69 protein-coding genes, 2 pseudogenes and 1 riboswitch (1 of these 72 only partly in view) are annotated in these 55,474 nt (G+C 40.8%); of the genes and pseudogenes, 60 read left to right on the top strand and 11 right to left on the bottom strand.

From position 1 onward, the window contains the following. Both HT691_RS01225 and HT691_RS01220 read left to right on the top strand, forming a co-directional pair. On the top strand, positions 1-105 hold the 3' end of the coding sequence (locus HT691_RS01225) for a hypothetical protein (protein ID WP_031243195.1). 1,140 nt of this gene lie to the left of the window's left edge; 105 of the gene's 1,245 nt are visible here — the last part of the coding sequence; its start codon lies beyond the left edge, outside the window; the stop codon is at positions 103-105. Between the two features lie 16 nt (positions 106-121). Then, positions 122-250 (top strand): annotated as a pseudogene (locus HT691_RS01220) (ABC transporter permease); the annotation flags it as partial. A 225-nt stretch (positions 251-475) separates the two neighbouring features. Here HT691_RS01220 and HT691_RS01215 read toward each other — a convergent pair. Continuing rightward, the gene (locus tag HT691_RS01215; RefSeq protein WP_023932467.1) at positions 476-1,045 is read right to left on the bottom strand and encodes an MptD family putative ECF transporter S component; all 570 of its coding nucleotides are present in this window, start codon (positions 1,043-1,045) and stop codon (positions 476-478) included. 134 nt (positions 1,046-1,179) lie between these two features. On the opposite strand from HT691_RS01215, the gene HT691_RS01210 reads away from it, so the two are divergent. From HT691_RS01210 to nrdI, 5 genes are all read left to right on the top strand, one after another. Next, positions 1,180-1,794, top strand: coding sequence for a YesL family protein (locus tag HT691_RS01210; protein WP_023932469.1), 615 nt, complete (start codon positions 1,180-1,182; stop codon positions 1,792-1,794). Beyond that, positions 1,772-3,442 carry a sensor histidine kinase gene (locus HT691_RS01205; protein WP_286672774.1) on the top strand — a complete coding sequence of 557 codons (1,671 nt, stop codon included), beginning with the start codon at positions 1,772-1,774 and terminating at the stop codon, positions 3,440-3,442. The genes HT691_RS01210 and HT691_RS01205 overlap by 23 nt, the downstream gene beginning before the upstream one ends. Positions 3,443-3,453: 11 nt before the next feature. Beyond that, a complete protein-coding gene (locus HT691_RS01200; RefSeq protein ID WP_172925228.1) occupies positions 3,454-4,740 on the top strand; it encodes a response regulator transcription factor in 1,287 nt (428 codons plus the stop codon). Between the two features lie 60 nt (positions 4,741-4,800). Then, entirely contained in the window at positions 4,801-5,334 is a 534-nt protein-coding gene (locus tag HT691_RS01195; protein ID WP_023932471.1) for a hypothetical protein, read from the top strand. Between the two features lie 77 nt (positions 5,335-5,411). Next, positions 5,412-5,882 (top strand): class Ib ribonucleoside-diphosphate reductase assembly flavoprotein NrdI, encoded by a 471-nt coding sequence (gene nrdI / locus HT691_RS01190; RefSeq protein ID WP_023932473.1) that lies wholly within the window; start codon positions 5,412-5,414, stop codon positions 5,880-5,882. Between the two features lie 284 nt (positions 5,883-6,166). Here nrdI and HT691_RS01185 read toward each other — a convergent pair whose 3' ends face one another. The 3 genes from HT691_RS01185 to HT691_RS01170 form a co-directional block, all read right to left on the bottom strand. Then, entirely contained in the window at positions 6,167-7,429 is a 1,263-nt protein-coding gene (locus tag HT691_RS01185) for an NRAMP family divalent metal transporter (RefSeq protein ID WP_172921601.1), read from the bottom strand. 367 nt (positions 7,430-7,796) lie between these two features. Beyond that, a complete protein-coding gene (locus HT691_RS01175) occupies positions 7,797-8,255 on the bottom strand; it encodes a DUF3021 domain-containing protein (RefSeq protein WP_023935566.1) in 459 nt (152 codons plus the stop codon). Then, positions 8,252-8,692 (bottom strand): LytTR family DNA-binding domain-containing protein, encoded by a 441-nt coding sequence (locus tag HT691_RS01170; protein WP_031233446.1) that lies wholly within the window; start codon positions 8,690-8,692, stop codon positions 8,252-8,254. The genes HT691_RS01175 and HT691_RS01170 overlap by 4 nt, the downstream gene beginning before the upstream one ends. Before the next feature lie 205 nt (positions 8,693-8,897). Here HT691_RS01170 and mutL point away from each other — a divergent pair, with 205 nt between their 5' ends. After that, on the top strand, positions 8,898-10,847 hold the full coding sequence (mutL, locus tag HT691_RS01165; RefSeq protein WP_023932480.1) for a DNA mismatch repair endonuclease MutL: 1,950 nt from the start codon (positions 8,898-8,900) through the stop codon (positions 10,845-10,847). 324 nt (positions 10,848-11,171) lie between these two features. Here mutL and ribE (HT691_RS01160) read toward each other — a convergent pair whose 3' ends face one another. From ribE (HT691_RS01160) to ribD, 4 genes are read right to left on the bottom strand one after another with little or no spacing between them, the layout of a single operon-like run. After that, positions 11,172-11,639, bottom strand: a complete 468-nt coding sequence (ribE, locus tag HT691_RS01160; RefSeq protein WP_001099497.1) for a 6,7-dimethyl-8-ribityllumazine synthase — start codon at positions 11,637-11,639, stop codon at positions 11,172-11,174. Next, entirely contained in the window at positions 11,640-12,845 is a 1,206-nt protein-coding gene (locus HT691_RS01155) for a bifunctional 3,4-dihydroxy-2-butanone-4-phosphate synthase/GTP cyclohydrolase II (protein ID WP_007284770.1), read from the bottom strand. Positions 12,846-12,864: 19 nt separating this feature from the next. Then, positions 12,865-13,500, bottom strand: coding sequence for a riboflavin synthase (gene ribE / locus HT691_RS01150; RefSeq protein ID WP_000493848.1), 636 nt, complete (start codon positions 13,498-13,500; stop codon positions 12,865-12,867). Further along, positions 13,485-14,585 (bottom strand): bifunctional diaminohydroxyphosphoribosylaminopyrimidine deaminase/5-amino-6-(5-phosphoribosylamino)uracil reductase RibD, encoded by a 1,101-nt coding sequence (gene ribD / locus HT691_RS01145; RefSeq protein WP_101514508.1) that lies wholly within the window; start codon positions 14,583-14,585, stop codon positions 13,485-13,487. The genes ribE (HT691_RS01150) and ribD overlap by 16 nt, the downstream gene beginning before the upstream one ends. A gap of 133 nt (positions 14,586-14,718) precedes the next feature. Then, a riboswitch (FMN riboswitch) is annotated at positions 14,719-14,833 on the bottom strand. A 156-nt stretch (positions 14,834-14,989) separates the two neighbouring features. Here ribD and ruvA point away from each other — a divergent pair. From ruvA to HT691_RS01130, 3 genes are read left to right on the top strand one after another with little or no spacing between them, the layout of a single operon-like run. Then, the gene (gene ruvA / locus HT691_RS01140) at positions 14,990-15,583 is read left to right on the top strand and encodes a Holliday junction branch migration protein RuvA (protein WP_000271487.1); all 594 of its coding nucleotides are present in this window, start codon (positions 14,990-14,992) and stop codon (positions 15,581-15,583) included. Between the two features lie 9 nt (positions 15,584-15,592). Further along, the gene (locus HT691_RS01135; protein WP_023932484.1) at positions 15,593-16,153 is read left to right on the top strand and encodes a DNA-3-methyladenine glycosylase I; all 561 of its coding nucleotides are present in this window, start codon (positions 15,593-15,595) and stop codon (positions 16,151-16,153) included. Next, on the top strand, positions 16,154-16,828 hold the full coding sequence (locus HT691_RS01130) for a type II CAAX endopeptidase family protein (RefSeq protein ID WP_054392560.1): 675 nt from the start codon (positions 16,154-16,156) through the stop codon (positions 16,826-16,828). A 51-nt stretch (positions 16,829-16,879) separates the two neighbouring features. Here the strand turns inward: HT691_RS01130 and HT691_RS01125 are convergent, their stop codons facing one another. The 3 genes from HT691_RS01125 to HT691_RS01115 form a co-directional block, all read right to left on the bottom strand. Continuing rightward, positions 16,880-17,911: a S66 peptidase family protein gene (locus HT691_RS01125; protein ID WP_054392561.1), complete on the bottom strand. Its 1,032-nt coding sequence runs from the start codon at positions 17,909-17,911 to the stop codon at positions 16,880-16,882. Positions 17,912-18,165: 254 nt separating this feature from the next. Further along, positions 18,166-18,849, bottom strand: a complete 684-nt coding sequence (locus tag HT691_RS01120; RefSeq protein ID WP_000078022.1) for a DUF1129 domain-containing protein — start codon at positions 18,847-18,849, stop codon at positions 18,166-18,168. Positions 18,850-18,860: 11 nt separating this feature from the next. Beyond that, the gene (locus tag HT691_RS01115) at positions 18,861-19,805 is read right to left on the bottom strand and encodes a magnesium transporter CorA family protein (RefSeq protein WP_000815623.1); all 945 of its coding nucleotides are present in this window, start codon (positions 19,803-19,805) and stop codon (positions 18,861-18,863) included. 131 nt (positions 19,806-19,936) lie between these two features. Between HT691_RS01115 and uvrA the strand changes: the two genes are divergently transcribed. The 49 genes and pseudogenes from uvrA (at position 19,937) to HT691_RS00870 (ending at position 55,409) form a co-directional block, all read left to right on the top strand. After that, positions 19,937-22,768, top strand: a complete 2,832-nt coding sequence (gene uvrA, locus HT691_RS01110) for an excinuclease ABC subunit UvrA (protein WP_054392562.1) — start codon at positions 19,937-19,939, stop codon at positions 22,766-22,768. Then, positions 22,761-23,822 carry a Xaa-Pro peptidase family protein gene (locus tag HT691_RS01105; RefSeq protein WP_023939696.1) on the top strand — a complete coding sequence of 354 codons (1,062 nt, stop codon included), beginning with the start codon at positions 22,761-22,763 and terminating at the stop codon, positions 23,820-23,822. The genes uvrA and HT691_RS01105 overlap by 8 nt, the downstream gene beginning before the upstream one ends. A 131-nt stretch (positions 23,823-23,953) precedes the next feature. Next, positions 23,954-24,352, top strand: coding sequence for a transcriptional regulator Spx (gene spx, locus HT691_RS01100; protein ID WP_000591165.1), 399 nt, complete (start codon positions 23,954-23,956; stop codon positions 24,350-24,352). Positions 24,353-24,417: 65 nt separating this feature from the next. Next, complete coding sequence (locus HT691_RS01095; protein ID WP_000725131.1) at positions 24,418-24,987, top strand: SP0191 family lipoprotein; 570 nt, start codon at positions 24,418-24,420, stop codon at positions 24,985-24,987. A gap of 86 nt (positions 24,988-25,073) precedes the next feature. Beyond that, on the top strand, positions 25,074-25,340 hold the full coding sequence (locus tag HT691_RS01090; protein ID WP_000507059.1) for an IreB family regulatory phosphoprotein: 267 nt from the start codon (positions 25,074-25,076) through the stop codon (positions 25,338-25,340). Positions 25,341-25,343: 3 nt separating this feature from the next. Then, positions 25,344-25,763, top strand: a complete 420-nt coding sequence (gene ruvX, locus HT691_RS01085; RefSeq protein ID WP_001808830.1) for a Holliday junction resolvase RuvX — start codon at positions 25,344-25,346, stop codon at positions 25,761-25,763. Positions 25,764-25,778: 15 nt separating this feature from the next. Next, positions 25,779-26,084 (top strand): DUF1292 domain-containing protein, encoded by a 306-nt coding sequence (locus HT691_RS01080; RefSeq protein ID WP_000017620.1) that lies wholly within the window; start codon positions 25,779-25,781, stop codon positions 26,082-26,084. 253 nt (positions 26,085-26,337) lie between these two features. Next, positions 26,338-27,588, top strand: a complete 1,251-nt coding sequence (locus tag HT691_RS01075) for a folylpolyglutamate synthase/dihydrofolate synthase family protein (protein ID WP_172921600.1) — start codon at positions 26,338-26,340, stop codon at positions 27,586-27,588. A gap of 83 nt (positions 27,589-27,671) precedes the next feature. Further along, positions 27,672-28,136 (top strand): annotated as a pseudogene (locus tag HT691_RS01070) (SP_0198 family lipoprotein). Positions 28,137-28,243: 107 nt separating this feature from the next. Further along, positions 28,244-29,776 (top strand): cardiolipin synthase, encoded by a 1,533-nt coding sequence (cls, locus tag HT691_RS01065; RefSeq protein ID WP_050261276.1) that lies wholly within the window; start codon positions 28,244-28,246, stop codon positions 29,774-29,776. Positions 29,777-30,031: 255 nt separating this feature from the next. After that, positions 30,032-31,570, top strand: a complete 1,539-nt coding sequence (locus HT691_RS01060; protein ID WP_023932492.1) for a hypothetical protein — start codon at positions 30,032-30,034, stop codon at positions 31,568-31,570. Positions 31,571-31,689: 119 nt separating this feature from the next. Further along, a complete protein-coding gene (nrdD, locus tag HT691_RS01055) occupies positions 31,690-33,897 on the top strand; it encodes an anaerobic ribonucleoside-triphosphate reductase (RefSeq protein WP_023932494.1) in 2,208 nt (735 codons plus the stop codon). An 11-nt stretch (positions 33,898-33,908) separates the two neighbouring features. After that, positions 33,909-34,049, top strand: a complete 141-nt coding sequence (locus HT691_RS01050; protein ID WP_000521621.1) for a hypothetical protein — start codon at positions 33,909-33,911, stop codon at positions 34,047-34,049. A gap of 149 nt (positions 34,050-34,198) precedes the next feature. Further along, a complete protein-coding gene (locus tag HT691_RS01045; protein WP_138705962.1) occupies positions 34,199-34,705 on the top strand; it encodes a GNAT family N-acetyltransferase in 507 nt (168 codons plus the stop codon). Then, a complete protein-coding gene (gene nrdG / locus HT691_RS01040; RefSeq protein WP_138705963.1) occupies positions 34,698-35,288 on the top strand; it encodes an anaerobic ribonucleoside-triphosphate reductase activating protein in 591 nt (196 codons plus the stop codon). Before HT691_RS01045 ends, nrdG begins: the two co-directional genes overlap by 8 nt. Beyond that, a complete protein-coding gene (locus tag HT691_RS01035) occupies positions 35,285-35,911 on the top strand; it encodes a phosphoribulokinase (RefSeq protein WP_138705964.1) in 627 nt (208 codons plus the stop codon). Before nrdG ends, HT691_RS01035 begins: the two co-directional genes overlap by 4 nt. Positions 35,912-36,154: 243 nt before the next feature. Further along, complete coding sequence (rpsJ, locus tag HT691_RS01030; RefSeq protein WP_001284513.1) at positions 36,155-36,463, top strand: 30S ribosomal protein S10; 309 nt, start codon at positions 36,155-36,157, stop codon at positions 36,461-36,463. A 216-nt stretch (positions 36,464-36,679) separates the two neighbouring features. After that, positions 36,680-37,306, top strand: coding sequence for a 50S ribosomal protein L3 (gene rplC / locus HT691_RS01025; protein ID WP_000160201.1), 627 nt, complete (start codon positions 36,680-36,682; stop codon positions 37,304-37,306). Between the two features lie 24 nt (positions 37,307-37,330). Beyond that, positions 37,331-37,954 (top strand): 50S ribosomal protein L4, encoded by a 624-nt coding sequence (rplD, locus tag HT691_RS01020; RefSeq protein WP_000024552.1) that lies wholly within the window; start codon positions 37,331-37,333, stop codon positions 37,952-37,954. Continuing rightward, positions 37,954-38,250 (top strand): 50S ribosomal protein L23, encoded by a 297-nt coding sequence (locus HT691_RS01015; RefSeq protein ID WP_001055347.1) that lies wholly within the window; start codon positions 37,954-37,956, stop codon positions 38,248-38,250. The genes rplD and HT691_RS01015 overlap by 1 nt, the downstream gene beginning before the upstream one ends. A 17-nt stretch (positions 38,251-38,267) precedes the next feature. Beyond that, on the top strand, positions 38,268-39,101 hold the full coding sequence (rplB, locus tag HT691_RS01010; protein ID WP_000512910.1) for a 50S ribosomal protein L2: 834 nt from the start codon (positions 38,268-38,270) through the stop codon (positions 39,099-39,101). A 103-nt stretch (positions 39,102-39,204) separates the two neighbouring features. After that, positions 39,205-39,486, top strand: coding sequence for a 30S ribosomal protein S19 (gene rpsS, locus HT691_RS01005; protein ID WP_000533766.1), 282 nt, complete (start codon positions 39,205-39,207; stop codon positions 39,484-39,486). An 11-nt stretch (positions 39,487-39,497) separates the two neighbouring features. Beyond that, positions 39,498-39,842, top strand: coding sequence for a 50S ribosomal protein L22 (gene rplV, locus HT691_RS01000; protein WP_000818137.1), 345 nt, complete (start codon positions 39,498-39,500; stop codon positions 39,840-39,842). Between the two features lie 12 nt (positions 39,843-39,854). Next, positions 39,855-40,508 (top strand): 30S ribosomal protein S3, encoded by a 654-nt coding sequence (rpsC, locus tag HT691_RS00995; protein ID WP_000529936.1) that lies wholly within the window; start codon positions 39,855-39,857, stop codon positions 40,506-40,508. Between the two features lie 3 nt (positions 40,509-40,511). Continuing rightward, complete coding sequence (gene rplP, locus HT691_RS00990) at positions 40,512-40,925, top strand: 50S ribosomal protein L16 (RefSeq protein ID WP_000960946.1); 414 nt, start codon at positions 40,512-40,514, stop codon at positions 40,923-40,925. A gap of 9 nt (positions 40,926-40,934) precedes the next feature. After that, positions 40,935-41,141 (top strand): 50S ribosomal protein L29, encoded by a 207-nt coding sequence (gene rpmC, locus HT691_RS00985; RefSeq protein WP_000772918.1) that lies wholly within the window; start codon positions 40,935-40,937, stop codon positions 41,139-41,141. Positions 41,142-41,165: 24 nt separating this feature from the next. Beyond that, positions 41,166-41,426 (top strand): 30S ribosomal protein S17, encoded by a 261-nt coding sequence (rpsQ, locus tag HT691_RS00980; protein WP_000440801.1) that lies wholly within the window; start codon positions 41,166-41,168, stop codon positions 41,424-41,426. 25 nt (positions 41,427-41,451) lie between these two features. Then, on the top strand, positions 41,452-41,820 hold the full coding sequence (gene rplN / locus HT691_RS00975) for a 50S ribosomal protein L14 (protein ID WP_000616545.1): 369 nt from the start codon (positions 41,452-41,454) through the stop codon (positions 41,818-41,820). A gap of 182 nt (positions 41,821-42,002) precedes the next feature. After that, entirely contained in the window at positions 42,003-42,308 is a 306-nt protein-coding gene (gene rplX, locus HT691_RS00970) for a 50S ribosomal protein L24 (RefSeq protein ID WP_000497691.1), read from the top strand. A 23-nt stretch (positions 42,309-42,331) separates the two neighbouring features. Continuing rightward, positions 42,332-42,874, top strand: coding sequence for a 50S ribosomal protein L5 (gene rplE, locus HT691_RS00965; RefSeq protein ID WP_000013542.1), 543 nt, complete (start codon positions 42,332-42,334; stop codon positions 42,872-42,874). Between the two features lie 17 nt (positions 42,875-42,891). Then, positions 42,892-43,161 (top strand): 30S ribosomal protein S14, encoded by a 270-nt coding sequence (rpsN, locus tag HT691_RS00960; protein WP_001085703.1) that lies wholly within the window; start codon positions 42,892-42,894, stop codon positions 43,159-43,161. 285 nt (positions 43,162-43,446) lie between these two features. Continuing rightward, complete coding sequence (rpsH, locus tag HT691_RS00955; RefSeq protein WP_000245503.1) at positions 43,447-43,845, top strand: 30S ribosomal protein S8; 399 nt, start codon at positions 43,447-43,449, stop codon at positions 43,843-43,845. A 187-nt stretch (positions 43,846-44,032) separates the two neighbouring features. After that, positions 44,033-44,569, top strand: coding sequence for a 50S ribosomal protein L6 (gene rplF, locus HT691_RS00950; RefSeq protein WP_000086622.1), 537 nt, complete (start codon positions 44,033-44,035; stop codon positions 44,567-44,569). Positions 44,570-44,652: 83 nt separating this feature from the next. After that, positions 44,653-45,009, top strand: a complete 357-nt coding sequence (gene rplR, locus HT691_RS00945; protein WP_138705965.1) for a 50S ribosomal protein L18 — start codon at positions 44,653-44,655, stop codon at positions 45,007-45,009. 17 nt (positions 45,010-45,026) lie between these two features. Next, complete coding sequence (gene rpsE / locus HT691_RS00940; RefSeq protein ID WP_000874202.1) at positions 45,027-45,521, top strand: 30S ribosomal protein S5; 495 nt, start codon at positions 45,027-45,029, stop codon at positions 45,519-45,521. Positions 45,522-45,534: 13 nt separating this feature from the next. Then, on the top strand, positions 45,535-45,717 hold the full coding sequence (gene rpmD, locus HT691_RS00935) for a 50S ribosomal protein L30 (protein ID WP_000057241.1): 183 nt from the start codon (positions 45,535-45,537) through the stop codon (positions 45,715-45,717). Between the two features lie 144 nt (positions 45,718-45,861). After that, positions 45,862-46,302 (top strand): 50S ribosomal protein L15, encoded by a 441-nt coding sequence (rplO, locus tag HT691_RS00930; protein ID WP_000766086.1) that lies wholly within the window; start codon positions 45,862-45,864, stop codon positions 46,300-46,302. A 12-nt stretch (positions 46,303-46,314) separates the two neighbouring features. Continuing rightward, entirely contained in the window at positions 46,315-47,625 is a 1,311-nt protein-coding gene (gene secY, locus HT691_RS00925; RefSeq protein WP_000465393.1) for a preprotein translocase subunit SecY, read from the top strand. A 222-nt stretch (positions 47,626-47,847) separates the two neighbouring features. After that, the gene (locus tag HT691_RS00920) at positions 47,848-48,486 is read left to right on the top strand and encodes an adenylate kinase (protein WP_001050436.1); all 639 of its coding nucleotides are present in this window, start codon (positions 47,848-47,850) and stop codon (positions 48,484-48,486) included. Positions 48,487-48,602: 116 nt separating this feature from the next. Next, positions 48,603-48,821: a translation initiation factor IF-1 gene (infA, locus tag HT691_RS11195; RefSeq protein WP_001029883.1), complete on the top strand. Its 219-nt coding sequence runs from the start codon at positions 48,603-48,605 to the stop codon at positions 48,819-48,821. Positions 48,822-48,845: 24 nt separating this feature from the next. Then, a complete protein-coding gene (rpmJ, locus tag HT691_RS00910) occupies positions 48,846-48,962 on the top strand; it encodes a 50S ribosomal protein L36 (protein WP_001808836.1) in 117 nt (38 codons plus the stop codon). A gap of 17 nt (positions 48,963-48,979) precedes the next feature. Next, entirely contained in the window at positions 48,980-49,345 is a 366-nt protein-coding gene (gene rpsM, locus HT691_RS00905) for a 30S ribosomal protein S13 (RefSeq protein ID WP_000090781.1), read from the top strand. Positions 49,346-49,362: 17 nt separating this feature from the next. Beyond that, positions 49,363-49,746, top strand: coding sequence for a 30S ribosomal protein S11 (rpsK, locus tag HT691_RS00900; RefSeq protein WP_001118385.1), 384 nt, complete (start codon positions 49,363-49,365; stop codon positions 49,744-49,746). A gap of 42 nt (positions 49,747-49,788) precedes the next feature. After that, the gene (locus tag HT691_RS00895) at positions 49,789-50,724 is read left to right on the top strand and encodes a DNA-directed RNA polymerase subunit alpha (RefSeq protein WP_000568988.1); all 936 of its coding nucleotides are present in this window, start codon (positions 49,789-49,791) and stop codon (positions 50,722-50,724) included. A gap of 11 nt (positions 50,725-50,735) precedes the next feature. Further along, positions 50,736-51,122 carry a 50S ribosomal protein L17 gene (gene rplQ / locus HT691_RS00890; RefSeq protein WP_000331493.1) on the top strand — a complete coding sequence of 129 codons (387 nt, stop codon included), beginning with the start codon at positions 50,736-50,738 and terminating at the stop codon, positions 51,120-51,122. Positions 51,123-51,386: 264 nt separating this feature from the next. After that, positions 51,387-51,653, top strand: coding sequence for an ACT domain-containing protein (locus tag HT691_RS00885; RefSeq protein ID WP_050207599.1), 267 nt, complete (start codon positions 51,387-51,389; stop codon positions 51,651-51,653). Positions 51,654-51,662: 9 nt separating this feature from the next. Further along, a complete protein-coding gene (locus HT691_RS00880; protein ID WP_054388099.1) occupies positions 51,663-53,000 on the top strand; it encodes a PFL family protein in 1,338 nt (445 codons plus the stop codon). A gap of 17 nt (positions 53,001-53,017) precedes the next feature. Further along, complete coding sequence (locus HT691_RS00875) at positions 53,018-54,484, top strand: N-acetylmuramoyl-L-alanine amidase family protein (protein ID WP_054388097.1); 1,467 nt, start codon at positions 53,018-53,020, stop codon at positions 54,482-54,484. A 232-nt stretch (positions 54,485-54,716) separates the two neighbouring features. Then, positions 54,717-55,409, top strand: a complete 693-nt coding sequence (locus HT691_RS00870; protein ID WP_054388095.1) for a histidine phosphatase family protein — start codon at positions 54,717-54,719, stop codon at positions 55,407-55,409. Positions 55,410-55,474: the final 65 nt, after the last annotated feature.

Below are 55,474 nucleotides of genomic sequence, written 5' to 3'. Positions count from 1 at the left end.
GCTTTGCAAGACATCAGGCTTTGTTGGTGGGTATTTTTGGTAGTGAGTGTGATAGGGTTGATTTTATCACTAGAAAAAAGAAGTTTTTCAGGTAAAAAAGTTTAGCCTAGAAAGCTCAGGATTACTAGAAGGCCTTCCAGATTTGATTCGTGTGACGACTGTGACCTTGATTTCCCTTGTTGGTGAAACAGCTATGGCTGGTGCGGTTGGAGCTGGTGGTATTGGTAACGTAGCCATCGCTTATGGATTTATACTCTTCGAAAATCTCTTCAAACTACGTCAACGTCGCCTTGTCGTAGGTATATGTAACTGACTTCGTCAGTCTTATCTACAACTTCAAAACAGTGTTTTGAGCAGCTTGCGACTAGCTTTCTAGTTTGCTCTTTGATTTTCGAAGAGTATCAATTCTTGGGAGACTTCTTGACCAAGTCTTGAGCCATAAATAAAAAAGAGCCGTGTGGCTCTTTTTTAGTAATCAGATTTTCTGCGCCAATTTTTTACTCAAGGCTTGTCCAATCAAGGCGCCGACTAGGGCTCCGATGACAATACTTGCGACAAATAGAAGGATGGTTCCAGGGTTTGGAGCAACCATGATACGGTCGATATATTCTTGTGATTTTCCTCTTGCTAGAAGGGTTGCCATATAGGTTTTGGGCGCAATCCACATAAGCAAGATTGGTCCTGTTGTACTAAAGGCAAAAATAAGGAAAGAAAGGAAGTTCTTTGTTTGGTCCTTGTATTTTCCGAGGTTAGCTACTCCATCTGCTAGCAGACCACAGATAATTCCAGGAAGGAAGGCACCAGCACCGTGTTTAGTTCCCAAGAAAAAGAGGGCGATGACAAGGCCAATAGTGGTAATGGCTCCAAAGCGCGGAACTTTTGCGACTAGGATCATATAGACGCTACCGCCGACAAGGGCAGTAAAAGCAGGCGCATAAAACATGTTTCCAGTTTGGTCAAAGAGATTGCCCAAAAGGACACCAATCCCCATGCAGAGGAAGTAAAGAACTGCAAAAAGAAGTGTAGTTAAGATAGATTTTTTCATGAATTGTCTCCTGATCATTTTTTCACAATTCTCATTTTACCATGGTTTGGTGGGATTGTAAATGGATACTAGAAGTTTTTGAAAACGCTTGAAATATGATATAATGGTTTCATAGTTATTTTTAGGGGGATATCATGGGGAGATTTTTAGACTTTGTCTTTAATCGTTTCTTTTTAGGGATGATTGCGACAGCCTTCTTTTGGCTATTAACTTTAGCAGGAGGGATTATCCTTGGTCTAGCGCCGGCTAGTGCCACCTTGATGAGCTTGTATGCAGAACATGGTTATAGCTTTCGGGAATACAGTTTGAAGGAGGCGTGGTCTCTTTATAAGCAAAATTTTGTCTCAAGCAACCTGATTTTCTATAGCTTTTTAGGGTTGGATTTAGTTTTGGTCTATGGTTTGTATCTCTTGATTCAATTGCCTCATCAGACCATCGTTCATTTGATTGCGACCTTTTTGAATGTCCTAGTAGTTGCCCTGCTCTTTTTAGCCTATACAGTATCTTTGAAATTACAAGTTTATTTTGACTTGTCTTATCGAAATAGTCTCAAACTATCCTTGATTGGCATCTTTATGAGTCTAGCAGCTGTGGCCAAGGTTCTCCTTGGGACAGTGTTACTTGTGGCAATTGGTTACTATATGCCTGCTCTTCTTTTCTTTGTAGGAATTGGGATGTGGCATTTCTTTATCAGTGATATGTTGGAACCGGTCTATGAAAGTATCCATGAAAAATTGGCGACAAAGTAGGATGAAGCAGTTTTGGCTACATACGCTTCTGCGAACATACAGTTCAGTTATGATCATTATTATTGCGAGTTTTGCAATCTTACTCTCTTACGCTGACTGGGATTCACGGGAAAAGGAAGCCCAGAGAGTAGCCCAGCGTGTAACTGCTAGAACAGTGAGTGAAATTGAATATTACCATAGAGAGTCAACCCAGATAGCTCAGGCTTTAGTTGAAAATCAAGCTCGTATTGAGGGAATCTATAAATACTTTAGCCTTAGCATGCCAGACTATTTTTACTGGCAATTAGAGCGGAAAGCTTCGCCTTATGTATCAGTCTCTCTGCATGAAAATGTTGATGATCTCTATGTTCGAAATGATTTTGTAACTGGAGTGGCCATTGCTTTTCAAGATTACAAGGAAGTCTATGTTTCTACTAAAGACAAACGTAGTGGAGAAAAAATCAGGGCTGAGGATTTCAAACCAGCAGGAAATAGTTTTGCCATTCCGGTGTCAGATCCAGTGTCAGATCAAGACTTAGGAGTGATTTACATCTCCTTGGATCCTGCTGTTTTATACCATGCCATTGATAATACTAGAGGTCATACTCCGATGGCAGTAACAGTGACCTCACCTTTTGATACGGAGATTTTTCATATTGGTGAAACAGTTGATAAGGAGAGTGAAAATTGGCTTGTTGGCTTAACTTCTCATGGTTATCAGGTTCAGGTGGCAGTTCCTAAAAACTTTGTTTTACAAGGAACAGTGACTAGCTCTGCTTTGATTGTGAGCTTGAGCCTTCTCTTTATTGTCATTCTTTATCTGACTTTGAGGCAGACTTTTGCTAATTACCAAAAGCAGGTAGTGGATTTAGTAGAATCCATTCAAGTCATTGCTCAAGGCGAAGAGGGGCGTCGGATTGACATTTCCGAAAAAGATCAGGAATTACTCCTAATCGCGGAGACGACCAATGATATGTTGGATCGATTGGAAAAGAATATCCATGATATTTACCAGTTAGAGCTTAGTCAAAAAGATGCCAATATGCGAGCCCTGCAGGCGCAAATCAACCCTCATTTTATGTATAATACGCTGGAGTTCTTGCGCATGTATGCAGTTATGCAGAGTCAAGATGAGTTGGCAGATATCATTTATGAGTTCAGTAGTCTCTTGCGTAACAATATTTCTGACGAAAGAGAGACCCTCCTCAAACAGGAATTGGAATTTTGCCGTAAATACAGCTATCTCTGTATGGTTCGCTATCCCAAGTCCATTGCCTATGGTTTCAAGATAGACCCAGAGTTAGAGAATATGAAGATTCCTAAGTTTACCTTGCAACCGCTGGTAGAAAATTATTTCGCGCATGGTGTTGACCACAGACGGACAGATAATGTGATTAGCATCAAGGCTCTTAAACAGGATGGTTTTGTAGAAATTTTAGTGGTCGATAATGGTAGAGGAATGTCGGTTGAAAAGCTGGCAAATATCCGAGAAAAATTAAATCAGAGACATTTTGAACACCAAGCAAGCTATAGTGCAAAAAGGCAGTCTATTGGGATTGTCAATGTCCATGAGCGTTTTGTACTCTATTTTGGGGACCGCTATGCCATTACGATAGAGTCTGCGGAGCAAGCAGGTGTTCAGTATCGTATTACAATTCAAGATGAGTAGAAAGGGAGAAAATGTATAAAGTATTATTAGTAGATGATGAGTACATGGTGACAGAAGGTCTGAAACGTTTGATTCCCTTTGATAAGTGGGATATGGAGGTTGTCGCAACAGCCAGTCATGCCGATGAAGCCCTAGAATATGTGCAGGAAAATCCCGTCGATGTCATCATTTCCGATGTCAATATGCCCGACAAAACAGGGCTTGATATGATTCGGGAGATGAAAGAAATCTTACCAGATGCTGCCTATATCCTGCTTTCAGGTTATCAGGAGTTTGATTATGTAAAAAGAGCTATGAACCTTAGTGTGGTGGACTATTTGGTCAAGCCTGTTGATAAGGTAGAGTTAGGAAATCTGCTGGAGAAGATTGCAGGTCAGCTTAGCGAGAGAGGAAAGAAAAATCAGACTCTCAGTCAAGATTTAGACGAGGCTGGATTTGTCAGTTATTTAGGAGGTAAGGAGAATTGGTGGATAGGTCTATCCAAGGAAAAACAAGGCTCCTTCGCCATTCCCTACTATGTCTTGGGTCAAGACTGGCAGATTTTCATTTCTGACCAACCCCTAGATGGCTTAGTTGTTACACCTTTTGAAGCTCCTTATCAAGAATACTTTGAACGCTGGAAGCTGAATGCTGAGAAAGCCCTCTTTTACGGCTCTGTAAATCTACAACAGTCTCAGAGTCTCTTTGCCTACTACGAACCGATTTATAGGGTTATCATTCAGGGGAATCTCAATCAAATCGTAGAAGAGTTGAACCTCTTGGAGAAGGTGGTTCTTGAAAATACACCTCGTGTTCCGATTACCAAACAGCTTTTTATCCAGTTTGTCATGGATGTCTTTCACTTGTTTGAACATCTCAAAGCTGATGATATGACGGACATTGTCAAAACGATTCATGCTATTCAAACCTTCGATGAATTGGTTTCTTATATCAAGGAAACTCTGACCAGCTTTTTCGGTCAATACCGTATGAATGAAAATGTGGTCAGTGTGCTGGAAGTCATTGGGCGTGATTATCAGAAAGAACTTTCCCTCAAGGATATTAGTAAGGCCCTCTTTATCAATCCTGTCTATCTAGGACAGTTGATTAAGCGTGAAACCGATTCGACCTTTGCAGAGTTACTAAACAAACAACGTATTAAGGCTGCCCAGCAGCTCTTGCTTTCGACTAGTGATAGTATCGAAGATATTTGTTATGCTGTTGGTTACAGTAACCTTGGATATTTCTATAAAGTGTTCCGAAAATTGTGCGGAAAATCGCCAAAAGCCTACCGAAAACAGGTAGAAACGATATTATAAGATTTGTATTCCTTTACAAAAAGTGCTATAATATAAATAATATTATCAGGAGGTTCTATCATGAAAAAGAAACCGATTTATCTATGGGTCTTGTTAATCTTGTCTGCCCTTATTTCAGCAATGTCTCTGTTTGGAATGTTGAGTCCCTTACCTAGCAAAGAAGCCCTTCGTGCCGCTCAGAAACAGGTTGCAGGGGTCAGTGCTCAGCAATTAGAAGACAACATCAATTACAGCTATAGAGTAGCAGAATCAACTCATTCTATTTTTAATATGGCCTTGATTGTGCTATCTGCTATTTTAGTTGTAGTAGCGATTGTCTTCCTTGTTCGTAAGAATTTGCAATATGCAAACTATACTTATGTCGGCTATGTTTTGCTAGCCATTATTGGTTCGATTTATGGCTATGTTAGTTTACAGGACGCTGTGCAGTTAGTTCACGATGAGACCATGCGTTTAGGGATAAGTGTTATTTCACAAGCCGTTAGCATTCTCTCTATCGTCATCAATGTTCTCTTCCTAGCCCTTGTCTTCTATAAGATGTGGCGACAACAGAAAGCCTTGGCAGAAGAAGAGGAAGCAGAAAATCTTGCCTAAGTATTGACAAAAAAGAACTATCAAGATACAATCTTGGTAGTTCTTTTTCGATTAAAAATAAAATCATGGAGGTACATATGAAGACAATTTCTTTAGTTTATATTAGTTTGAGTGGCAACACTGAGAGTTTTGTGACCCGCCTGAAAGATTATCTCTTGTCCCAGTACGAGGGAATTGAGGTTCAAAAGATTCATATCAAGGATTTGGTCAAGGAAGGCCAAGATTTCTATGAAATGGAGCATCCCTATGTTGCTTTTTTGCCGACTTACCTAGAAGGTGGGAATGGCGTGGATAATGGAGATGTAGAGATTTTGACGACACCAGTAGGGGATTTTATCGCCTATGGTGACAATGCTAGTAAGTGTTTTGGCGTGGTTGGCTCAGGAAATCGTAACTTTAATAACCAATACTGCCTGACAGCCAAGCAATACAGTCAACGCTTTGGCTTCCCTGTATTGGCTGACTTTGAAATGCGAGGCATGCTGGAAGATATCAAACATGTCGCAGCCATTATCGCAGATTTGTATGAGTTGGAAAAGGAGAATTAAAGTCAATATAAGAGGCACTTGGGATTTTTCAACTGTTTTTTGAGTATAAACAGTCTTTGAGAATGTAAAAAAGCATAAGCTCAGGTATTCAAAACCTTGTTCTTATGCTTTTTATCATAGAAATATTTGCTGCATTTTCTCTTGAAATGAAACCTTATACTCAATGAAAATCAAAGAGCAAACTAGGAAACTAGCCGCAGGCTGTACTTGAGTACGGCAAGGCGACGTTGACGTGGTTTGAATTTGATTTGCGAAGAGTATTATCTTCATCTCGCGCTTGTCAGTTAACTTGCTTTTCCGATTGCGAGTGCGTAGATAAAGAAGATGGCGAAGCCAAAGAGGAAAATCAATCCCGCAATGGCAAGGTGTTTGAGGCAAGAAGGAAGATTTTTGTTTTCACGCGTTACCAAGGCGTAATTCAAAAGAGCAAAGAAAGGTGTTGTCAGGAAAGAGCCAATCATGGCAAAGCGGAGCATGGTTGAAACCTGACCAGCGAAGAACTTGATAATGACGATACCGATGATAGCAGTGATGGTCATCCAGATGTTCAAAGATTTACGATTGTCCTCTTTTTGACTGATTAGCAGTCGGAGAGATTCCTGATTAACGCGAGAATAGCCATCGATAACAGTTATAACTGTTCCAAAGATACACAGGAAAGCAATAAAGGTAATCAAGTAACGGGACCATTCGCCAAGAACAGAGGCATACATGCCCACGAATTGAGAGATGTATTTGGCTGAAGCAGCTTCAACCGCCTGCCCTGTAGGATACTGAATCAGTGCTCCCAGTGCCACAAAGAAGACGGCTAGGATAGCTGTTCCAATATAACCAGTGTTAAAGTCAAACAGAGCGTCTTCTTTGTTAAAGTTGACGGTCTTTCTCTTTTCAGCTGACCAAAGTGAATTGATAGATGAAATTTCAATAGGAGCAGGCATCCATCCTAGGAGGGAGACGATGAAGGGCAGAGCTGCCATTTGCCAAGGTGTCTTCTCGACAAAATCAGAACTGTATTCTGGATGCTTGACCGCTGCTATGATAACTGCAAGAACAGTTGCAATGGTCAAAGCTGACATGATCCATTTGACCATGCCGTCTAAAAGTTTGTAGCCTCCAAAGAGTAACATAGCCCAAATGATGGCAACGAGAATGAGGGACCACTGAGTGATGCTAAGACCAATCATTGGGAAGGCACTGGCGATGATAGCTGAGCACAGAATGGCAACACCAGCCGTGTTGACCATAGCCGAAAAGACATTGAGAATAAAGAAAATCCAGAGATAGAGTTTTCCTTTTTCGGCATAACCTTCAACCAAAGTCTTTCCAGTATCAGCTGTGTATTCAGCACCAAAACGGAAAAATGGATATTTAAAGACATTGGCTAAGATGACCAAGAGAAGTAGAGACCAACCGTAAGAACCGCCAGCTTGAGTGGAAGATACAATGTGGGAACCTCCAACAGCGGCAGTTGCCATTAGGATTCCAGGTCCCATTGCTTTTAGTTTACTTGTCCAGGTTGATTGATTTAACGAAATAGCTTGCGACATGATAAATACTCCTTTTTGAATTTTCAGAATAATCTGGATATGTAATCTATATTCTACAAAAAACTTTGGGAAAATGCAAGAATATTTTGAAAAAAGATAGAAAATTACAGAAAATTTACAAAGAAGATCTGAAAATAACTACTATGATAGCAATACTCTTCGAAAATCTCTTCAAACCACGTCAGCGTCGCCTTACCGTAGGTATGGTTACTGACTTCGTCAGTCTTATCTGCAATCTCAAAACAATGTTTTGAGCAACCTGCGGCTAGCTTCCTAGTTTGCTCTTTGATTTTCATTGAGTATAAGGTGCAGCAGGATAAAGAAAAACCGAGAAGTTTCTTTCTCGGCTTTGCTTATTATGAGGTTCTTACTTTTTATGCTTCAAGAGTTGATTGATGTGATCCACTTTTTTAGCCTCTCTTTTATAGAGAATAGCCCAGATGATGAGATAGACAATCGCAAACTCGATAATGAGCTGGAGATAGAAGAACCAGTGGAAAGGGAACCAACCTGCCAGAGTTGCCAGTGGGATAAAGCCAGCCAGCATGAGGAAGAAATGGGAAAGCGTCGCACGAAGCATGCTCCAGTCACGGCTGAATAATCGTTTACCAAAGTTGAAGAGAATACCGATGGCTGCCCAGATAAGAGTACAGTAGAGCAAGACCAGGGCACCGTGAACCTGATGTTGAGTCATCACTTGGCCGATGAGAGAGTAGGGATTGAGCGGTGCGTAGGTATTTGGTGCATAAATGAGTGAAAAGATGATAGAGAGGATGAGGCCGATAAGAACACCGGCGGCTGCGTCGTGAAAGATTTGTTTTTTCATAGTTCTAATTTCTCCTTGATGGTTTTTAGATAACGGCGTGAAGAGTAGGTGAAGCTTTCGTTTTTCAAGAAAATTTCTACTAGGCCGTTGGGGGTGAGCTTGAGATGAGAGATGAAATCGATATTGATGATTTCTGATTGGGAAATTTGGATAAAATTGGTTGGCAGAATTTCAAGGACCTGATAGAGTCGTAAGTCAATGGTGTAGGTCTGACTCGCGGTTTCTGCTAGAACCTTTCGATTCTCGATATAGAAGCGTTGTATCTTACCAATCTTAACGAGATAGACCTGATTATCAATCTTTCCTTTGATTTTTTCTGTTCGATCCAGATTTTCTGCGAACTCGATGAGTTTCTGGACTTTATCTGTCGGCTGAGGTGCTTGAACAATCAGCTTTTCCTCTTCGTAAGTTTCACTAATCTGTAGTTCTACTTTCATAAATTTCTCTCCTTGTTTTTCATACAAAATTGTGATCACTTCTTGTACACCTTTATTAAACACTATTTTTCAGCCCCTTGCAAGGGACTTTGTTTATGTGGAGGGATTTGGCTTCTATGTGGTGGAGCTTTTCTGTCCTATCTGAAATATGGTATAATAGCACTAATCAATTTCTAGGAAAATAGATACAGAAAGGGGCTGAAAAATGTCTCATATTATTGAATTGCCAGAGGTGCTGGCAAACCAGATTGCAGCTGGAGAGGTTATCGAGCGTCCAGCTAGCGTTGTTAAGGAGCTGGTAGAAAATGCTATTGACGCGGGTTCTAGTCAGATTATCATTGAGATTGAGGAAGCTGGTCTCAAGAAGATTCAAATCACAGATAATGGTCATGGAATTGCCCACGATGAGGTGGAATTGGCCCTGCGTCGTCATGCGACCAGTAAGATAAAAAATCAAGCAGACCTCTTTCGAATTCGGACGCTTGGTTTTCGTGGTGAAGCTCTGCCTTCTATCGCATCCGTCAGCGTTTTAACTCTTTTGACTGCGGTGGATGGCGCAAGTCATGGGACAAAATTAGTCGCGCGTGGGGGAGAAGTTGAGGAAGTCATCCCAGCGACTAGTCCTGTGGGAACCAAGGTTTGTGTGGAGGACCTCTTTTTCAACACGCCTGCCCGCCTCAAGTATATGAAGAGTCAGCAAGCGGAGCTGTCTCATATTATTGATATTGTCAACCGTCTGGGCTTGGCCCATCCTGAGATTTCTTTTAGCTTGATTAGTGATGGCAAGGAAATGACGCGGACAGCAGGGACTGGTCAACTGCGACAAGCAATCGCAGGAATTTATGGTTTGGTCAGTGCCAAGAAGATGATTGAAATTGAGAACTCTGACCTTGATTTCGAAATTTCAGGCTTTGTGTCCTTGCCTGAGTTAACTCGGGCCAATCGCAATTATATCAGTCTCTTCATCAATGGCCGTTATATCAAGAACTTTCTACTCAACCGTGCAATTCTTGACGGCTATGGCAGTAAGCTCATGGTGGGGCGTTTTCCACTGGCTGTCATTCACATTGATATCGACCCTTATCTAGCGGATGTCAATGTGCATCCAACCAAGCAAGAGGTGCGGATTTCCAAGGAAAAAGAACTGATGACGTTGGTCTCAGAAGCTATTTCCAACAGTCTCAAGGAACAAACCTTGATACCAGATGCCTTGGAAAATCTTGCCAAATCGACTGTGCGCAATCGTGAGAAGGTGGAGCAAACTATTCTCCCACTCAAAGAAAATACGCTCTACTATGAGAAAACTGAGCCTACAAGACCTAGTCAAGCTGAGGTGGCTGATTATCAGGTGGAATTGACTGAGGAAAGGCAGGATTTGACTCTGTTTGCCAAAGAAACCTTGGATCAATTGACCAAGCCAGCAAAACTGCATTTTGCAGAGAGAAAGCCTGCTAACTACGACCAGCTAGACCATCCAGAGTTAGATCTTGCTAGCATCGATAAGGCTTATGACAAACTGGAACGAGAAGAAGCATCCAGCTTCCCAGAGTTGGAGTTTTTCGGACAAATGCACGGGACTTATCTCTTTGCCCAAGGGCGAGATGGACTTTACATCATAGATCAGCACGCTGCTCAGGAACGGGTCAAGTACGAGGAGTACCGTGAAAGCATTGGCAATGTTGACCAGAGCCAGCAGCAACTCCTAGTGCCCTATATCTTTGAATTTCCTGCGGATGATGCCCTGCGTCTCAAGGAAAGAATGCCTCTCTTAGAGGAAGTGGGCGTCTTTCTAGCAGAGTACGGAGAAAATCAATTTATTCTACGTGAACATCCTATTTGGATGGCAGAAGAAGAGATTGAATCAGGCATCTATGAGATGTGCGACATGCTCCTTTTGACCAAGGAAGTTTCTATCAAGAAATACCGAGCAGAGCTGGCTATCATGATGTCTTGCAAGCGATCTATCAAGGCCAATCATCGTATTGATGATCATTCAGCTAGACAACTCCTCTATCAGCTTTCTCAATGTGACAATCCCTATAACTGTCCTCACGGACGTCCTGTTTTGGTGCATTTTACCAAGTCGGATATGGAAAAGATGTTCCGACGTATTCAGGAAAATCACACCAGTCTCCGTGAGTTGGGGAAATATTAAAAGTATAAAAAAGTCTGGGAAAAATGTTCAAAATCAGAAAAACGCATAAAATCAGGTGTTCAAAAACCTTGATTTTATGCGTTTTATCATAGAAATATTTACTTCATTTTTTCCTAATTCTTTTCGAAAATCTCTTCAAACCAGGTCAGTTTTATCAGTAATCTCAAAACAGTGTTTTGAGCTAATTTTGCTAGTTTTGTCTGTAACATCGAAGTTGTGTTTTACCACTCTGCGACTGGTTTCCTAGTTTGCTCTATGATTTTCACAGAGTATTAAATTGCGATTTTGCCAAGTTTCTTTATTCGTCTAAAAGTAGAGTCTGTTCTATGCGTCTAATGTACGAATTAGGTTGACCATTTCAATAGCGCCTTGTGCACACTCAGAACCCTTATTTCCTGCTTTAGTGCCAGCTCGTTCTATGGCTTGTTCAATTGTATCTGTCGTTAGCACACCAAACATAACTGGGATTTCGCTATTTAAACTGATTTGGGCGATTCCCTTAGATACCTCGCTACATACATAATCATAATGACTTGTATTCCCTCTAATGACAGCTCCCAAGCAGATAATTGCATCATATTTTTTACTTTTTGCCATTTTTGATGCAATCAGAGGTATTTCAAAAGCTCCTGGAACCCAGGCCACCTCGATATCTTTCTCGTTTACATTCTCTCTTTTGAGATTATCCAGTGCTCCAGATAATAATTTTGAAGTTATAAATTCATTAAATCTCGCTACAACAATACCGATTTTAATATCGTTCGCTACTAAATTACCTTCATAAGTGTTCATTTATTTTTCCTCCATATTTAAAATGTGACCCATTCGATTTTTCTTTGTTTCTAAATAAAAACTATCGTAAGGATTGGCTTCTATTTCGATTGGTATTCTACTGGAAATGGTAATTCCATATTTTTCTAACTGTTCAACTTTGTCAGGATTATTTGTCAGTAAATGTAGTGACTGTAGTCCTAGGTCTTTAAGCATTTGTGCTCCAATATGATATTCTCTTAAATCACCTTCAAAGCCTAATGCAAGATTGGCATCAAGCGTATCCATGCCTTGATCTTGTAAATGATAGGCTTTTAATTTATTGATAAGTCCAATTCCTCGTCCCTCCTGTCGCAAGTAAAGTAAGACACCCGAACCATTCTCAACAATCATTTTCATAGCTTTATCGAATTGCTGTCCACAATCGCAACGTAAAGAGCCTAAAACATCTCCTGTTAAACATTCGGAGTGGACCCGACATAATACATTGGCTTCATCCTCTATGTTTCCCATAATAAGAGCAAGATGATGTTCCCCATTTAGTTTATCTATATAGCTAATTGCTTTGAAATTACCGTATCTAGTAGGCATATTGACAGTTGAAACTCGTTCTACCAGCTGATCATATACTTTTCTATATTCTTGTAATTCTTTGATGGTAATTAGTGGAATCTTGTGTTTCTTCGAGAACTGAATTAAATCATCTGTTCTCATCATTTTGCCATCATGATTCATTATTTCACAACATAGGCCACACTCTTTTAGTCCAGCTAATTTTAATAAATCAACAGTTGCTTCTGTGTGTCCATTTCTTTCTAGAACACCACCTTTTTTTGCAATTAAAGGAAACATGTGTCCTGGCCTGCGAAAATCAGAGGGTATTATATCTTCAGCTACACACATACGTGCGGTCAGTCCTCTTTCCTCGGCAGAAATACCTGTGGTCGTTTCTTTATAATCAATTGAAACTGTAAAAGCAGTCTTATGATTATCTGTATTGTTTTCAACCATAGGTGAAAGCATTAATTGATTAGCTAAACTTTCGCTCATAGGCATACAAATTAATCCTTTGGCATAAGTAGCCATAAAATTAACATTTTCTGTTGTAGCTGCTTGTGCAGAACAAATTAAGTCTCCTTCATTTTCTCTATCCTTATCGTCTATAACAAGAACAAGTCGTCCCTTCTGCAATGCTTCTAATGCTTCTTGTATTTTTCGATATTCCATTGACTGATTATCCTTTCTGCTAAAATCCATTTTGATATAATAGTTCCTTAGATATTTCTGATTTTGGAGAATTATCCATCAGTTTTTGCACATATTTACCTAAGATATCATTTTCAAGATTTACTGTACTCCCGACTTGTTTACTCTTAAGAATGGTTTGTTCCAAGGTATGAGGGATAACAGATACTGAAAAGTTTACTTTGGAGACTTTAGCGACAGTCAGACTAATGCCGTCAATTGTAATAGATCCTTTTTCAACTATTAAATCTAAAATTTCTTTTTGTGTGTTGATTTGATACCATACAGCATTATTATCTTTTTTTATTGACGAGATTTTTCCTGTACCATCAATGTGTCCTGTAACGACGTGACCCCCAAGTCGACCGTTGACAGATAAGGCTCTTTCTAGATTCACCTCACTTCCATGTTTTAATAGAGTAAGAGCTGTTCGACTCCATGTTTCATTCATTACATCAACTGTAAAGGATTGATGATTGAAATGAGTAACTGTAAGACAGATACCATTTACTGCTATACTATCGCCTAAATGGATATCCGTTAATATTTTTGAGGCTTTAATTGATAGTTTACAATTACGAGAGTCTTTCTGTATTCTTTCAACTTTTCCGATTTCTTCAATTATTCCTGTGAACATGGATAAATCACTTCACTTTCTATGAGATAGTCATTTCCTATTTGAGAAAAAGCATAAGGTTTCAATCTAATAGCGTCATTTGGCAAAGAAATGCCTTCACCTCCGACAGGAAACTTGGCACTGCCTCCAAAAATTTTTGGTGCAATATATATTTTCAGCTCATCAACAATTTGTTGTTCCAAAGCACTCCAATTCATTAGACTGCCCCCTTCTAGAACTAGGCTATCAATCTGCATGTTTCCTAGATGTTGCATTAAACTCGATAAGTCTATATGATTGCCTTTTTTCTTTATGGAAAGTATTTCACAGCCATGATTTTGATATAGCTTCATTTTATTTTTGTCTTCAGAGGAAGTGGCAATGTAAGTTTTAATATCATTTGCTGTTTTTACGATTTTAGAGGTAAGAGGAGTTCGTAAATGTGTATCGCATATGATACGGATAGGATTTTTCCCTTCCTCCAATCTACATGTCAGCAAAGGATCGTCTTGAATAACAGTATTGACTCCCACCATAATTGCACTAACATGGTGTCGTAACTGATGCACATGCTTTCTTGCCTCTTCTTCAGTAATCCATTTGGATTGATTTGTTTTAGTGGCTATTTTTCCATCCATTGTCATTGCATATTTCATAAAAACATAGGGTACATGCTGGGTAATATACTTTCTAAAACTTTTTATTAAGTTAAGACACTCATTTTCTAAAATTCCAACAGTAACTTGAAGATTATTTTCCTCAAGTATCTTTACTCCTTTTCCAGATACAATAGGATTACAGTCTAGGCTTCCAATGACTACTCTTGTAATACCACTATCGATTATAGCATCTATACAGGGAGGTGTTTTCCCGAAGTGACAACAGGGTTCAAGTGTTACATAAAGCGTCGCTCCGACAGGGGATTTTCTACAGTTTTTAAGAGCATTTCTCTCAGCATGTGGGCCACCAAAAAACTCATGATAACCTTGTCCGATAATGTGATTATCTTTTACAATAATTGCGCCAACCATAGGATTGGGATTGACGTAACCAGCCCCTTTTTGTGCCAGTTTTATTGCTAATTTCATATATTTTGAATCGCTCATCTCACTACCTCCAAAAAAATATACCTTGAATAGGGGACTACTCAAGGCATACAAAAGAAAACTTATGCGATTAACAAAAATGCTCTGAAATGACAAGTAATCATTTCAGAGCACGCAAAAAGCACAAATATACTTTTATCTTCTTTCATCCAGACTATACTGTCGGCTTTGGAATTTCACCAAATCATGCCTTTCGGCTCGTGGGCTATACCACCGGTAGGGAATTGCACCCTGCCCTGAAGATAGTTATTCAATTACAGATGATTATAGTACTTAATTTTGAATATGTCAACAGATAAATACCGATTGTTTTTGATATACTGTATTTGTGATAATCGATTCTCGCTCCTCGGATAAAGAAAATATGATATACTAGATAAACGAAATAAGAGAGAAGGAACACTATGTACGCATATTTAAAAGGAATCATTACCAAAATTACTGCCAAATACATTGTTCTTGAAACCAATGGTATTGGTTATATCCTGCATGTGGCCAATCCTTATGCCTATTCAGGTCAGGTTAATCAGGAGGCTCAGATTTATGTGCATCAGGTTGTGCGTGAGGACGCCCATTTGCTTTATGGATTTCGCTCAGAGGATGAGAAAAAGCTCTTTCTTAGTCTAATTTCGGTCTCTGGGATTGGTCCTGTATCAGCTCTTGCTATTATCGCTGCTGATGACAATGCTGGCTTGGTTCAAGCCATTGAAACCAAGAACATCACCTACTTGACCAAGTTCCCTAAAATTGGCAAGAAAACAGCCCAGCAGATGGTGCTGGACTTGGAAGGCAAGGTAGTAGTTGCAGGAGATGACCTTCCTGCCAAGGTCGCAGTGCAAGCAAGTGCTGAAAACCAAGAATTGGAAGAAGCTATGGAAGCCATGTTGGCTCTGGGCTACAAGGCAACAGAGCTCAAGAAAATCAAGAAATTCTTTGAAGGAACGACAGATACAGCTGAGAACTATATCAAGTCGGCCCTTAAAATGTTGGTCAAATAGGAGCAGAGAATGACAAAACGTTGTTTGTGGGTCAAGATGACCAATCAGCTCTACATTGCCTATCATGATGAGGAGTGGGGGCAACCCCTCCATGATGATAAAGCATTGTTTGAGTTGTTGTGTATGGAAACCTATCAAGCGGGTCTGTCTTGGGAAACGGTGCTCAACAAACGCCAAGCTTTCCGAGAAGCCTTTCATAGCTATCAAATTCAAGCAGTCGCAGAGATGACCGACACCGAATTGGAAGCCTTGCTGGATAATCCAGCCATCATTCGAAATAGAGCCAAGATTTTTGCTACACGCGCTAACGCCCAAGCCTTTCAACGATTACAGGCAGAATATGCCTCTTTTGATGCCTATCTTTGGTCTTTTGTTGAGGGGAAAACGATCGTCAATGATGTTCCCGACTACCGCCAAGCCCCAGCTAAAACCGCTTTGTCTGAAAAATTAGCCAAAGATCTCAAAAAACGAGGTTTCAAGTTCACAGGTCCAGTCGCGGTCTTGTCTTTTCTACAGGCTGCAGGGCTGGTTGATGACCATGAAAATGATTGTGAATGGAAGGGGAATTAAATGATGTCTAACAAAAATAAGGGAATTCTGATTTTTGCGATTCTCTATACAGTCCTCTTTGTGTTTGATGGCGTTAAATTGCTGGCTTTCTTGATGCCATCTGCCATTGCAAATTATCTAGTTTATGTAGTACTAGCTCTATATAGCTCTTTCTTGTTTAAGGATAGATTGATCAAACAATGGAATGAGATTAGAAAGACTAAAAGGAAATTCTTCTTTGGCGTCTTAACAGGATGGCTATTTCTCTTTCTGATGACTTTTGTCTTTGAATTTGTATCAGAGATGTTGAAGCAGTTTTTTGGGCTAGTCGGACAAGGTCTAAACCAGTCGAATATTCAAAGCACTTTTCAAGAGCAACCAATACTGATAGCTGTTTTTGCTTGTGTTATTGGACCTCTGGTAGAAGAATTAATTTTCCGTCAAACTCTATTGAGATATTTGAGAAAAAATCTGCCAACTTGGCTGAGTATCTTTATAGCCGGCCTTGCTTTTGCCTTAACTCATATGCACAGCTTGGATCTATCCGAGTGGGTCGGTGCAGTCGGTTATCTAGGTGCTGGCCTTGCCCTTTCTATTACTTATGTGAAAGAAAAGGAGAATATCTACTATCCTCTACTTATTCACATGTTAAGCAACAGCCTCTCCTTGATCATTTTAGCTATCAGTAGTATGTGATGAAAATACCAGTAATGATACTGAGAAAAAGCTGAGAAACTTTTCCCAGCTTTATTTGTTATAGTCAAAGCGAATGACTTGTTCCTGTGTATCTACATGAGCATGGACTCCGAAGGGAACAATGGCTCTTGGAGTTGCGTGGCCGACATTTAGATTATAGATAATCGGGATATTGCTGTCAATAATATCCAATAGTGCCTCTTTATAGTCGTCATAGAAAGTTTCATCCATAGGTTTTCCGACCAGGAGTCCACTGATGACCGCGAATATGCCAGTGTTCTTTAAAGTCTGCAACATCTTTTTGAAGTCTCCTGGATCAGGCTTTTCTTCGCTTGTCTCTAGCAAGAGGATCTTTCCTTTCCAGTCTGACAAGTCAGGGAAAAGTTTGTATTGTTGGCAGAGCTCCGTGCTGTCTGCGTATCGAGAGTTGTCAAAGATATCGTAGAGGGATTCGAGGCAACCACCGAGGATTTTCCCCTCGAACTGGGCATTTCCTTGCAACAAGTCAAAACCGGTATTTGCATGACTGACACGAGGTGTCCCCAGGGCCGTGGGACTAAAATCAGTTCGTTCATCATACCAAACGTCACTAGGGCGGATTTCTGAGATTCTTCCCGTATCAATCAATTCTTTGAAGTAGTGAAGGCTATAGGCTAGCATTTCTTTGTCTAATTCACAAATGTCTGCTAAGAAGGATTGACCATAAAAAGTTTTGATTCCTAGTTTATGCAACATGAGATGGTTCATGGTTGTATCTGAGAAGCCAAGAAAAATTTTTTGTTTGATAACCTTTTGTAGTTGGTCATTTTCAAAAAGATAAGGTAGTAAGCGATAGGTATCGTCTCCACCGATGGCACATAGGATCATATCGATGCTATCATCAGAAAAGGCATGAATCAAATCCTCTGCACGAGCTTCAGGATGGTTCTTGATAAAGTCTAATCCATTTAGCGAATGGGGCAAAAAGATAGGATTGAGTCTCAGGTCCTTGAGACGTTGGACACCCAAGTCCACTTCGTGTTTGACAAAATCCTCTCCGATAATGCCACTAGATAAACTAACAATACCAATAGTAGAAACCATATCTCATCCTCCTAGAAATAGATTGAGCCTATTTTATCACAAAATATAAGAGAAAGCTATGTGGGATTTCAGAAGAATACTTTTAATACTCTTCGAAAATCTCTTCAAACCACGTCAGTTTTATTTGCAACCTCAAAGCTGTGCTTTGAGCAACCTGCAGCTAGCTTCCTAGTTTGCTCTTTGATTTTCATTGAGTATAACTCAAAAAAGTAAGTGAAAAAGCAACCGCACCTGCAGTTGCTTTTATCGTTTTCTTATTCTTGATAGCGTGTTGGTCCTGCACTTGCACTACGGATATTCAAGCGTTTCTTGAGATAGAAGCGAAGGGCTAGGAGGGCTGCTCCAATAATAGCTAGTGGCAATGGATCCAGTACTGGGTTAAGGCTAGCTGGTAGGAAGCTTGTTGCAAAGAAGACAAGCAACCAAAGGAACATAGAAGCTAGGATAACTAGTACAGATTTCCAGAAAGGTGGACGTTGACTGCGATCCATATCTGGTCCATAGTATTGGTAAACAAAGTAGTACATCAAGTAGAAGGCAAATCCACCAACCAGTCCAACTAATAGAAGAGTAATCAATCCATAGCCGAAAGCTTGATCTGCCGCAAAGAAGGTTGTGAGGGCGCTGACAAGGGCAAAGAGGCTAGTGATGAAAAGAGCTGAGTCCATAATCATCAGTTTTGGATCATCATTTTCTTTTGGATGCTCTTTTTCGTACTGCTCTTTGACAGTGAAGCTATGAGCCCAATGAGTTGGTGCGCCGTATAGGGAACGGGCAGTTGTACCTTTAGATTGCTCCTCAAGGATTTGGGGAATGACTTCCTCAAAAATAGTCTGGATTTCAGCGTCTGTTTTCCCATCTTTGATGAATTGTTGGGTAGCAATGTGGACAAACTCTTGGTTTTTCTTAGTTAATTTTTGTAGATCAATTTGAGACATAGGAACTCCTCTTAGAACCATTTTTTATGGATGAGATAGAGAGTGAGCGAGACACTCATAGCAAAGGCGATAAAGACGATTAACCAGAAGGCATTTGGCTCTCCGTTTAGGGGGATTTCATTATCCTTAAAGTTCATACCGTAGGCAGAAAAGACCATGGTTGGGATGGACATGACGATGGTCACAAGGGCCAAGGTTTTCATGATGTTGTTCTGGTTGTTAGAAATGATAGAGGCAAAGGTCTCTGTCATAGAATGCAAGACGTTTCCATAAATGTCTGCCATCTCGATGGCCTGTTGGGTTTCAATCAGGGTATCTTCAAGCAGGTCTTCGTCCTCAAGGTATTTCTTGATATTACTGGTTGAGCTGGTCAATTTCTTAATCACACGCTCATTTGTTTTGAGGGAGGCCTTGAAATAGACGATGGTTTTTTCTAATTCCATGAGTTCAATCAATTCTTCATTACGAGTTGATTGATGCAGTTGACTTTCGATTTGTTCACTCTTGCGGTCAATCGAACGAAGGGCTGTTAGGTAAAGCTCTGCATTGCGATAAAGAATCTGGAAGATAAAACGCGAACGCATAAAAGTATAGAAATTACGCAATCGACGGTTGATAAAGACATCGAGGACTGGTAATGGTTCCAAACAAGTAGTGATAATGGTTTCCTCGGTGATGATAATACCAAGCGGGATGGTGACGTAGTAGGTGCGGTTATTTCTTTCCTCTGTGACCGGCACGTCAACGATAATCAGGGTGTACTCGTCTTCAATGGTAATACGAGACATTTCTTCCGCATCGAGCGGTGCTCGAAGGTCCGCAATATCAATATCGAAGGCGTTAGCGATTTCCAGTGATTCATTTTGAGTCGGATTGACGAGATTGATCCAAGTACCCGGTTCAAGCGTATCGATCTCTTTAAATTCAGTTGTTGTAGAGAGAAAAACTTGTTTCATATCCCTTATCCTTTCTCATTTTTCAGATTTTTTCACACCGTACTATTATACTACAAATTCAGCCTTTTGGGTAATAGAATCTCACTTTTTTTGGTATAATGGTAAGCAATAATGGACTAGAAAGAACAAAGATGCAAGATAAAATTGTCATTCATGGGGCGCGTGCCCATAATTTAAAAAATATTGATGTGGAGATTCCGCGGGACAAGCTGGTTGTAGTGACTGGTTTGTCAGGTTCAGGGAAATCCAGTCTGGCCTTTGACACCCTTTATGCAGAGGGACAACGTCGCTATGTGGAGAGTTTGTCAGCCTACGCTCGCCAGTTTTTGGGAAATATGGAGAAGCCTGATGTAGATGCCATTGATGGCCTCAGCCCAGCTATTTCCATCGATCAGAAAACGACTAGCAAAAACCCTCGCTCGACGGTGGGGACCACGACTGAAATCAATGACTATCTGCGTCTCCTCTACGCACGTGTGGGGACGCCTTACTGTATCAACGGTCATGGAGCTATTAAAGCTTCTTCTGTGGAGCAAATCGTGGATAAGGTCTTAGAGTTGCCAGAACGCCAGCGCCTGCAAATCTTAGCCCCAGTCATCCGCAAGAAAAAAGGCCAACATAAGAGTGTTATAGAGAAAGTTCAGAAAGACGGTTATGTCCGTGTCCGTGTGGATGGGGAAGTCTATGATGTGACCGAAGTGCCAGACTTGTCTAAGAGCAAGCAACACAATATTGATGTCGTGGTTGACCGTATCGTTATCAAGGAGGGTATCCGTAGTCGTCTCTTTGATTCCATTGAGGCTGCCCTTCGTATTACAGAAGGCTATGTCATTATCGACACTATGGACGATTCGGAGTTGCTCTTCTCTGAGCATTATGCCTGCCCAGTTTGTGGCTTTACTGTTCCAGAGTTAGAGCCACGTCTCTTCTCCTTCAATGCTCCTTTTGGCTCTTGTAGTGAGTGTGACGGTTTGGGCATCAAGTTGGAGGTGGATACTGATTTGGTAGTGCCAGACGCCAGCAAGACCTTACGTGAGGGAGCGCTAGCACCTTGGAATCCTATCTCATCCAACTACTATCCAAACATGCTAGAGCAGGCTATGACGACCTTTGGAGTGGATATGGATAAGCCTTTTGAGGACTTGTCAGAAGAAGATAAAAACTTGATTCTCTACGGCTCAGATGGCAAGGAATTCCATTTCCACTATGAGAATGAATTTGGTGGTGTGCGCGATATTGACATTCCTTTTGAGGGAGTTATCAATAATATCAAGCGTCGTTATCACGAGACAAACAGCGATTATACCCGCACCCAGATGCGTCTCTACATGAATGAGCTGACCTGCGGAACCTGTCACGGCTATCGTCTCAATGACCAGGCCTTGTCTGTTCGTGTGGGTGGCGAGCAAGGGCCGCATATCGGAGACATTTCAGACCTATCTATCGCAGACCACTTGGACTTGGTGAGCCAGCTGACCTTGTCTGAAAATGAAGCCATCATTGCTCGTCCCATTCTCAAGGAAATCAAGGATCGTTTGACCTTCCTTAATAATGTGGGTCTTAATTATCTGACTCTGTCACGTTCAGCAGGAACCCTTTCAGGTGGGGAAAGCCAGCGTATTCGTTTGGCAACCCAGATTGGTTCCAATCTATCTGGCGTCCTCTATATCCTAGATGAGCCGTCAATCGGTCTCCACCAGAGGGATAATGACCGTCTGATTGCTAGTCTCAAAAAGATGCGTGACTTGGGCAATACTCTCATCGTGGTGGAACACGACGAAGATACCATGCGTGAGGCTGATTATCTGATTGACGTTGGTCCCGGTGCCGGTGTTTTTGGTGGAGAGATTGTTGCTGCAGGTACGCCCAAGCAGGTAGCTCGTAACAGTAAGTCTATCACAGGCCAGTACTTGTCAGGTAAACGTGCCATTCCAGTACCAGAAGAGCGCCGTGTCGGAAATGGTCGTTTTATCGAGGTGACAGGAGCGCGTGAGAACAACTTGCAAAATGTTACTGCTCGCTTCCCACTAGGAAAATTCATCGCAGTGACAGGGGTGTCGGGCTCAGGCAAGTCTACCTTGATCAACAGCATCCTCAAAAAAGCCATTGCCCAGAAGCTCAACCGTAATTCAGACAAGCCTGGTAAATTTAAGACTATTACAGGGATTGAGCATGTAGACCGATTGATTGACATTGACCAGAGCCCTATCGGACGAACGCCAAGGTCTAACCCTGCTACCTATACAGGAGTTTTTGACGATATACGTGACCTTTTTGCCCAGACAAACGAAGCCAAGATTCGAGGCTACAAGAAGGGCCGTTTCAGTTTCAACGTCAAGGGTGGTCGCTGTGAAGCCTGTTCAGGCGATGGGATCATCAAGATTGAGATGCACTTCTTGCCAGATGTTTATGTGGCTTGTGAAGTTTGCCACGGAACCCGTTACAACAGTGAAACCCTAGAAGTCCACTACAAGGAAAAAAATATCTCGCAGGTCTTGGATATGACCGTCAACGATGCGGTAGAATTCTTCCAACACATTCCAAAGATTCAGCGCAAACTTCAGACCATCAAGGATGTGGGACTGGGATATGTGACGCTAGGGCAACCAGCTACCACCCTTTCTGGAGGAGAAGCCCAGCGTATGAAGTTGGCTAGTGAACTTCACAAACGATCGACAGGAAAATCTTTCTATATTCTGGATGAGCCGACGACAGGTCTTCATACCGAGGATATTGCTCGCTTGCTTAAGGTTTTAGCTCGCTTTGTAGACGACGGTAATACAGTCCTTGTTATTGAGCACAATCTGGATGTCATCAAGACAGCAGACCATATTATTGACTTGGGTCCTGAGGGCGGTGTCGGCGGTGGAACCATCATCGCAACAGGAACTCCAGAAGAAGTAGCGGCCAAGGAAGCCAGCTACACAGGACATTATTTGAAAGGAAAGTTACATCATGAATAAACGTGTACAAGCATTTCTAGCTAAAATGCAAGAAAAAGAACTAGATGGTATCATCATCAATAACCTTAAAAACGTCTATTACCTGACTGGTTTTTGGGGCTCAAACGGAACAGTCTTTATCAGCCGTGACCGTCAGGTCTTGGTGACAGACTCTCGCTATATCATTGCAGCCAAGCAAGAAACCAGTGGTTTTGAGATTGTGGCTGACCGTGATGAATTGGCTGTCATTGCAGGCATTGTTAAGGACATGGGCTTGTCTCGAATCGGTTTTGAAGATGAGATTTCAGTTTCTTATTATCATCGTATGCAGGCCGCCTTTGAAGGAATTGACTTGCTTCCACAAACTCAGTTTGTCGAAGGTCTTCGAATGATTAAGGATGAAGCGGAGATTGCAGCTATTCGTAAGGCTTGTTCTATCTCAGACCAAGCTTTCCGCGATGCGCTTGACTTTATCAAACCAGGAAAGACAGAGATTGAAATAGCCAACTTCCTTGACTTCCGTATGCGTGAGTTGGGAGCATCTGGCTTGTCTTTTGACACTATCCTAGCTAGCGGTATCAACTCTTCCAAACCCCATGCCCATCCTATGCACAAACCAGTGGAGCTAGGAGAAGCTATTACCATGGACTTCGGTTGCCTCTACGACCACTATGTCAGTGATATGACACGGACTATCTATCTGGGGCATGTCAGCGACGAGCAAGCAGAGATTTACAATACAGTTCTAAAAGCTAACCAAGCCTTGATTGAACAGGCTAAGGCTGGCTTAGGTTTCCGTGACTTTGACAAAATTCCTCGTGATATTATCATCGAGGCAGGCTATGGTGACTACTTTACCCACGGTATCGGACACGGTATTGGACTGGATATCCATGAAGAGCCTTACTTTAGCCAAACTTCTACAGAAACTATTAAGGCAGGTATGGCCTTGACCGATGAACCAGGTATCTATATCGAAGGCAAATATGGCGTTCGTATCGAGGATGATATCCTGATTACAGAGACAGGTTGTGAATTATTGACCCTAGCTCCAAAAGAGTTGATAGTCATTTAGTTGTTTGTCAAGAAAAAAGTACGAAAATGACGAAAAAAGTCAAAAAAAATTAAAAATAGGTCGCAAGTCGGATGTTTTTTATGGTATAATAGACTAAACTGATAGTAACATGTAGCGAAAGGGGTAGGTACATGATTAAAATTTATACAGTCTCAAGTTGTACTAGCTGTAAAAAAGCAAAAACCTGGCTTAATGCCCACCAGTTAAGTTATAAAGAACAAAACCTTGGTAAAGAAGGAATTACGCGAGAAGAATTACTGGATATTCTAACCAAAACAGACAACGGAATAGCCAGTATCGTCTCATCTAAAAATCGCTATGCCAAAGCCCTTGGAGTGGATATTGAAGATTTGAGTGTTAACGAAGTCCTCAATCTGATTATGGAAACACCTAGAATTTTAAAGAGCCCAATCCTTGTAGATGAAAAACGCCTGCAAGTTGGCTATAAGGAAGACGATATTCGTGCCTTCCTACCACGCTCTGTCCGTAATGTAGAAAATGCAGAAGCACGTTTGCGTGCAGCTCTATAAACATCAAGGCTGGGAGCAATTCCCAGTCTTATTCTATTTTAATTTCAAAAAGAAAGAAGAAAGAAATGAAAAAAATAGTTCTTGTTAGTCTAGCTTTCCTTTTTGTCCTGGTTGGTTGCGGACAGAAAAAAGAAACTGGACCAGCTACAAAAACAGAAAAAGATACGCTTCAGTCGGCATTGCCAGTTATTGAAAATGCTGAGAAGAATACAGTTGTAACCAAGACTTTGGTCTTGCCCAAGTCAGATGATGGTAGCCAGCAGACCCAAACCATTACTTACAAAGACAAGATTTTTTTGAGTCTAACTATCCAACAAAAGCGTCCAGTCTCAGATGAGCTGAAGACCTACATTGACCAACATGGAGTGGAGGAAACTCAAAAAGCTCTTCTCGAGGCGGAAGAGAAAGACGACTCCATCATAGAAGCTCGTAAATTAGCAGGATTTAAGCTTGAAACAAAACTATTGAGTGCAACAGAACTTCAAACAACGACTGGTTTTGATTTTCAAGTTTTGGATGTCAAGAAGGCTTCTCAGTTAGAATATTTGAAGAATATTGGCTTAGAAAATCTTTTGAAGAATGAACCAAGCAAATATATTTCAGACAGATTGGCAAATGGTGCGACAGAACAATAGAAAATCCAAATAAATAAACTGCCTGAATTGTAGAAGGTAAGGAATTATGCTATAATGGTACTATTCTAAGGAAAGAGGGTGTTAGAATGGGATTTACTGAAGAAACCGTACGTTTTAAATTGGACGATTCCAATAAAAAAGAAATTAGCGAAACTTTGACAGATGTTTATGCTTCGTTGAACGATAAGGGCTACAACCCAATTAACCAAATCGTAGGTTACGTATTGAGTGGAGACCCTGCCTACGTTCCTCGTTATAATAATGCACGAAATCAAATCCGTAAGTATGAGCGTGATGAAATCGTTGAGGAATTGGTTCGCTACTACCTTAAAGGACAAGGAGTCGATCTGTAACCTATGAGAATTATGGGATTGGACGTCGGTTCAAAAACGGTAGGGGTGGCTATTAGCGACCCGCTCGGTTTTACAGCTCAAGGGCTTGAAATCATCCAAATCAATGAGGAGCAAGGCCAATTTGGTTTTGACCGCGTTAAGGAGCTGGTTGATACTTACAAGGTGGAACGATTTGTAGTGGGCCTGCCTAAAAACATGAACAATACAAGCGGACCGCGCGTAGAAGCTAGTCAAGCCTACGGAGCAAAGCTAGAAGAGTTTTTTGGTTTACCAGTAGACTATCAGGATGAACGCTTGACAACAGTGGCTGCTGAGCGTATGTTGATTGAACAAGCAGATATCAGTCGCAATAAGCGCAAGAAAGTCATTGATAAGTTAGCAGCTCAGCTGATTTTACAAAATTATTTAGATAGAAAATTTTAATATAAAGGAGAGGATATGTCACACGATCATAACCACGACCACGAAGAACGTGAACTAATCACACTAGTAGATGAGCAAGGAAATGAAACCTTGTTTGAAATCCTTTTGACAATTGATGGAAAAGAAGAATTTGGTAAAAACTATGTTCTTCTAGTACCAGTTAACGCAGAAGAAGACGAAGACGGACAAGTTGAAATCCAAGCTTACTCATTCATCGAAAACGAAGATGGAACAGAAGGCGAATTGCAACCAATCCCAGAAGACTCAGAAGACGAATGGAACATGATTGAAGAAGTCTTCAATAGTTTTATGGAGGAGTAAAAACGTCCTGTGGACGTTTTTAGCCCAGCGCTAGAAATTAGAAACGCAGGTAGTCTGGGAGACTGTATCAGCCCAACTCCTAGAAATTGGAAGAGTTGGAACATCCAGTGGATGTTTTAGCCCAAGTTAATATTCATAGTTGTTAGTGATTAGCTAACCAGGTGAGAGGTCGGGACGAAAATCCTGACCTCATTTTTTGTTATCTACGGAATTTTGCTAGATAATTGATTAGACTTTTGTCAAGGAGATGTGTATGTTTGAAGTAGGAGAATGGCTTTATAGTCGGATTGGTTTGAATTTTCGATCAGGTTTAGGCCGAATACAGCAAGCGGTGGATTTGTTAGGGAATCCAGAGAAGTCTTATCCTATTATCCATGTAACAGGGACTAATGGGAAAGGATCTACCATTGCTTTTATGAGGGAGTTATTTATGGGGCATGGCAAAAAAGTCGCGACCTTTACCTCCCCTCATATCGTCTCTATCAATGATCGAATCTGCATTAATGGGCAATCTATAGCAGACACAGACTTTATCCGTTTGGCTGAGCAGGTCAAGGAGATGGAGAAAACGCTTCTGCAAACCCATGATCAGTTGTCCTTTTTTGAACTGCTGACCTTGATTGCTTTTCTTTATTTTAGAGAGCAAGAAGTGGATTTGGTTTTACTAGAAGTGGGAATTGGCGGCTTACTTGACACGACCAATGTGGTAACTGGAGAGCTTGCTGTTATCACCTCCATTGGGCTTGACCATCAGGAAACCTTGGGTGATAGTCTGGAAGCAATCGCAGAGCAGAAAGCTGGTATTCTCAAGGCTGGTAAGAAGGCAGTGATTGCGAAATTGCCTCCAGAAGCTAGGCTTGTCTGTCAGAAAAAAGCAGACTCTTTAGCTGTTGATCTTTATCAGGCAGGTCAAGATTTTTCAATGCTGAATGGTAATTTTTCAAGCTCTTTACTAAATCTTTCACAGCTGAACATAGGCTTAGAAGGAGCTTATCAGCAGGAAAATGCGGCCTTGGCGTTGCAAGCATTTCTTCTCTTTATGGGAGAAGGAAAGGAAGTTGTTTATGAGCAGGTTGTAAGACAGGCTTTGGAGAAGACCCATTGGGCTGGACGTTTGGAGCGTATTTGCCCACAGATTTACTTGGATGGTGCTCATAACCTCCCTGCCTTGACTCGCTTGGTTGAGTTTATCAAAGAAAAAGAGCAGGAAGCCTATCGTCCTCAAATCCTATTTGGAGCCTTGAAACGGAAGGATTATCAAGGGATGTTGGGTTATCTGACTGAAAATTTACCTCAGGTGGAACTCAAGGTGACTGGCTTTGACTATCAAGGTTCTTTGGATGAGACAGATGTAACAGGTTACGATATAGTTTCTTCTTACCGAGAATTTATCAGCAGTTTCGAAGAAAAAGCCGATACGCAGGACTTGTTATTCATTACAGGGTCTCTCTATTTTATCTCAGAAGTACGGAGCTACCTGCTGGGGCATGAACAGATAAATTGACCACCTTTTTTGAACTTGTTATACTAGGGGAATTGCTGGTTAGAGAAAATTTCTCTAAATTGGTAGCAGAAAGGAAATCCATCATGAAATTAACAAGATTCACACGTTCTCTTGCTTCTCTAGCAAGTCTTAGTCTCTTAGTAGCTTGTTCACAAAGAGCTCAACAGATTCAACAACCAGCAGCTCAAGCGCAAACACAACAAACTCAGCAATCACAACCTACTGCTTCATCGTCTACAGAAAATACAAACCAGGTAGCAACAAGTTCTTCATAAAATGCACCTGAGGCTCAACCGACTGATATTGATGGGACTTATACAGGCCAAGATGACGGAGACCGTATCACTTTAGTGGTCACTGGAACGACTGGTACATGGACTGAGCTCGAATCTGACGGGGATCAGAAAGTCAAACAGGTCACATTTGATGCAGCAAATCAACGCATGATTATTGGTGATGATGTCAAAATTTACACTGTAAACGGTAATCAAATCATCGTAGATGATATGGCTAGAGACCCATCGGACCAAATCGTTTTAACTAAATAAGACTATGCAAGTAGAAAATAATCATAAATACTTGCCTTCTGTCGAATACCTGAGTTATACTAGTATCAATTACTTGTTTTTAGCATTCAAAATATCAAGGAGGAGATATGAAATATAGAAAATTTCAATTATTGATGTCCAAGTATGGCTTTAGTCTTTCGATTATGCTACTTGAACTTTGTCTGGCTTTTGGTCTCTTTCTTTATTTAGGACGCATGGCTCCCATTTTATGGATTACTGTTCTCATTCTACTGAGTATCATCACAATTATTTCGATAGTCAACCGTAATACGACTCCTGAGAATAAGGTAACCTGGTTATTAGTAGCCTTTGTGCCAGTATTTGGCCCCTTGCTCTATCTGATGTTTGGTGAGAGGAGATTGTCCAAAAAAGAAATCAAACAACTGAAGAAGCTAGACTCCATGCATTTCCAAGAAGCAAATAGCCAGCTACTAAAAGAGGAATTAAAAGAAAGTGACAAGGCGGCATATGGCGTCATCAAGTCCTTATTGAGTATGGATACCAATGCCGATGTCTATGATCAAACTGCCTCTACATTTTTTCCTAACGGAGAAGCTATGTGGAAAAAGATGGTAGAAGATCTTAAAAAGGCTGAAAAATTTATTTTCTTGGAATATTACATTATAGAAGAAGGTTTGATGTGGAATCGCATACTAGATATACTAGAGCAAAAGGTCGCTCAAGGAGTTGAGGTTAAACTGCTCTATGATGATATCGGCTGTATGGCTACTTTAACAGGAGATTATGCACATCGACTTCGTCAGCTGGGCATCGAGGCCCATAAATTCAATAAAGTTATTCCTCGTTTGACAGTGGCCTATAATAACAGAGATCATAGAAAAATATTGATTGTTGATGGTCAGATAGCCTATACTGGTGGGGTCAATCTGGCAGATGAGTACATTAACCACGTCGAGAGATTTGGTTATTGGAAGGATAGTGGAATTCGCTTAGACGGACTAGCAGTAAAAGCCCTGACACGCTTGTTTTTAACCACTTGGTACATCAATCGAGGAGAGATTAGTGATTTTGATCAATATCATTTAGAAAATCATTCTATCCCAAGTGATGGATTAACCATTCCATACGGAAGTGGACCCAAGCCAATTTTTCGAACACAGGTAGGGAAAAAAGTTTATCAGAGTTTAATCAATCAAGCAACAGAATCGGTCTATATTACGACACCTTATTTGATTATAGATTATGATTTAACGGAGACAATCAAAAATGCTGCTATGAGAGGGGTCGATGTTCGAATTATCACCCCTTACATACCAGATAAGAAGTTCATTCAGTTAGTCACAAGAGGGGCTTATCCAGACCTTCTTTCTGCTGGTGTTCGAATTTATGAGTATAGCCCAGGTTTTATTCATAGTAAGCAGATGTTGGTAGACGAAGATTTTGCGGTGGTGGGGACGATCAATCTCGACTACCGAAGCTTGGTACACCATTATGAAAATGCAGTTTTACTCTATAAAACTCCTTCTATAATAGAAATAGCCCGAGATTTTCAAAATATATTTGCAGATTCTCAGGAAGTCTATCCTCATTCTATCAAAACGAGCTGGTATCAAAAGCTTGTAAAAGAAATCGCCCAGTTATTCGCCCCAATCTTATAAGAAATCTAGGACTTAGGAAATGACCGAGTCCTCTTTTTCTTGCTTTTTACGAATAGAAAGATATAGGGAGGGACGATGCTGACTCAGAAAGAATTGGATTATATCATAACATTTAAACAGACGAATTTACATCGCTTTCGGGAAATTGAAACCTTTGTGAAACTATGCAAAAAATCACTCAAACAGCCATCGCAAGCTGACAATCCTAGGACTTTTTGATATACTAAGACAGATAAATTGAATAGGAGAAACGATATGAGTGTGTATGGTAGAGTAGAAGAAGTTCATCAGGAGAATCGTGAACCTCTAGAATACCAAATCGAACAAGAATCGCATCATCGTGAATCAAGTCGTCTTCCTTTGGTGAAAATTTTACTATGGAGTACGCTTGTAACGGGGATAACTCTAGGAGTACCGCTATTACTCGACTTAATGAGTGCACAGGAAGTGCAGGATTTTTATGCAGGTTGGGCGCTTCATCAGACAGGGAAGATTTACAGCGACTATTATGGAAGTCAAGGTTTGCTTTATTATTTGCTGACTTACGTGAGTCAGGGCGGATTTTTCTTTGCCATCTTTGAGTGGTTAGCCTTGGTAGCAGGCGGATTTTTCCTTTTTAGATCAGCGGACACCTTGACAAATCAAGGAGACCAAGCTGGACAAGTGGTGACTATTTTTTACATGCTAGTTACAGGTCTTGCTTTTGGTGGAGGCTATGCGACTCTTTTAGCGCTTCCTTTCTTATTCGCAGCCTTTAGTTTAGTTGCGGCTTACCTAAGCAATCCAAGTCATGATAAGGGATTTGTACGGATTGGGCTAGCTTTGGCAGGCGGATTTTTCTTTGCTCCCTTATCATCGCTCCTGTTTATTGCTGTAGTGAGTTTAGGCTTGTTGGTCTTTAACCTTGGGCATAGACGCTTTGTGCATGGGTTTTATCAGTTTCTTGCAGTGGCTTTAGGTTTCTCACTTGTCTTTTATCCAACTGCCTACTATAGTGTTGCAACAGGAAGTTTTGGGGATGTCATTAGTGGTATTCGCTATCCCATTGACAGTATTCGCTTTGATTTCACTTCTAAAATTTTAGAGAATATGGCTTTTTATGGCTTGTTGTCCCTTGGTTTGGGATTTGTGGTTTGTATCTTTTTAGGTCTCTTTCAATCCAAACCCTCTAAACTATACGTCATTTCGGTTCCTGCAAGTCTTGTGACAATTTTAGGTTTGATTTTACTTTTCTTTTCACAGGAGCCTCTGCACGCTTCCTGTTTGATGGTCGTCTTTCCTGTTTTTCTACTTTTATTGGTAACCAATATTAAGAGTCAACAGAGGGGGCGTAGTGTTAGACGAAGACGAAGAGAAACGCCAGTTAGTCTATGGAGTCGTTTCTTCAAAGGAAATCTATATCTGCCAGTTTTAGGGCTTGTCTATCTTTTGTCTATTCCTTTTTTGATGAAGTTAGTCCTTTATCCGGTACCTTATCAAGAACGTGATCGTCTTGCTGATTTGGTAAAAGAGGAGACAAATACGGAAGATGCTATCTATGCATGGGATGATACTGCGACTCTTTATCGTAAGAGTGAGCGCTTGTCACCATCGGTGATTTTGTCTCCCGTGCACTATACAGCAACTGAGGAAAACCGGAATAAGCTACTCAATGACTTGAAAGAAAAACAACCCAAGGTGATTGTGGTAAATGACAAGGTGCCAGTCTGGTCTGAAGTAGAAACACTCTTAAAAGAAAATTATCAACCAGTAAAGACAGATTACTCAGAGTTTAAAGTCTATAAAATCAAATAACCAAATCAATATCTTGTGTATTTTTAAAAATTTTAGGATTTTTAACACAAGATATTGATTTTTCTTTTTAGAGTGGTATAATACTTTTTAGAAAGAACATTTTAGAAAAGAGCATGCATATGATTGCACTAGAAGAAAAAATTACAATTTTGCCAACTCTCTTCGTCGAGAAACGAGATGGGAGACGTGTTGTATTTGATGTGGACAAGATTGACAAGGCTCTCCACAAGGCGGCAGACAAGGTTATGGATGTGACACCCTTGGTCGAAAAACGCCTCAATGCTCTGACCGAGCGAATTGTCACAGAAATTCATAGTCGCTTTCCAAAGGGAGTGAAGATTTATGAAATTCAAAATATCGTAGAACATGAACTCCTTGAAGCCAAAGAATATGCGCTGGCTGAGGAGTATATTACTTATCGGACGCAGAGGGATTTTGAGCGATCAAAAGCTACAGATATCAACTTTAGTATTCATAAGCTTCTTAATAAAAATCAGGCAGTTGTCAATGAAAATGCCAATAAAGACAGCGATGTCTTTAATACCCAGCGTGATTTGACAGCAGGCATTGTTGGGAAATCAATCGGACTGCAAATGCTTCCCAAGCACGTAGCCAATGCCCACCAAAAGGGGGATATTCACTATCACGATTTGGACTACAGCCCCTATACCCCTATGACCAACTGCTGTTTGATTGACTTTAAAGGTATGTTGGAAAATGGTTTTAAGATTGGGAATGCAGAGGTAGAAAGTCCCAAGTCTATTCAGACTGCGACAGCACAGATTTCGCAAATCATCGCCAACGTTGCTTCTAGCCAGTACGGGGGATGTTCAGCTGACCGTATCGATGAAGTTTTGGCGCCTTATGCAGAGAAGAATTGCCAAAAACATCTCAAAGATGCAGAAGAGTGGGTTTTGCCTGAAAAACGAGAAGATTATGCCTGGAAGAAAACCCAAAAAGACATCTACGATGCCATGCAATCACTCGAGTATGAAATCAATACTCTCTTCACTTCAAATGGCCAAACACCCTTTACTTCGCTAGGTTTTGGTCTAGGAACTAGTCGTTTTGAGCGAGAAATTCAAAAGGCAATTTTAAACATTCGCATTAAGGGACTTGGTTCGGAGCATCGTACAGCCATCTTCCCTAAGCTCATCTTTACGCTTAAAAGAGGTCTTAACTTGGAAGAAGGGACTCCCAACTACGACATCAAGCAGTTGGCCCTAGAGTGCGCAACCAAACGGATGTACCCAGATGTTTTGTCCTATGATAAGATTGTTGAGTTGACAGGTTCTTTCAAAGTTCCTATGGGTTGCCGTTCGTTCCTTCAAGGATGGAAGGATGAAAATGGTGTAGAAGTCAATTCAGGTCGCATGAACCTTGGTGTTGTGACAGTTAACCTACCTCGTATTGCTCTTGAGTCTGAGGGCGACATGAATAAGTTCTGGGAAATCTTCAACGAGCGAATGAATATCGCTGAAGATGCTCTTGTTTACCGTGTCGAACGCACGAAAGAGGCGACGCCAGCCAATGCTCCTATCCTTTATCAGTACGGTGCTTTTGGCCATCGTCTAAGTAAAGAAGAAAGTGTTGATCAGCTCTTTAAGAATCGTCGCGCAACTGTTTCGCTGGGTTACATCGGTTTGTACGAGGTAGCGACAGTCTTCTTTGGAAATAGCTGGGAAAGTAATCCAGATGCTAAGGAATTCACGCTGGATATCATTCGCGATATGAAACGCCGTGTAGAAGAGTGGTCTGACCAATATGGATACCATTTCTCTATCTACTCAACACCGTCTGAAAGTTTGACAGACCGTTTCTGCCGACTAGATACAGAGAAGTTTGGTTCTATTCCTGATATTACAGATAAGGAATATTACACCAATTCATTCCACTACGATGTTCGTAAAAATCCAACACCGTTTGAAAAATTGGACTTTGAGAAAGTCTATCCAGAAGCAGGTGCGTCGGGTGGTTTCATCCATTATTGTGAGTATCCAGTCCTCCAGCAAAATCCAAAAGCCTTGGAAGCTGTCTGGGATTATGCTTATGACCGTGTGGGCTATTTGGGCACCAATACTCCAATAGACCATTGCTACAAGTGTGACTTTGAAGGAGATTTTGAACCAACTGAGAGGGGCTTTGCTTGTCCTAACTGTGGCAATAGCGACCCTAAAACAGTAGACGTTGTTAAACGGACTTGTGGCTATCTAGGTAATCCTCAAGCGAGACCTATGGTCAATGGACGTCACAAGGAAATCGCTGCGCGTGTCAAACATATGAATGGCTCAACGATTAAAATAGCTGGCCATCAAGTAACAAATTAGAAAGAAATGAAATGGGAAAATATCAATTAGACGATAAGGGTCGCGCACAAGTGACCCGTTATCACGAGAAACACTCTAAAGGTGGAGCTGGTAAGAAAGAACGCTTGCTTAGCCTCAGAGAACAATTTTTAAACAAGAACAAGAAAAAATAAAAGTGATACTCAATGAAAATTAAAGAGCAAACTAGGAAGCTAGCCGCAGGCTGTACTTGAGTACGGTAAGGCGACGCTGACGTGGTTTGAATTTGATTTTCGAAGAGTATGAGAGTCAGCTCTCGCTTTTCTCATAGTGGGAGGTAAGGATGGAACTACGCAGACCAAGATTAGCAGATAAAGAAACAGTTTTAGAGATGATGGCAGAGTTTGAAAAGAGCCAATCAGCCCATGATGGAGGATTTTGGGATACAGAGAACTTTGTGTATGAAGAATGGTTGGAAACAAATATGCAAAAAGAAACGGGAATAAACTTGCCTGAAAATCGTGTTCCTTCTATTCAATTTGTATCATTTGATGATGTAGGTCGTGCTCTAGGATTTTTGAATCTGCGATTGAGACTGAATGAGGGGTTGCTGAATTATGCTGGCCATATTGGTTACTCCATTCGTCCATCAGAAAGAGGCAAGGGTTATGCTAAGGAAACTTTCCGTCAGGGCTTGCAAGTTGCTAAAGAAAAGAACATCAAGAAAGCTCTGGTGACCTGTAGTGTGAATAATCCTGCTAGTAGAGCAGTCATTCTATCAAATGGAGGTCGTATTGAGGATGTTCGTGATGGAGTTGAGCGTTATTGGATAGAGGTAGCGAATGAATAATCCAAAACCACAAGAATGGAAAAGTGAGGAGCTCAGTCAAGGCCGTATCATTGACTACAAGGCCTTTAACTTTGTGGATGGAGAAGGCGTGCGGAACTCCCTCTATGTATCAGGCTGCATGTTTCACTGCGAGGGGTGTTATAATGTTGCGACTTGGTCTTTCAATGCAGGAATTCCCTACACAGCAGAATTAGAAGAGCAAATCATGGCAGATCTTGCCCAGCCTTATGTTCAGGGGTTAACCTTACTGGGAGGGGAACCCTTTCTCAATACGGGTATTGTCTTACCTCTCGTTAAACGCATTCGAAAGGAATTGCCAGAAAAAGACATCTGGTCCTGGACGGGCTACACTTGGGAAGAAATGATGTTGGAGACACAAGATAAACTGGAACTCTTATCACTGATTGACATTCTGGTTGATGGACGATACGATCGAACTAAGAGAAATCTCATGCTCCAGTTTCGAGGTTCGTCCAATCAACGCATCATAGATGTGCAAAAATCGCTCCAAAGTGGGCAAGTAGTGATTTGGGACAAGCTTAATGACGGAAAAGAAAGCTATGAACAGGTGAAGAGAGAATGAAGAAAAAAGACTTAGTAGACCAACTAGTCTCAGAGATCGAGACGGGGAAAGTCAGGACACTGGGAATATACGGTCATGGGGCTTCAGGTAAATCAACCTTTGCACAGGAATTGTACCAAGCCTTAGATTCTGCAAAGGTAAACTTATTGGAAACCGATCCTTACATTGCTTCAAATCGTCATTTAGTGGTGCCAAAGGAGACTCCAGACCAAAAAGTGACCGCTTGTTTACCTGTGGCTCATGAACTGGTAAGTTTAGAAAGAGACATTCTCGCTTTAAAGGCTGGCATGGATATCTTAACAATTGAAGAACCTTGGAAAGCTAGTGAGGTCTTGTCTGGAGAAAAGCCAATTCTGATTGTCGAAGGGATGTCTGTAGGCTTTTTACCCAAAGAACTCTTTGACAAAACCATCTGTTTCTACACGGATGAGGAGACCGAATTAAAGCGACGCCTTGCTAGAGATACGACTGTGAGAAATCGCGATGCATCCTTTATATTGGCTAGCCATCAGATGAGACGGGAGCAGTATCTGCGATACTATAAAGAAACAGAGTCAATTGCGGACATCTTAGTGGACCAATCAGAAGATAAATTTGAGGTCAAGAGGACTCAGTTTATATAGAAGAAAATCCCTAATTTTAAAAAGAAAAATAGGAAAACAGTTTCATCGTAAAAAAACGAAAAAAACCTAACAAATCCCTTGCAATCGCAGGGGCTTTGTGTTATTCTATTATGGTGCTGTAAATTACAGCCTTAGCTTTGATGCAAGAGGTTGCGACACGCTCGGTTGCATTGCCACGCAACGCCGCGTCGGTTTTCTTGTGGAGCTAGCCTATTATCTTAAATAGACGAAAAGGAGAAAAAAATGGCAAACAAAAAAATCCGTATCCGTTTGAAAGCTTACGAACACCGTACGCTTGACACAGCGGCTGCAAAAATCGTAGAATCAGCTACTCGTACAGGTGCACAAGTTGCGGGTCCAATCCCACTTCCAACTGAACGTAGCCTCTACACAATTATTCGTGCGACTCACAAATACAAAGACTCTCGCGAACAATTTGAAATGCGTACACACAAACGTTTGATCGATATCGTTAACCCAACTCAAAAAACAGTTGATGCGTTGATGAAATTGGATCTTCCAAGTGGTGTAAACGTAGAAATCAAACTTTAATCTAAAATATAAAAGAGCAGAGGCTGGTGTTTCAATCTAATTGAACACGGGCTAAATTCGGTGTGAAAAAGATAAACTTCCTCGTGTCTGCTAGACACTGTGTCAGTTTCCTATTTTCACTTTGAGTTTGACGCCCTTTGTATCTTAGACTTGAGCATAAAAAACGCTCGTTAAAAACTTTTTGAATAAAAAATATAGAAAAGGAACTATTTTCTCATGACAAAAGGAATCTTAGGGAAAAAAGTGGGAATGACTCAAATCTTCACTGAAGCTGGCGAATTGATCCCTGTAACAGTTATTGAAGCAACTCCAAACGTTGTTCTTCAAGTTAAAACTGTTGAAACAGACGGATACAACGCTATCCAAGTTGGTTTTGGTGACAAACGCGAAGTATTGAGCAACAAACCTGCTAAAGGACATGTAGCGAAAGCTAACACGGCTCCTAAGCGCTTCATTCGTGAATTCAAAAACGTTGAAGGCTTGGAAGTTGGTGCTGAAATTACAGTTGAAACATTCGCAGCTGGAGATGTTGTTGATGTAACTGGTACTTCTAAAGGTAAAGGTTTCCAAGGTGTTATCAAACGCCACGGACAATCACGTGGACCAATGGCTCACGGTTCTCGTTACCACCGTCGTCCAGGTTCTATGGGACCTGTTGCACCTAACCGCGTATTCAAAGGTAAAAACCTTGCAGGACGTATGGGTGGCGACCGCGTAACAATTCAAAACCTTGAAGTTGTACAAGTTGTTCCAGAAAAGAACGTTATCCTTATCAAAGGTAACGTACCAGGTGCTAAGAAATCTCTTATCACTATCAAATCAGCAGTTAAAGCTGGTAAATAATAAGGAAAGGGGAATACAGTCAAAATGGCAAATGTAACATTATTCGACCAAACTGGTAAACAAGCGGGCGAAGTTGTTCTTAACGATGCAGTATTTGGTATCGAACCAAATGAATCAGTTGTGTTTGATGTAATCATCAGCCAACGCGCAAGCCTTCGTCAAGGAACTCACGCAGTTAAAAACCGCTCAGCTGTTTCAGGTGGCGGACGCAAACCATGGCGTCAAAAAGGAACTGGACGTGCTCGTCAAGGTTCTATCCGCTCTCCACAATGGCGTGGTGGTGGAATCGTCTTCGGACCAACTCCACGTAGCTATGCGTACAAACTTCCTCAAAAAGTTCGTCGCCTTGCGCTTAAATCTGTTTACTCAGAAAAAGTTGCTGAAAATAAATTTGTAGCCGTTGATTCTCTTGAATTTACAGCTCCAAAAACTGCTGAATTTGCAAAAGTTCTTGCAGCTTTGAGCATCGATTCTAAAGTCCTTGTTATTCTTGAAGAAGGAAACGAATTCGCAGCTCTCTCAGCTCGTAACCTTCCAAACGTGAAAGTTGCGACTGCCACAACTGCAAGTGTTCTTGACATCGCAAATAGTGACAAACTTCTTGTTACTCAAGCAGCTATCTCTAAAATCGAGGAGGTTCTTGCATAATGAATTTGTATGATGTTATCAAAAAACCTGTCATCACTGAAAGCTCAATGGCTCAACTTGAAGCAGGAAAATATGTATTTGAAGTTGACACTCGTGCACACAAACTTTTGATCAAGCAAGCTGTTGAAGCTGCTTTCGAAGGCGTTAAAGTTGCAAATGTTAACACAATCAACGTAAAGCCAAAAGCTAAACGTGTTGGACGTTACACTGGTTTTACTAACAAAACTAAAAAAGCTATCATCACACTTACAGCTGATTCAAAAGCAATCGAGTTGTTTGCTGCTGAAGCTGAATAATCTAAGGAGGAAATATCGTGGGAATTCGTGTTTATAAACCAACAACAAACGGTCGCCGTAATATGACTTCTTTGGATTTCGCTGAAATCACAACAAGCACTCCTGAAAAATCATTGCTTGTTGCATTGAAGAGCAAGGCTGGTCGTAACAACAACGGTCGTATCACTGTTCGTCACCAAGGTGGTGGACACAAACGTTTCTACCGTTTGGTTGACTTCAAACGTAACAAAGACAACGTTGAAGCGGTTGTTAAAACAATCGAGTACGATCCAAACCGTTCTGCAAACATCGCTCTTGTACACTACACTGACGGTGTGAAAGCATACATCATCGCTCCAAAAGGTCTTGAAGTAGGTCAACGTATCGTTTCAGGTCCAGAAGCAGATATCAAAGTCGGAAACGCTCTTCCACTTGCTAACATCCCAGTTGGTACTTTGATCCACAACATCGAATTGAAACCAGGTCGTGGTGGTGAATTGGTACGTGCTGCTGGAGCATCTGCTCAAGTATTGGGTCAAGAAGGTAAATACGTTCTTGTTCGTCTTCAATCAGGTGAAGTTCGTATGATTCTTGGAACTTGCCGTGCTACAGTTGGTGTTGTCGGAAACGAACAACACGGACTTGTAAACCTTGGTAAAGCAGGACGTAGCCGTTGGAAAGGTATCCGCCCAACAGTTCGTGGTTCTGTAATGAACCCTAACGATCACCCACACGGTGGTGGTGAAGGTAAAGCACCAGTTGGTCGTAAAGCACCATCTACTCCATGGGGCAAACCTGCTCTTGGTCTTAAAACTCGTAACAAGAAAGCGAAATCTGACAAACTTATCGTTCGTCGTCGCAACGAGAAATAATATTAAACTAGTCGCTTAAGCAACTAGTAAATCCGCCAGCTCGGTAGCGCTCCATGTGAGCGCAAGCCGCTGTGGTACAACATTTAAAGGAGAAAATATAAAAATGGGACGCAGTCTTAAAAAAGGACCTTTCGTCGATGAGCATTTGATGAAAAAAGTTGAAGCTCAAGCTAACGACGAAAAGAAAAAAGTTATTAAAACTTGGTCACGTCGTTCAACGATCTTCCCAAGTTTCATTGGTTACACTATTGCAGTTTATGACGGACGTAAACACGTACCTGTTTACATCCAAGAAGACATGGTAGGTCACAAACTTGGTGAATTTGCACCAACTCGTACTTACAAAGGTCACGCTGCAGACGACAAGAAAACACGTAGAAAATAAGGAGAACATAAATGGCAGAAATTACTTCAGCTAAAGCAATGGCTCGTACAGTACGTGTTTCACCTCGTAAATCACGTCTTGTTCTTGATAACATCCGTGGTAAAAGCGTAGCCGATGCAATCGCAATCTTGACATTCACTCCAAACAAAGCTGCTGAAATCATCTTGAAAGTTTTGAACTCAGCTGTAGCTAACGCTGAAAACAACTTTGGTTTGGATAAAGCTAATTTGGTAGTATCTGAAGCATTCGCAAACGAAGGACCAACTATGAAACGTTTCCGTCCACGTGCGAAAGGTTCAGCTTCACCAATCAACAAACGTACAGCTCACATCACTGTAGCTGTTGCAGAAAAATAAGGAGGTAAAATCGTGGGTCAAAAAGTACATCCAATTGGTATGCGTGTCGGCATCATCCGTGATTGGGATGCCAAATGGTATGCTGAAAAAGAATACGCGGATTACCTTCATGAAGATCTTGCAATCCGTAAATTCGTTCAAAAAGAACTTGCTGACGCAGCAGTTTCAACTATTGAAATCGAACGCGCAGTAAACAAAGTTAACGTTTCACTTCACACTGCTAAACCAGGTATGGTTATCGGTAAAGGTGGTGCTAACGTTGATGCACTCCGTGCAAAACTTAACAAATTGACTGGAAAACAAGTACACATCAACATCATCGAAATCAAACAACCTGATTTGGATGCTCACCTTGTAGGTGAAGGAATTGCTCGTCAATTGGAGCAACGTGTTGCTTTCCGTCGTGCACAAAAACAAGCAATCCAACGTGCAATGCGTGCTGGAGCTAAAGGAATCAAAACTCAAGTATCAGGTCGTTTGAACGGTGCAGATATCGCCCGTGCTGAAGGATACTCTGAAGGAACTGTTCCGCTTCACACACTTCGTGCAGATATCGATTACGCTTGGGAAGAAGCAGATACTACATACGGTAAACTTGGTGTTAAAGTATGGATCTACCGTGGTGAAGTTCTTCCAGCTCGTAAAAACACTAAAGGAGGTAAATAACCAATGTTAGTACCTAAACGTGTTAAACACCGTCGTGAGTTCCGTGGAAAAATGCGCGGTGAAGCAAAAGGTGGAAAAGAAGTAGCATTCGGTGAATACGGTCTTCAAGCTACAACTAGCCACTGGATCACTAACCGCCAAATCGAAGCTGCTCGTATCGCCATGACTCGTTACATGAAACGTGGTGGTAAAGTTTGGATTAAAATCTTCCCACACAAATCATACACTGCTAAAGCTATCGGTGTGCGTATGGGATCTGGTAAAGGGGCACCTGAAGGTTGGGTAGCACCAGTTAAACGTGGTAAAGTGATGTTCGAAATCGCTGGTGTATCTGAAGAGATTGCACGTGAAGCGCTTCGACTTGCTAGCCACAAATTGCCAGTTAAATGTAAATTCGTAAAACGTGAAGCAGAATAAGGAGAAGGCATGAAACTTAATGAAGTAAAAGAATTTGTTAAAGAACTTCGTGGTCTTTCTCAAGAAGAACTCGCGAAGCGCGAAAACGAATTGAAAAAAGAATTGTTTGAACTTCGTTTCCAAGCTGCTACTGGTCAATTGGAACAAACAGCTCGCTTGAAAGAAGTTAAAAAACAAATCGCTCGTATCAAAACAGTTCAATCTGAAGCGAAATAATAGACTAGGGAAGGAGAAATTTCAATGGAACGCAATAATCGTAAAGTTCTTGTTGGACGTGTTGTATCTGACAAAATGGACAAGACAATCACAGTTGTAGTTGAAACAAAACGTAACCACCCAGTCTATGGTAAACGTATTAACTACTCTAAAAAATATAAAGCTCATGATGAAAACAATGTTGCCAAAGAAGGCGATATCGTACGTATCATGGAAACTCGCCCGCTTTCAGCTACAAAACGTTTCCGTCTTGTAGAAGTTGTTGAAGAAGCGGTCATCATCTAATCAAACCTGAAAGGAGAAAACTGAAATGATTCAAACAGAAACTCGTTTGAAAGTCGCAGACAACAGCGGTGCTCGCGAAATCTTGACTATCAAAGTTCTTGGTGGTTCAGGACGTAAATTTGCAAACATCGGTGATGTTATCGTGGCATCTGTAAAACAAGCTACTCCTGGTGGTGCGGTTAAAAAAGGTGACGTTGTTAAAGCAGTTATCGTTCGTACTAAATCAGGTGCTCGTCGTGCTGATGGTTCATACATCAAATTTGACGAAAACGCAGCAGTTATCATCCGTGAAGACAAAACTCCTCGCGGAACACGTATCTTTGGCCCAGTTGCACGTGAATTGCGTGAAGGTGGCTTCATGAAGATCGTGTCACTTGCTCCAGAAGTACTTTAATTGGTTGCTCAAAGAAAATTAAAACAAGTCTAGGAAGTAAAACGAAAGCATAACTTAAGTTAGGTGAGTTGAAACTGACGAAGGATTGCTTTGATTTTCGAAGAGCAAAAACAAACAAACTAGTCCCCTAGCTTCAAGCTAGGGTGCCCTTATGGGCGTAAGAAAAATCAAGGAGAAACCTAATGTTTGTAAAAAAAGGCGACAAAGTTCGCGTAATCGCTGGTAAAGATAAGGGAACAGAAGCTGTTGTCCTTACTGCCCTTCCAAAAGTAAACAAAGTTATCGTTGAAGGTGTTAACATCGTTAAGAAACACCAACGTCCAACTAACGAGCTTCCTCAAGGTGGTATCATCGAGAAAGAAGCAGCTATCCATGTATCAAACGTTCAAGTTTTGGACAAAAATGGTGTAGCTGGTCGTGTTGGTTACAAATTTGTAGACGGTAAAAAAGTTCGCTACAACAAAAAATCAGGCGAAGTGCTTGATTAATCACGAAGGAAAGGAGAAGTATAATGGCAAATCGTTTAAAAGAAAAATATCTTAATGAAGTAGTTCCTGCTTTGACAGAACAATTCAACTACTCATCAGTGATGGCTGTGCCTAAAGTAGATAAGATCGTTTTGAACATGGGTGTTGGTGAAGCTGTATCAAACGCTAAAAGCCTTGAAAAAGCTGCTGAAGAATTGGCACTTATCTCAGGTCAAAAACCACTTATCACTAAAGCTAAAAAATCAATCGCCGGCTTCCGTCTTCGTGAAGGTGTTGCGATCGGTGCAAAAGTTACCCTTCGTGGTGAACGGATGTACGAATTCTTGGATAAATTGGTTTCAGTTTCACTTCCACGTGTACGTGACTTCCACGGTGTTCCAACAAAATCATTTGATGGACGCGGAAACTATACACTTGGTGTGAAAGAACAATTGATTTTCCCAGAAATCAACTTCGATGACGTTGACAAAACTCGTGGTCTTGACATTGTTATCGTAACAACTGCTAACACTGACGAAGAGTCACGTGCATTGCTTACAGGCCTTGGAATGCCTTTTGCAAAATAATATAGGAGGTAAATCTAATGGCTAAAAAATCAATGGTAGCTAGAGAGGCTAAACGCCAAAAAATTGTTGACCGTTATGCTGAAAAACGTGCTGCATTAAAGGCAGCAGGGGACTATGAAGGTTTATCTAAATTACCTCGCAACGCCTCACCGACTCGTTTACATAATCGTTGTAGAGTTACGGGGCGCCCACATTCAGTTTACCGCAAATTTGGTCTGAGTCGTATCGCTTTTCGCGAACTTGCGCATAAAGGTCAAATTCCTGGTGTAACAAAAGCATCTTGGTAATTTAAGATATCAAGGGCGTCAAAACTCTAAGTGAAAATAGGAAACTTGACGAAGAAACTGAGGTTTCTAGGAAAGTTTATCTTTTTCACACAGAGTTTAGCCCGGGTTCAGTTGGGCTAGCCAATTTGAACACGAGCTACAGCTTTGGCAAAAAAAGACCAATTTTCTTTGGAGCATCGCTCCTGCATCAAATTGCCTATTTTTGCTCTTGCTGTTACGCTCTTTGTATCATGTATTAACTAGCAAGTGCAACTTGCAAACTACTAGTAAGAGGAGAAAAACAAAATGGTTATGACTGACCCAATCGCAGACTTCCTAACTCGTATTCGTAACGCTAACCAAGCTAAACACGAAGTACTTGAAGTACCTGCATCAAACATCAAAAAAGGGATTGCTGAAATCCTTAAACGCGAAGGTTTTGTAAAAAACGTTGAAATCATCGAAGATGACAAACAAGGCATCATCCGTGTATTTCTTAAATACGGACCAAACGGTGAAAAAGTTATCACTAACTTGAAACGTATTTCTAAACCAGGACTTCGTGTCTACAAAAAACGTGAAGACCTTCCAAAAGTTCTTAACGGACTTGGAATTGCTATCCTTTCAACTTCTGAAGGTTTGCTTACTGATAAAGAAGCACGCCAAAAGAATGTTGGTGGTGAGGTTATCGCTTACGTTTGGTAATATTTAGCTCCCAATTTCTTTGTGACTCTTCGTTATCGTCTCTTGCCTAACCCAAAGTTATGCCTGCGAGACGATGCCTAGATTCACTTTGAAATTGAAACCTAAATGTTCCTTTAAATCGAGAAATCGATTTAGCCCCGTGAAAACTGGCCGTTCTGGCCTGACAATTTAACAGGAGAAAATAAACATGTCACGTATTGGTAATAAAGTTATCGTGTTGCCTGCTGGTGTTGAAATCACTAACAATGACAACCTTGTAACTGTAAAAGGACCTAAAGGAGAACTTACTCGTGAGTTCTCAAAAGATATTGAAATCCGTGTGGAAGGTACTGAAGTAACTCTTCACCGTCCAAACGATTCAAAAGAAATGAAAACTATCCACGGAACTACTCGTGCCCTTTTGAACAACATGGTTGTTGGTGTATCAGAAGGATTCAAGAAAGAACTTGAAATGCGCGGGGTTGGTTACCGTGCACAACTTCAAGGATCTAAACTTGTTTTGGCTGTTGGTAAATCTCATCCAGACGAAGTTGAAGCTCCAGAAGGAATTACTTTTGAACTTCCAAACCCAACAACAATCGTTGTTAGCGGAATTTCAAAAGAAGTAGTTGGTCAAACAGCTGCTTACGTACGTAGCCTTCGTTCACCAGAACCATATAAAGGTAAAGGTATCCGTTACGTTGGTGAATTCGTTCGCCGTAAAGAAGGTAAAACAGGTAAATAATGTTGAGTGGTTGATTCTCAACCACCAACCTATTTTCCAACTTTGTGCATAGCACACGATTTAAAACTAAAGAGGTGAAAACTGTGATTTCAAAACCAGATAAAAACAAACTCCGCCAAAAACGCCACCGTCGCGTTCGCGGAAAACTCTCTGGAACTGCTGATCGCCCACGTTTGAACGTATTCCGTTCTAATACAGGCATCTACGCTCAAGTGATTGATGACGTAGCGGGTGTAACGCTCGCAAGTGCTTCAACTCTTGATAAAGAAGTTTCAAAAGGAACTAAAACTGAACAAGCTGTTGTTGTCGGTAAACTCGTTGCAGAACGTGCAAACGCTAAAGGTATTTCAGAAGTGGTGTTCGACCGCGGTGGATATCTATATCACGGACGTGTGAAAGCTTTGGCTGATGCAGCTCGTGAAAACGGATTGAAATTCTAATAGGAGGACACTAGAAAATGGCATTTAAAGACAATGCAGTTGAATTAGAAGAACGCGTAGTTGCTGTCAATCGTGTTACAAAAGTTGTTAAAGGTGGACGTCGTCTTCGTTTCGCAGCTCTTGTTGTTGTTGGTGACCACAACGGTCGCGTAGGATTTGGTACTGGTAAAGCTCAAGAAGTTCCAGAAGCAATCCGTAAAGCAGTAGATGATGCTAAGAAAAACTTGATCGAAGTTCCTATGGTTGGAACAACAATCCCACACGAAGTTCTTTCAGAATTCGGTGGAGCTAAAGTATTGTTGAAACCTGCTGTAGAAGGTTCTGGAGTTGCCGCTGGTGGTGCAGTTCGTGCCGTTGTGGAATTGGCAGGTGTGGCAGATATTACATCTAAATCACTTGGTTCTAACACTCCAATCAACATTGTTCGTGCAACTGTTGAAGGTTTGAAACAATTGAAACGCGCTGAAGAAGTTGCTGCCCTTCGTGGTATTTCAGTTTCTGATTTGGCATAAGAAAGGGGATAAAATGGCTCAAATTAAAATTACTTTGACTAAGTCTCCAATCGGACGCATTCCATCACAACGTAAAACTGTTGTAGCACTTGGACTTGGCAAATTGAACAGCTCTGTTATTAAAGAAGATAACGCTGCTATCCGTGGTATGATCACTGCAGTATCTCACTTGGTAACAGTTGAAGAAGTAAACTAATGAATTTTTAGGGGATGTGCACTATACCATCCCCTAAAACTAGATATAGTCATCTATGATGACGTCGTATAGGCGAGTTGATGGGGGAGACAACCTTTTCTCCCTTATCGGCGCTAGCATTTTACAAAAGAGGAGAAAATAAAAATGAAACTTCATGAATTGAAACCTGCAGAAGGTTCTCGTAAAGTACGTAACCGCGTTGGTCGTGGTACTTCATCAGGTAACGGTAAAACATCTGGTCGTGGTCAAAAAGGTCAAAAAGCTCGTAGCGGTGGCGGAGTTCGCCTTGGTTTTGAAGGTGGACAAACTCCATTGTTCCGTCGTCTTCCAAAACGTGGATTCACTAACATCAACGCTAAAGAATACGCAATTGTGAACCTTGACCAATTGAACGTCTTTGAAGATGGTGCTGAAGTAACTCCAGTTGTTCTTATCGAAGCAGGAATTGTTAAAGCTGAAAAGTCAGGTATTAAAATTCTTGGTAACGGTGAGTTGATTAAGAAATTGACTGTGAAAGCAGCTAAATTCTCTAAATCAGCTGAAGAAGCTATCACTGCTAAAGGTGGTTCAGTAGAAGTCATCTAAGAGAGGTGACCTATGTTTTTTAAATTATTAAGAGAAGCTCTTAAAGTCAAGCAGGTTCGATCAAAAATTTTATTTACAATTTTTATCGTTTTGGTCTTTCGTATCGGAACTAGCATTACAGTTCCTGGTGTGAATGCCAATAGCTTGAATGCTTTAAGTGGATTATCCTTCTTAAACATGTTGAGCTTGGTGTCGGGGAATGCCCTAAAAAACTTTTCGATTTTTGCCCTAGGAGTTAGTCCCTATATTACTGCTTCTATCGTTGTCCAACTCTTACAAATGGATATTTTACCGAAATTTGTAGAGTGGGGAAAACAAGGGGAAGTAGGTCGAAGAAAATTGAACCAAGCTACTCGTTATATTGCCCTTGGTCTAGCCTTTGTGCAATCTATCGGGATTACAGCTGGTTTTAATACCTTGGCTGGAGCTCAATTGATTAAAACTGCTTTAACTCCCCAAGTTTTTCTGACGATTGGTATCATCTTAACAGCTGGTAGTATGATTGTCACTTGGTTGGGAGAGCAAATTACAGATAAGGGATACGGAAATGGTGTTTCTATGATTATCTTTGCCGGGATTGTTGCCTCAATTCCAGAGATGATTCAGGGCATCTATGTGGACTACTTTGTGAACGTCCCAAGTAGCCGGATCACTTCATCTATCATTTTCGTAATCATTTTGATTATTACTGTATTGTTGATCATTTACTTTACAACTTATGTTCAACAAGCAGAATACAAAATTCCAATCCAATATACTAAGGTTGCACAAGGTGCTCCATCTAGCTCTTACCTTCCATTGAAGGTAAACCCTGCTGGAGTTATCCCTGTTATCTTTGCCAGTTCCATTACTGCAGCGCCTGCGGCGATTCTTCAGTTTTTGAGCGCCACAGGTCATGATTGGGCTTGGGTAAGGGTAGCACAAGAGATGTTGGCAACCACTTCTCCAACTGGTATTGCCATGTATGCTTTGTTGATTATTCTCTTTACATTCTTCTATACGTTTGTACAGATTAATCCTGAAAAAGCGGCAGAGAACCTACAAAAGAGCGGTGCCTATATCCATGGAGTTCGTCCTGGTAAAGGTACAGAAGAATATATGTCTAAACTTCTTCGTCGTCTTGCAACGGTTGGTTCCCTCTTCCTTGGTGTGATTTCCATTTTACCGATTGCAGCTAAAGATGTATTTGGTCTTTCTGATGTTGTTGCCTTTGGTGGAACAAGTCTCTTGATCATTATCTCTACAGGTATCGAAGGAATCAAGCAATTGGAGGGTTACCTATTGAAACGTAAGTATGTTGGTTTCATGGACAGAACAGAATAAAAGTATTTACTGATACTCTTCGAAAATCAAATTCAAACCACGTCAGCTTTATCTGCAACCTCAAANNGATTTTCATTGAGTATGAAGCAGTAAATGCTGAGGGAGTGGAGGTTTAAACTCTGACATTTGTAAGAGTTGGATCTCCCCTCTTCTATTTTGTTTTTAAATAGGGGTGAAAAGACTTTTTGCTTCTATTTAAAAATAAAATAAGGAGATCAAATCATGAATCTTTTGATTATGGGCTTACCTGGTGCAGGTAAGGGAACTCAAGCAGCAAAAATCGTAGAACAATTCCATGTTGCACATATCTCAACAGGTGATATGTTCCGCGCTGCAATGGCAAATCAAACTGAAATGGGTGTTCTTGCTAAGTCATATATTGACAAGGGTGAATTAGTTCCTGATGAAGTTACAAATGGAATCGTAAAAGAACGTCTTTCACAAGATGATATTAAAGAAACAGGATTCTTGTTGGATGGTTACCCACGTACAATCGAACAAGCTCATGCCTTGGACAAAACATTGGCTGAACTTGGCATTGAACTAGAAGGCGTCATCAATATTGAAGTGAATCCAGATAGCCTCTTGGAACGTTTGAGTGGTCGTATCATCCACCGCGTAACTGGAGAAACTTTCCACAAGGTCTTTAACCCACCAGTTGACTATAAAGAAGAAGATTACTACCAACGTGAAGATGATAAACCTGAGACAGTAAAACGTCGATTGGACGTTAATATTGCTCAAGGAGAACCAATCATTGCTCACTACCGTGCCAAAGGTTTGGTTCATGACATCGAAGGTAATCAAGATATCAATGATGTCTTCTCAGATATCGAAAAAGTATTGACAAATTTGAAATAAAGCGCTTTTCACACTTGCAAAAATCCGCTACAAATGTTATACTGAGATAGTCTGACTTATAATTGTTGTCTCTGTGTCTAGAGGCATCGAATCGAAAATTATGGAGGTGCTTTTGCGTGGCAAAAGACGATGTGATTGAAGTTGAAGGCAAAGTAGTTGATACAATGCCGAATGCAATGTTTACGGTTGAACTTGAAAATGGACATCAGATTTTAGCAACAGTTTCTGGTAAAATTCGTAAAAACTATATTCGTATTTTAGCGGGAGATCGTGTTACTGTCGAAATGAGTCCATATGACTTGACACGTGGACGTATCACTTACCGCTTTAAATAATCGAAAAACTTGGAGGGATAAGAAATGAAAGTAAGACCATCGGTCAAACCAATTTGCGAATACTGTAAAGTTATTCGTCGTAATGGTCGTGTTATGGTAATTTGCCCAGCAAATCCAAAACACAAACAACGTCAAGGATAAGATAGAAAGGAGAAAACATGGCTCGTATTGCTGGAGTTGACATTCCAAATGACAAACGCGTAGTAATCTCATTGACTTATGTTTATGGTATCGGACTTGCAACATCTAAGAAAATTTTGGCTGCTGCTGGAATCTCAGAAGATGTTCGTGTACGTGATCTTACATCAGATCAAGAAGATGCTATCCGTCGTGAAGTGGATGCAATCAAAGTTGAAGGTGACCTTCGTCGTGAAGTAAACTTGAACATCAAACGTTTGATGGAAATCGGTTCATACCGTGGTATCCGTCATCGTCGTGGACTTCCTGTCCGTGGACAAAACACTAAAAACAACGCTCGCACTCGTAAAGGTAAAGCTGTTGCGATTGCTGGTAAGAAAAAATAATATAGGAGGTAAAAGTCTTGGCTAAACCAACACGTAAACGTCGTGTGAAAAAGAATATCGAATCTGGTATTGCTCATATTCACGCTACATTTAATAACACTATTGTTATGATTACTGATGTGCATGGTAATGCAATTGCTTGGTCATCAGCTGGTGCTCTTGGTTTCAAAGGTTCTCGTAAATCTACACCATTCGCTGCTCAAATGGCTTCTGAAGCTGCTGCTAAATCTGCACAAGAACACGGTCTTAAATCAGTTGAAGTTACTGTAAAAGGTCCAGGTTCTGGTCGTGAGTCAGCTATTCGTGCGCTTGCTGCCGCTGGTCTTGAAGTAACAGCAATTCGTGATGTGACTCCAGTGCCACACAATGGTGCTCGTCCTCCAAAACGTCGCCGTGTATAATCATCGCATTACACTGCTTTTCGTTTAAGAGGGAGTAACTAAATGATCGAGTTTGAAAAACCAAATATAACAAAAATTGATGAAAATAAAGATTATGGCAAGTTTGTAATCGAACCACTTGAACGTGGCTACGGTACAACTCTTGGTAACTCTCTTCGTCGTGTACTTCTAGCTTCTCTACCAGGAGCAGCTGTGACATCTATCAATATTGATGGTGTGTTACATGAGTTTGACACAGTTCCAGGTGTTCGTGAAGACGTGATGCAAATCATTCTGAACATTAAAGGAATTGCAGTGAAATCGTACGTTGAAGACGAAAAAATCATCGAACTAGATGTTGAAGGTCCTGCTGAAGTAACAGCTGGTGACATTTTGACAGATAGCGATATTGAAATTGTAAATCCAGATCATTATCTCTTTACAATCGGTGAAGGTTCTTCCCTAAAAGCGACTATGACTGTTAACAGTGGTCGTGGATATGTACCTGCTGATGAAAATAAAAAGGATAATGCACCAGTTGGAACACTTGCTGTAGATTCTATTTATACACCAGTTACAAAAGTCAACTATCAAGTGGAACCTGCTCGTGTAGGTAGCAATGATGGATTTGACAAACTAACCCTTGAAATCTTGACAAATGGAACAATTATTCCAGAAGATGCTTTAGGGCTTTCAGCACGTATTTTGACAGAACATCTTGATTTGTTTACAAATCTTACTGAGATTGCTAAGTCAACTGAAGTGATGAAAGAAGCTGATACTGAATCTGACGATCGTATTTTGGATCGTACGATTGAGGAACTGGACTTGTCTGTGCGTTCATACAACTGTTTGAAACGTGCCGGTATCAATACTGTGCATGATTTGACAGAAAAATCTGAAGCAGAGATGATGAAAGTACGAAATCTTGGACGCAAGAGTTTGGAAGAAGTGAAACTCAAACTCATTGATTTGGGTCTTGGATTAAAAGATAAATAAAGGAGGAATACATGGCTTACCGTAAACTAGGACGCACTAGCTCACAACGTAAAGCAATGCTTCGCGATTTGACAACTGACCTTTTGATCAACGAATCAATCGTGACAACTGAAGCTCGTGCTAAAGAAATCCGTAAAACTGTTGAAAAAATGATTACTCTAGGTAAACGTGGTGATTTGCATGCACGTCGTCAAGCAGCTGCTTTCGTACGTAATGAAATCGCATCTGAAAACTATGATGAAGCAACTGATAAGTACACTTCTACTACAGCACTTCAAAAATTGTTCTCAGAAATCGCACCTCGTTATGCTGAACGTAACGGTGGATACACTCGTATCCTTAAAACTGAACCACGTCGTGGTGATGCAGCGCCAATGGCGATCATCGAATTAGTATAAAATCATCAATTTTGTTGAGTGTTATGATGATGGAGTCTTGTGCTCTTAGTCTAGCTCTGGTCTACCGCTAGGATTTCGGTCCTAGCGGGAACACTCATCATAAGTTGGGATAGTAGACGCTTGTTTACGAAATTGTTTTTTGCTTAAGAACAACTTCGTAAGCAGGCGTTTTTGAGTATTTTCGTTAGAATTATGCTATACTATTTGAAAAGAATCCTGTTTAATGTTCAGGTTTCTTATTTTAAGAAGAATTGGAGTTTGCTTATGAAAGCGATTATAACTGTTGTCGGTAAAGATAAATCTGGAATTGTTGCAGGTGTTTCTGGTAAAATTGCAGAATTGGGTTTGAATATTGATGATATCTCTCAAACTGTTTTGGATGAATATTTCACGATGATGGCTGTTGTATCTAGTGATGAAAAGCAGGATTTTACTTATCTGCGAAATGAGTTTGAAACTTTTGGGCAAATTTTGAATGTGAAAATCAATATTCAGAGTGCAGCGATTTTCGAAGCTATGTATAATATCTAGGAGGTGCATATGGATATTAGACAAGTTACTGAAACTATCTCCATGATTGAGGAGCAAAACTTCGATATCAGAACTATTACCATGGGGATTTCCCTTCTGGACTGTATCGATCCAGATATCAATCGTGCTGCAGAGAAAATTTATCGAAAGATTACGAGCAAGGCCGCTAATTTAGTGGCTGTTGGTGATGAAATTGCGGCTGAGTTGGGAATCCCTATCGTTAATAAGCGTGTATCGGTGACTCCTATTTCTCTGATTGGAGCAGCGACAGATGCGACGGACTACGTGGTTCTGGCAAAAGCGCTTGATAAGGCTGCGAAAGAGATTGGAGTGGACTTTATTGGTGGTTTCTCTGCCTTGGTACAAAAAGGTTATCAAAAGGGAGATGAGATTCTCATCAATTCTATTCCTCGCGCTTTGGCTGAGACGGATAAGGTCTGCTCGTCAGTCAATATCGGATCAACTAAGTCTGGTATCAATATGACGGCTGTCGCAGATATGGGACGAGTTATCAAGGAAACGGCAACTCTATCTGATATGGGGGCAGCTAAGTTGGTTGTATTCGCTAATGCTGTTGAGGACAATCCATTTATGGCGGGTGCCTTCCATGGTGTTGGAGAAGCAGATGTTATCATCAATGTCGGAGTTTCCGGTCCTGGTGTGGTGAAACGTGCTTTGGAAAAAGTTCGTGGACAGAGCTTTGATGTAGTAGCCGAAACAGTTAAGAAGACTGCCTTCAAAATCACTCGTATCGGTCAATTAGTTGGTCAGATGGCTAGTGAAAGACTGGGTGTGGAATTTGGTATTGTGGACTTGAGTTTGGCGCCAACTCCTGCAGTTGGAGACTCTGTGGCACGTGTCCTTGAGGAAATGGGGCTAGAGACAGTTGGAACACACGGAACGACGGCTGCCTTGGCTCTCTTGAATGACCAAGTTAAGAAGGGTGGAGTGATGGCCTGCAACCAAGTTGGTGGTTTGTCTGGTGCCTTTATCCCTGTTTCTGAGGATGAGGGTATGATTGCGGCAGTGCAAAATGGCTCTCTTAATTTGGAAAAACTAGAAGCCATGACGGCTATCTGTTCTGTTGGTTTGGATATGATTGCCATTCCAGAAGATACACCTGCTGAAACCATTGCGGCTATGATTGCGGATGAGGCTGCAATTGGTGTCATTAACATGAAAACAACAGCTGTTCGTATCATTCCAAAAGGAAAAGAAGGCGATATGATTGAGTTTGGTGGCCTATTAGGAACTGCACCTGTTATGAAAGTCAATGGAGCTTCGTCTGTTGATTTCATCTCTCGTGGAGGACAAATCCCAGCACCAATTCATAGTTTTAAAAATTAAGAAAATAGGAGAAATTCATGAAAAAAGAAATGAAACATGCTTTAGTAGCTTTAGGACTGTCGACTTCACTAGTCCCAACTTTTGCTAGTCAAGTAGTTTATGCGCAAGAAAATGATATTGATTCTAGTAATGAGAGTTTTTACAAAACACAAGCAGATTTAGAGAATGTAGCTAGAAATTATTCTGAACAAGTGAAGAAAAAATTATTGGAAGAAATTGATGGCATTGATTGGAATACTGTACAATTTAAAGATGATGATGTCTTAAAACTCAAGACTGTCGTAGTTAAAAGATTAGCTGAGGTCACAGAGGAAAATATAAATAGATTTTCAAAGAATGGTTACTATTATTCGTTTGAATTCGAAGAAATTGTCAATAGAATAAAAAGTGATGTGCCTAACTTTTTAGGATATGTTTTTGATATAGCTAGAATAAAAAAATATGACTTACTACTTCAGCAAGTAGAAAAAGATAGTAACTTATACTCATCTGAAGAAAAGGAAAAAATAATTAGCGATTTAAAAATGTTTTACGGACCATTAACAGGCTGGTCGATACCTCGGGACCGTAATTATTTTGGTGATTACGATCCAGAAAATAATACTAATTTAACATTAAAAGATTATGTTCAAAATTTATCAACTTTTTATAAAAATGTTGATAAATCGAGTCCTAGTTTAATTCCTACGCAAAAAAACATTGAAAAGTTGAATGATGTAGCTTTTATTCAAAGAGAAGATATAAGAAGTGATGCTGGTCTTTCAGGTGCAGACAAGCTTAAATTATTCAAAGAAATAGCTCAGATAGTTAAAGAAGCGGAATACAAAATTAATAAAGAAGCAGGTCTAATATATAAGGAAGAACCTGAAATAAGACACATGTTATCCCCTGAAGAGTTATCTGTCTTTACTAAGCGTATCGAAGATGTTTACCAAGGCAAAGTTAAGCCTAAGGTTACGAAAGAGGAAGCTATTCAAGCAGTTTCTACTGGAACTTCATCCTCAGTTTCAACTTCATCTCAAGCTATTATTACCTCTAATGGAGAGACTAAGAAAAATCATCAAGCAAGTAAGTGGTTTAAAGAGTCTGGCAAATGGTACTATAATGACCTTTCTGGCAATCTTGTAAGAAACCGTTGGGTAGGCCGTTATTATCTAAAATCAGATGCTTCAATGGCTGCAAGTGAATGGATTTATGATGAAGACTATAAGAGCTGGTTTTATGTAGATTCAACTGGTAGTTATGTGGAGAAAGCTTGGCAGGGAGAATACTACCTAAAACGTGGCGGTTACATGGCTAAGAGTGAGTGGGTATTTGATTCTCAGTATGATAGTTGGTATTATCTGAACCAAGATGGTAAGTACGCTCGTAATCAATGGATTAAAGACGGAGATAAGTGGTATTACTTGTTAGCTGATGGGAAATTGGCAAAAAATATGACCATTAACGGCTATAAAGTAAATGAAAAAGGTGAATGGGTATAATTTTTTAAGCTCTATTTAAGGTTAGCTGTGTATACTATAATCATTAAATAAAGACCTCCTAATATTATTTGAAACAGATAATACTGATTTAGTTTGAATTTGATTTTCATCTAATATCTTTATTTAATAGAACTCCTAAACTTTTTCATAATAATCTCCTGCAAAAGTCACCTGTCTGGGTGGCTTTTGTTTTATCATCCATGATATAATAGAAGCAAACGGAGGACGGAAAATGGTAAAAGTACGATTGTATTTGGTACGTCATGGCAAGACCATGTTTAACACGATTGGTCGCGCGCAAGGTTGGAGTGATACTCCCTTAACAGCTGAAGGTGAGCTAGGAATTCAAGAATTAGGAATCGGTTTGCGAGAATCTGGTCTACAGTTTGAGCGCGCTTATTCCAGTGATTCTGGTCGCACCATTCAGACTATGGGAATTATACTTGAGGAGCTTGGACTGCAAGGGAAAATCCCTTATCGCATGGACAAGCGTATCAGAGAATGGTGTTTTGGTAGCTTTGATGGAGCCTACGATGGCGATCTTTTCATGGGCATTATTCCTCGTATCTTTAATGTGGACCACGTTCACCAATTATCTTATGCGGAACTGGCTGAGGGCTTGGTAGAGGTTGATACAGCTGGTTGGGCTGAAGGATGGGAAAAACTCAGTGGTCGAATCAAGGAAGGTTTTGAAGCGATTGCCAGAGAAATGGAAGAACAAGGCGGGGGCAACGCCCTTGTCGTCAGCCATGGAATGACCATTGGAACCATTGTTTATCTGATCAATGGTATGCATCCGCATGGCCTCGATAATGGTAGCGTGACGATCCTTGAATATGAGAACGGCCAGTTTAGCGTAGAGGTTGTTGGTGACTGTAGTTACCGAGAGCTAGGATGGGAGAAGATGGAAGCGACCTCTATTTAATACTCTTCGAAAATCTCTTCAAACCGCGTCAACGTAGTCTTGCCGCATGTATGGTTACTGACTTC

This window comes from Streptococcus sp. 477 (genome assembly GCF_013277295.1).
In the GTDB taxonomy this organism is placed as follows: Bacteria; Bacillota; Bacilli; order Lactobacillales; family Streptococcaceae; genus Streptococcus; species Streptococcus pseudopneumoniae.
This window is presented reverse-complemented; position numbering and strand designations above follow the sequence as displayed.

Excerpts from the sequence above, each read along its gene's own strand:
- mutL (WP_023932480.1), top strand. The coding sequence starts at position 8,898 with ATGTCTCATATTATTGAATTGCCAGAGGTGCTGGCAAACCAGATTGCA.
- rplD (WP_000024552.1), top strand. The coding sequence starts at position 37,331 with ATGGCAAATGTAACATTATTCGACCAAACTGGTAAACAAGCGGGCGAA.
- spx (WP_000591165.1), top strand. The coding sequence starts at position 23,954 with ATGATTAAAATTTATACAGTCTCAAGTTGTACTAGCTGTAAAAAAGCA.
- HT691_RS00920 (WP_001050436.1), top strand. The coding sequence starts at position 47,848 with ATGAATCTTTTGATTATGGGCTTACCTGGTGCAGGTAAGGGAACTCAA.
- HT691_RS01185 (WP_172921601.1), bottom strand. The coding sequence starts at position 7,429 with ATGTCGCAAGCTATTTCGTTAAATCAATCAACCTGGACAAGTAAACTA.
- rplQ (WP_000331493.1), top strand. The coding sequence starts at position 50,736 with ATGGCTTACCGTAAACTAGGACGCACTAGCTCACAACGTAAAGCAATG.
- rpsN (WP_001085703.1), top strand. The coding sequence starts at position 42,892 with ATGGCTAAAAAATCAATGGTAGCTAGAGAGGCTAAACGCCAAAAAATT.
- HT691_RS01215 (WP_023932467.1), bottom strand. The coding sequence starts at position 1,045 with ATGAAAAAATCTATCTTAACTACACTTCTTTTTGCAGTTCTTTACTTC.
- rplC (WP_000160201.1), top strand. The coding sequence starts at position 36,680 with ATGACAAAAGGAATCTTAGGGAAAAAAGTGGGAATGACTCAAATCTTC.
- HT691_RS01175 (WP_023935566.1), bottom strand. The coding sequence starts at position 8,255 with ATGAAAAAACAAATCTTTCACGACGCAGCCGCCGGTGTTCTTATCGGC.
- rplP (WP_000960946.1), top strand. The coding sequence starts at position 40,512 with ATGTTAGTACCTAAACGTGTTAAACACCGTCGTGAGTTCCGTGGAAAA.
- cls (WP_050261276.1), top strand. The coding sequence starts at position 28,244 with ATGAAATATAGAAAATTTCAATTATTGATGTCCAAGTATGGCTTTAGT.
- ribE (WP_001099497.1), bottom strand. The coding sequence starts at position 11,639 with ATGAACACTTATGAAGGTAATTTAGTAGCGAACGATATTAAAATCGGT.
- ruvX (WP_001808830.1), top strand. The coding sequence starts at position 25,344 with ATGAGAATTATGGGATTGGACGTCGGTTCAAAAACGGTAGGGGTGGCT.
- HT691_RS00895 (WP_000568988.1), top strand. The coding sequence starts at position 49,789 with ATGATCGAGTTTGAAAAACCAAATATAACAAAAATTGATGAAAATAAA.
- HT691_RS01195 (WP_023932471.1), top strand. The coding sequence starts at position 4,801 with ATGAAAAAGAAACCGATTTATCTATGGGTCTTGTTAATCTTGTCTGCC.
- rplX (WP_000497691.1), top strand. The coding sequence starts at position 42,003 with ATGTTTGTAAAAAAAGGCGACAAAGTTCGCGTAATCGCTGGTAAAGAT.
- nrdG (WP_138705963.1), top strand. The coding sequence starts at position 34,698 with ATGAATAATCCAAAACCACAAGAATGGAAAAGTGAGGAGCTCAGTCAA.
- rpsS (WP_000533766.1), top strand. The coding sequence starts at position 39,205 with ATGGGACGCAGTCTTAAAAAAGGACCTTTCGTCGATGAGCATTTGATG.
- HT691_RS01125 (WP_054392561.1), bottom strand. The coding sequence starts at position 17,911 with ATGGTTTCTACTATTGGTATTGTTAGTTTATCTAGTGGCATTATCGGA.
- HT691_RS01050 (WP_000521621.1), top strand. The coding sequence starts at position 33,909 with ATGGGAAAATATCAATTAGACGATAAGGGTCGCGCACAAGTGACCCGT.
- HT691_RS00885 (WP_050207599.1), top strand. The coding sequence starts at position 51,387 with ATGAAAGCGATTATAACTGTTGTCGGTAAAGATAAATCTGGAATTGTT.
- HT691_RS01210 (WP_023932469.1), top strand. The coding sequence starts at position 1,180 with ATGGGGAGATTTTTAGACTTTGTCTTTAATCGTTTCTTTTTAGGGATG.
- HT691_RS00870 (WP_054388095.1), top strand. The coding sequence starts at position 54,717 with ATGGTAAAAGTACGATTGTATTTGGTACGTCATGGCAAGACCATGTTT.
- rpsQ (WP_000440801.1), top strand. The coding sequence starts at position 41,166 with ATGGAACGCAATAATCGTAAAGTTCTTGTTGGACGTGTTGTATCTGAC.
- HT691_RS01130 (WP_054392560.1), top strand. The coding sequence starts at position 16,154 with ATGATGTCTAACAAAAATAAGGGAATTCTGATTTTTGCGATTCTCTAT.
- rplN (WP_000616545.1), top strand. The coding sequence starts at position 41,452 with ATGATTCAAACAGAAACTCGTTTGAAAGTCGCAGACAACAGCGGTGCT.
- nrdD (WP_023932494.1), top strand. The coding sequence starts at position 31,690 with ATGATTGCACTAGAAGAAAAAATTACAATTTTGCCAACTCTCTTCGTC.
- HT691_RS01200 (WP_172925228.1), top strand. The coding sequence starts at position 3,454 with ATGTATAAAGTATTATTAGTAGATGATGAGTACATGGTGACAGAAGGT.
- HT691_RS01120 (WP_000078022.1), bottom strand. The coding sequence starts at position 18,849 with ATGTCTCAAATTGATCTACAAAAATTAACTAAGAAAAACCAAGAGTTT.
- HT691_RS01035 (WP_138705964.1), top strand. The coding sequence starts at position 35,285 with ATGAAGAAAAAAGACTTAGTAGACCAACTAGTCTCAGAGATCGAGACG.
- uvrA (WP_054392562.1), top strand. The coding sequence starts at position 19,937 with ATGCAAGATAAAATTGTCATTCATGGGGCGCGTGCCCATAATTTAAAA.
- HT691_RS00880 (WP_054388099.1), top strand. The coding sequence starts at position 51,663 with ATGGATATTAGACAAGTTACTGAAACTATCTCCATGATTGAGGAGCAA.
- HT691_RS01075 (WP_172921600.1), top strand. The coding sequence starts at position 26,338 with ATGTTTGAAGTAGGAGAATGGCTTTATAGTCGGATTGGTTTGAATTTT.
- HT691_RS01170 (WP_031233446.1), bottom strand. The coding sequence starts at position 8,692 with ATGAAAGTAGAACTACAGATTAGTGAAACTTACGAAGAGGAAAAGCTG.
- ribD (WP_101514508.1), bottom strand. The coding sequence starts at position 14,585 with ATGAGCGATTCAAAATATATGAAATTAGCAATAAAACTGGCACAAAAA.
- HT691_RS01135 (WP_023932484.1), top strand. The coding sequence starts at position 15,593 with ATGACAAAACGTTGTTTGTGGGTCAAGATGACCAATCAGCTCTACATT.
- rpsM (WP_000090781.1), top strand. The coding sequence starts at position 48,980 with ATGGCTCGTATTGCTGGAGTTGACATTCCAAATGACAAACGCGTAGTA.
- rplF (WP_000086622.1), top strand. The coding sequence starts at position 44,033 with ATGTCACGTATTGGTAATAAAGTTATCGTGTTGCCTGCTGGTGTTGAA.
- rpmC (WP_000772918.1), top strand. The coding sequence starts at position 40,935 with ATGAAACTTAATGAAGTAAAAGAATTTGTTAAAGAACTTCGTGGTCTT.
- rpmD (WP_000057241.1), top strand. The coding sequence starts at position 45,535 with ATGGCTCAAATTAAAATTACTTTGACTAAGTCTCCAATCGGACGCATT.
- nrdI (WP_023932473.1), top strand. The coding sequence starts at position 5,412 with ATGAAGACAATTTCTTTAGTTTATATTAGTTTGAGTGGCAACACTGAG.
- HT691_RS01015 (WP_001055347.1), top strand. The coding sequence starts at position 37,954 with ATGAATTTGTATGATGTTATCAAAAAACCTGTCATCACTGAAAGCTCA.
- HT691_RS01060 (WP_023932492.1), top strand. The coding sequence starts at position 30,032 with ATGAGTGTGTATGGTAGAGTAGAAGAAGTTCATCAGGAGAATCGTGAA.
- rpsH (WP_000245503.1), top strand. The coding sequence starts at position 43,447 with ATGGTTATGACTGACCCAATCGCAGACTTCCTAACTCGTATTCGTAAC.
- HT691_RS01205 (WP_286672774.1), top strand. The coding sequence starts at position 1,772 with ATGAAAAATTGGCGACAAAGTAGGATGAAGCAGTTTTGGCTACATACG.
- ribE (WP_000493848.1), bottom strand. The coding sequence starts at position 13,500 with ATGTTCACAGGAATAATTGAAGAAATCGGAAAAGTTGAAAGAATACAG.
- ruvA (WP_000271487.1), top strand. The coding sequence starts at position 14,990 with ATGTACGCATATTTAAAAGGAATCATTACCAAAATTACTGCCAAATAC.
- HT691_RS01045 (WP_138705962.1), top strand. The coding sequence starts at position 34,199 with ATGGAACTACGCAGACCAAGATTAGCAGATAAAGAAACAGTTTTAGAG.
- HT691_RS01155 (WP_007284770.1), bottom strand. The coding sequence starts at position 12,845 with ATGGAATATCGAAAAATACAAGAAGCATTAGAAGCATTGCAGAAGGGA.
- rpmJ (WP_001808836.1), top strand. The coding sequence starts at position 48,846 with ATGAAAGTAAGACCATCGGTCAAACCAATTTGCGAATACTGTAAAGTT.
- HT691_RS01095 (WP_000725131.1), top strand. The coding sequence starts at position 24,418 with ATGAAAAAAATAGTTCTTGTTAGTCTAGCTTTCCTTTTTGTCCTGGTT.
- HT691_RS01105 (WP_023939696.1), top strand. The coding sequence starts at position 22,761 with ATGAATAAACGTGTACAAGCATTTCTAGCTAAAATGCAAGAAAAAGAA.
- rplE (WP_000013542.1), top strand. The coding sequence starts at position 42,332 with ATGGCAAATCGTTTAAAAGAAAAATATCTTAATGAAGTAGTTCCTGCT.
- HT691_RS01115 (WP_000815623.1), bottom strand. The coding sequence starts at position 19,805 with ATGAAACAAGTTTTTCTCTCTACAACAACTGAATTTAAAGAGATCGAT.
- rpsE (WP_000874202.1), top strand. The coding sequence starts at position 45,027 with ATGGCATTTAAAGACAATGCAGTTGAATTAGAAGAACGCGTAGTTGCT.
- HT691_RS00875 (WP_054388097.1), top strand. The coding sequence starts at position 53,018 with ATGAAAAAAGAAATGAAACATGCTTTAGTAGCTTTAGGACTGTCGACT.
- rplV (WP_000818137.1), top strand. The coding sequence starts at position 39,498 with ATGGCAGAAATTACTTCAGCTAAAGCAATGGCTCGTACAGTACGTGTT.
- HT691_RS01080 (WP_000017620.1), top strand. The coding sequence starts at position 25,779 with ATGTCACACGATCATAACCACGACCACGAAGAACGTGAACTAATCACA.
- secY (WP_000465393.1), top strand. The coding sequence starts at position 46,315 with ATGTTTTTTAAATTATTAAGAGAAGCTCTTAAAGTCAAGCAGGTTCGA.
- rpsJ (WP_001284513.1), top strand. The coding sequence starts at position 36,155 with ATGGCAAACAAAAAAATCCGTATCCGTTTGAAAGCTTACGAACACCGT.
- HT691_RS01090 (WP_000507059.1), top strand. The coding sequence starts at position 25,074 with ATGGGATTTACTGAAGAAACCGTACGTTTTAAATTGGACGATTCCAAT.
- rplO (WP_000766086.1), top strand. The coding sequence starts at position 45,862 with ATGAAACTTCATGAATTGAAACCTGCAGAAGGTTCTCGTAAAGTACGT.